At 44.5% G+C, this 57,671-nt stretch carries 60 protein-coding genes (2 of these 60 cut by a window edge); 21 read left to right on the top strand and 39 right to left on the bottom strand.

Annotated features, from left to right (window positions below):
• From queE to ABD943_RS10025, 10 genes are all read right to left on the bottom strand, one after another.
• A protein-coding gene (gene queE, locus ABD943_RS10070) for a 7-carboxy-7-deazaguanine synthase QueE (protein ID WP_345293060.1) crosses the window boundary here: on the bottom strand, positions 1-492 show its 5' portion. Its footprint begins 150 nt before the window's first position; the window shows 492 of its 642 coding nt (coding positions 1-492); its start codon is at positions 490-492; the stop codon falls past the left edge of the window.
• Between the two features lie 101 nt (positions 493-593).
• Positions 594-1,334, bottom strand: coding sequence for a tol-pal system protein YbgF (gene ybgF, locus ABD943_RS10065; protein WP_345293059.1), 741 nt, complete (start codon positions 1,332-1,334; stop codon positions 594-596).
• Between the two features lie 43 nt (positions 1,335-1,377).
• Positions 1,378-1,896: a peptidoglycan-associated lipoprotein Pal gene (gene pal, locus ABD943_RS10060; protein WP_345293058.1), complete on the bottom strand. Its 519-nt coding sequence runs from the start codon at positions 1,894-1,896 to the stop codon at positions 1,378-1,380.
• A gap of 38 nt (positions 1,897-1,934) precedes the next feature.
• Positions 1,935-3,299 (bottom strand): Tol-Pal system beta propeller repeat protein TolB, encoded by a 1,365-nt coding sequence (gene tolB / locus ABD943_RS10055; protein ID WP_345293057.1) that lies wholly within the window; start codon positions 3,297-3,299, stop codon positions 1,935-1,937.
• Between the two features lie 22 nt (positions 3,300-3,321).
• Entirely contained in the window at positions 3,322-4,293 is a 972-nt protein-coding gene (gene tolA / locus ABD943_RS10050; RefSeq protein WP_345293056.1) for a cell envelope integrity protein TolA, read from the bottom strand.
• 7 nt (positions 4,294-4,300) lie between these two features.
• On the bottom strand, positions 4,301-4,738 hold the full coding sequence (gene tolR, locus ABD943_RS10045) for a protein TolR (RefSeq protein WP_345293055.1): 438 nt from the start codon (positions 4,736-4,738) through the stop codon (positions 4,301-4,303).
• Between the two features lie 10 nt (positions 4,739-4,748).
• Complete coding sequence (gene tolQ / locus ABD943_RS10040) at positions 4,749-5,411, bottom strand: protein TolQ (RefSeq protein WP_345293375.1); 663 nt, start codon at positions 5,409-5,411, stop codon at positions 4,749-4,751.
• Between the two features lie 4 nt (positions 5,412-5,415).
• Positions 5,416-5,859, bottom strand: a complete 444-nt coding sequence (gene ybgC / locus ABD943_RS10035; protein WP_345293054.1) for a tol-pal system-associated acyl-CoA thioesterase — start codon at positions 5,857-5,859, stop codon at positions 5,416-5,418.
• A gap of 126 nt (positions 5,860-5,985) precedes the next feature.
• On the bottom strand, positions 5,986-7,008 hold the full coding sequence (gene ruvB / locus ABD943_RS10030; RefSeq protein WP_345293053.1) for a Holliday junction branch migration DNA helicase RuvB: 1,023 nt from the start codon (positions 7,006-7,008) through the stop codon (positions 5,986-5,988).
• A gap of 244 nt (positions 7,009-7,252) precedes the next feature.
• Positions 7,253-9,196: an ATP-binding cassette domain-containing protein gene (locus ABD943_RS10025; protein WP_345293052.1), complete on the bottom strand. Its 1,944-nt coding sequence runs from the start codon at positions 9,194-9,196 to the stop codon at positions 7,253-7,255.
• 250 nt (positions 9,197-9,446) lie between these two features.
• Here ABD943_RS10025 and ABD943_RS10020 point away from each other — a divergent pair, with 250 nt between their 5' ends.
• The 8 genes from ABD943_RS10020 to ABD943_RS09985 all read left to right on the top strand — a co-directional run bounded on the left by ABD943_RS10020 (position 9,447) and on the right by ABD943_RS09985 (position 13,869).
• On the top strand, positions 9,447-9,698 hold the full coding sequence (locus ABD943_RS10020) for a hypothetical protein (protein ID WP_345293051.1): 252 nt from the start codon (positions 9,447-9,449) through the stop codon (positions 9,696-9,698).
• Between the two features lie 16 nt (positions 9,699-9,714).
• Positions 9,715-10,314: a DUF192 domain-containing protein gene (locus ABD943_RS10015; RefSeq protein ID WP_345293050.1), complete on the top strand. Its 600-nt coding sequence runs from the start codon at positions 9,715-9,717 to the stop codon at positions 10,312-10,314.
• Positions 10,315-10,480: 166 nt separating this feature from the next.
• Positions 10,481-11,011, top strand: a complete 531-nt coding sequence (locus ABD943_RS10010; RefSeq protein WP_345293049.1) for a hypothetical protein — start codon at positions 10,481-10,483, stop codon at positions 11,009-11,011.
• A 135-nt stretch (positions 11,012-11,146) separates the two neighbouring features.
• Entirely contained in the window at positions 11,147-11,692 is a 546-nt protein-coding gene (locus tag ABD943_RS10005) for a hypothetical protein (protein ID WP_345293048.1), read from the top strand.
• Positions 11,693-11,899: 207 nt separating this feature from the next.
• The gene (locus tag ABD943_RS10000; protein ID WP_345293047.1) at positions 11,900-12,436 is read left to right on the top strand and encodes a VF530 family protein; all 537 of its coding nucleotides are present in this window, start codon (positions 11,900-11,902) and stop codon (positions 12,434-12,436) included.
• A gap of 309 nt (positions 12,437-12,745) precedes the next feature.
• Positions 12,746-13,021 (top strand): hypothetical protein, encoded by a 276-nt coding sequence (locus tag ABD943_RS09995; protein ID WP_345293046.1) that lies wholly within the window; start codon positions 12,746-12,748, stop codon positions 13,019-13,021.
• A gap of 61 nt (positions 13,022-13,082) precedes the next feature.
• Positions 13,083-13,535: a hypothetical protein gene (locus ABD943_RS09990; protein ID WP_345293045.1), complete on the top strand. Its 453-nt coding sequence runs from the start codon at positions 13,083-13,085 to the stop codon at positions 13,533-13,535.
• A gap of 85 nt (positions 13,536-13,620) precedes the next feature.
• Entirely contained in the window at positions 13,621-13,869 is a 249-nt protein-coding gene (locus ABD943_RS09985) for an RNA recognition motif domain-containing protein (protein ID WP_345293044.1), read from the top strand.
• 42 nt (positions 13,870-13,911) lie between these two features.
• Here ABD943_RS09985 and ABD943_RS09980 read toward each other — a convergent pair whose 3' ends face one another.
• Entirely contained in the window at positions 13,912-14,418 is a 507-nt protein-coding gene (locus ABD943_RS09980) for a hypothetical protein (RefSeq protein WP_345293043.1), read from the bottom strand.
• Between the two features lie 162 nt (positions 14,419-14,580).
• Between ABD943_RS09980 and ABD943_RS09975 the strand changes: the two genes are divergently transcribed.
• A complete protein-coding gene (locus tag ABD943_RS09975) occupies positions 14,581-15,345 on the top strand; it encodes a CPBP family intramembrane glutamic endopeptidase (RefSeq protein ID WP_345293042.1) in 765 nt (254 codons plus the stop codon).
• Between the two features lie 26 nt (positions 15,346-15,371).
• Here ABD943_RS09975 and ABD943_RS09970 read toward each other — a convergent pair whose 3' ends face one another.
• The 5 genes from ABD943_RS09970 to aspS all read right to left on the bottom strand — a co-directional run bounded on the left by ABD943_RS09970 (position 15,372) and on the right by aspS (position 21,200).
• Positions 15,372-16,853, bottom strand: coding sequence for a tetratricopeptide repeat protein (locus ABD943_RS09970; protein ID WP_345293041.1), 1,482 nt, complete (start codon positions 16,851-16,853; stop codon positions 15,372-15,374).
• A 4-nt stretch (positions 16,854-16,857) separates the two neighbouring features.
• Positions 16,858-17,475, bottom strand: coding sequence for a Holliday junction branch migration protein RuvA (gene ruvA / locus ABD943_RS09965; RefSeq protein ID WP_345293040.1), 618 nt, complete (start codon positions 17,473-17,475; stop codon positions 16,858-16,860).
• A complete protein-coding gene (gene ruvC / locus ABD943_RS09960; protein ID WP_345293039.1) occupies positions 17,472-18,002 on the bottom strand; it encodes a crossover junction endodeoxyribonuclease RuvC in 531 nt (176 codons plus the stop codon). Before ruvC ends, ruvA begins: the two co-directional genes overlap by 4 nt.
• Positions 18,003-18,328: 326 nt before the next feature.
• Complete coding sequence (locus tag ABD943_RS09955) at positions 18,329-19,072, bottom strand: YebC/PmpR family DNA-binding transcriptional regulator (protein WP_345293038.1); 744 nt, start codon at positions 19,070-19,072, stop codon at positions 18,329-18,331.
• Positions 19,073-19,439: 367 nt separating this feature from the next.
• Positions 19,440-21,200 (bottom strand): aspartate--tRNA ligase, encoded by a 1,761-nt coding sequence (gene aspS / locus ABD943_RS09950; RefSeq protein WP_345293374.1) that lies wholly within the window; start codon positions 21,198-21,200, stop codon positions 19,440-19,442.
• Between the two features lie 298 nt (positions 21,201-21,498).
• Between aspS and olsF the strand changes: the two genes are divergently transcribed.
• Positions 21,499-23,199 (top strand): bifunctional ornithine lipid synthase OlsF, encoded by a 1,701-nt coding sequence (gene olsF / locus ABD943_RS09945; RefSeq protein WP_345293037.1) that lies wholly within the window; start codon positions 21,499-21,501, stop codon positions 23,197-23,199.
• 177 nt (positions 23,200-23,376) lie between these two features.
• Complete coding sequence (locus ABD943_RS09940) at positions 23,377-23,727, top strand: VOC family protein (protein ID WP_345293036.1); 351 nt, start codon at positions 23,377-23,379, stop codon at positions 23,725-23,727.
• 23 nt (positions 23,728-23,750) lie between these two features.
• On the opposite strand, the gene ABD943_RS09935 is transcribed toward ABD943_RS09940, so the two are convergent.
• Positions 23,751-24,158, bottom strand: coding sequence for a VOC family protein (locus ABD943_RS09935; protein WP_345293035.1), 408 nt, complete (start codon positions 24,156-24,158; stop codon positions 23,751-23,753).
• An 89-nt stretch (positions 24,159-24,247) separates the two neighbouring features.
• Positions 24,248-25,459 (bottom strand): succinyl-diaminopimelate desuccinylase, encoded by a 1,212-nt coding sequence (gene dapE / locus ABD943_RS09930; protein ID WP_345293034.1) that lies wholly within the window; start codon positions 25,457-25,459, stop codon positions 24,248-24,250.
• Between the two features lie 178 nt (positions 25,460-25,637).
• Between dapE and ABD943_RS09925 the strand changes: the two genes are divergently transcribed.
• Positions 25,638-27,287: an amidohydrolase gene (locus tag ABD943_RS09925; RefSeq protein WP_345293033.1), complete on the top strand. Its 1,650-nt coding sequence runs from the start codon at positions 25,638-25,640 to the stop codon at positions 27,285-27,287.
• Between the two features lie 40 nt (positions 27,288-27,327).
• Here ABD943_RS09925 and ABD943_RS09920 read toward each other — a convergent pair whose 3' ends face one another.
• On the bottom strand, positions 27,328-27,579 hold the full coding sequence (locus ABD943_RS09920; protein WP_345293032.1) for a hypothetical protein: 252 nt from the start codon (positions 27,577-27,579) through the stop codon (positions 27,328-27,330).
• Positions 27,580-27,780: 201 nt separating this feature from the next.
• Between ABD943_RS09920 and ABD943_RS09915 the strand changes: the two genes are divergently transcribed.
• The 4 genes from ABD943_RS09915 to ABD943_RS09900 are packed head-to-tail and all read left to right on the top strand — an operon-like array spanning position 27,781 to position 32,308.
• A complete protein-coding gene (locus ABD943_RS09915; protein WP_345293031.1) occupies positions 27,781-29,499 on the top strand; it encodes a proline--tRNA ligase in 1,719 nt (572 codons plus the stop codon).
• A 10-nt stretch (positions 29,500-29,509) separates the two neighbouring features.
• Positions 29,510-30,076 (top strand): lytic transglycosylase domain-containing protein, encoded by a 567-nt coding sequence (locus ABD943_RS09910; RefSeq protein ID WP_345293030.1) that lies wholly within the window; start codon positions 29,510-29,512, stop codon positions 30,074-30,076.
• A gap of 2 nt (positions 30,077-30,078) precedes the next feature.
• A complete protein-coding gene (locus ABD943_RS09905; RefSeq protein WP_345293029.1) occupies positions 30,079-31,239 on the top strand; it encodes a patatin-like phospholipase family protein in 1,161 nt (386 codons plus the stop codon).
• A gap of 13 nt (positions 31,240-31,252) precedes the next feature.
• The gene (locus ABD943_RS09900) at positions 31,253-32,308 is read left to right on the top strand and encodes an NAD(P)-dependent oxidoreductase (RefSeq protein WP_345293028.1); all 1,056 of its coding nucleotides are present in this window, start codon (positions 31,253-31,255) and stop codon (positions 32,306-32,308) included.
• Here ABD943_RS09900 and tilS read toward each other — a convergent pair.
• The 3 genes from tilS to ABD943_RS09885 form a co-directional block, all read right to left on the bottom strand.
• Positions 32,305-33,567, bottom strand: coding sequence for a tRNA lysidine(34) synthetase TilS (gene tilS, locus ABD943_RS09895; protein ID WP_345293027.1), 1,263 nt, complete (start codon positions 33,565-33,567; stop codon positions 32,305-32,307). The two genes, ABD943_RS09900 and tilS, sit on opposite strands and share 4 nt — an antisense overlap.
• A gap of 9 nt (positions 33,568-33,576) precedes the next feature.
• On the bottom strand, positions 33,577-34,536 hold the full coding sequence (gene accA, locus ABD943_RS09890; RefSeq protein ID WP_345293026.1) for an acetyl-CoA carboxylase carboxyl transferase subunit alpha: 960 nt from the start codon (positions 34,534-34,536) through the stop codon (positions 33,577-33,579).
• 133 nt (positions 34,537-34,669) lie between these two features.
• Positions 34,670-35,284: a DUF1287 domain-containing protein gene (locus ABD943_RS09885; RefSeq protein ID WP_345293373.1), complete on the bottom strand. Its 615-nt coding sequence runs from the start codon at positions 35,282-35,284 to the stop codon at positions 34,670-34,672.
• A 148-nt stretch (positions 35,285-35,432) separates the two neighbouring features.
• On the opposite strand from ABD943_RS09885, the gene ABD943_RS09880 reads away from it, so the two are divergent.
• The 5 genes from ABD943_RS09880 (at position 35,433) to ABD943_RS09860 (ending at position 39,337) form a co-directional block, all read left to right on the top strand.
• Positions 35,433-36,809, top strand: coding sequence for a DNA-3-methyladenine glycosylase 2 family protein (locus ABD943_RS09880; RefSeq protein ID WP_345293025.1), 1,377 nt, complete (start codon positions 35,433-35,435; stop codon positions 36,807-36,809).
• 17 nt (positions 36,810-36,826) lie between these two features.
• The gene (locus ABD943_RS09875; protein ID WP_345293024.1) at positions 36,827-37,315 is read left to right on the top strand and encodes a methylated-DNA--[protein]-cysteine S-methyltransferase; all 489 of its coding nucleotides are present in this window, start codon (positions 36,827-36,829) and stop codon (positions 37,313-37,315) included.
• Positions 37,316-37,345: 30 nt separating this feature from the next.
• Complete coding sequence (locus ABD943_RS09870) at positions 37,346-37,729, top strand: hypothetical protein (RefSeq protein WP_345293023.1); 384 nt, start codon at positions 37,346-37,348, stop codon at positions 37,727-37,729.
• A 183-nt stretch (positions 37,730-37,912) separates the two neighbouring features.
• Positions 37,913-38,452, top strand: coding sequence for a 2TM domain-containing protein (locus ABD943_RS09865; RefSeq protein ID WP_345293022.1), 540 nt, complete (start codon positions 37,913-37,915; stop codon positions 38,450-38,452).
• A 300-nt stretch (positions 38,453-38,752) separates the two neighbouring features.
• Positions 38,753-39,337 carry a hypothetical protein gene (locus ABD943_RS09860; protein ID WP_345293021.1) on the top strand — a complete coding sequence of 195 codons (585 nt, stop codon included), beginning with the start codon at positions 38,753-38,755 and terminating at the stop codon, positions 39,335-39,337.
• Here the strand turns inward: ABD943_RS09860 and ABD943_RS09855 are convergent.
• The 17 genes from ABD943_RS09855 to pyrH form a co-directional block, all read right to left on the bottom strand.
• Entirely contained in the window at positions 39,334-39,744 is a 411-nt protein-coding gene (locus ABD943_RS09855; protein WP_345293020.1) for a hypothetical protein, read from the bottom strand. The genes ABD943_RS09860 and ABD943_RS09855 overlap by 4 nt on opposite strands.
• Positions 39,745-39,811: 67 nt before the next feature.
• A complete protein-coding gene (locus ABD943_RS09850; RefSeq protein ID WP_345293019.1) occupies positions 39,812-40,201 on the bottom strand; it encodes an MAPEG family protein in 390 nt (129 codons plus the stop codon).
• 161 nt (positions 40,202-40,362) lie between these two features.
• On the bottom strand, positions 40,363-41,154 hold the full coding sequence (locus ABD943_RS09845; RefSeq protein WP_345293018.1) for an ankyrin repeat domain-containing protein: 792 nt from the start codon (positions 41,152-41,154) through the stop codon (positions 40,363-40,365).
• Positions 41,155-41,174: 20 nt separating this feature from the next.
• A complete protein-coding gene (gene dnaE, locus ABD943_RS09840; RefSeq protein ID WP_345293017.1) occupies positions 41,175-44,660 on the bottom strand; it encodes a DNA polymerase III subunit alpha in 3,486 nt (1,161 codons plus the stop codon).
• A gap of 163 nt (positions 44,661-44,823) precedes the next feature.
• The gene (gene rnhB / locus ABD943_RS09835) at positions 44,824-45,414 is read right to left on the bottom strand and encodes a ribonuclease HII (protein WP_345293016.1); all 591 of its coding nucleotides are present in this window, start codon (positions 45,412-45,414) and stop codon (positions 44,824-44,826) included.
• On the bottom strand, positions 45,407-46,624 hold the full coding sequence (gene lpxB / locus ABD943_RS09830; protein WP_345293015.1) for a lipid-A-disaccharide synthase: 1,218 nt from the start codon (positions 46,622-46,624) through the stop codon (positions 45,407-45,409). The genes rnhB and lpxB overlap by 8 nt, the downstream gene beginning before the upstream one ends.
• 9 nt (positions 46,625-46,633) lie before the next feature.
• A complete protein-coding gene (gene lpxA / locus ABD943_RS09825) occupies positions 46,634-47,392 on the bottom strand; it encodes an acyl-ACP--UDP-N-acetylglucosamine O-acyltransferase (RefSeq protein WP_345293014.1) in 759 nt (252 codons plus the stop codon).
• Between the two features lie 9 nt (positions 47,393-47,401).
• Positions 47,402-47,875: a 3-hydroxyacyl-ACP dehydratase FabZ gene (gene fabZ / locus ABD943_RS09820; RefSeq protein WP_345293013.1), complete on the bottom strand. Its 474-nt coding sequence runs from the start codon at positions 47,873-47,875 to the stop codon at positions 47,402-47,404.
• Complete coding sequence (lpxD, locus tag ABD943_RS09815) at positions 47,868-48,914, bottom strand: UDP-3-O-(3-hydroxymyristoyl)glucosamine N-acyltransferase (RefSeq protein ID WP_345293012.1); 1,047 nt, start codon at positions 48,912-48,914, stop codon at positions 47,868-47,870. The genes fabZ and lpxD overlap by 8 nt, the downstream gene beginning before the upstream one ends.
• Positions 48,915-48,936: 22 nt before the next feature.
• Positions 48,937-49,437, bottom strand: a complete 501-nt coding sequence (locus tag ABD943_RS09810) for an OmpH/Skp family outer membrane protein (protein ID WP_345293011.1) — start codon at positions 49,435-49,437, stop codon at positions 48,937-48,939.
• Between the two features lie 17 nt (positions 49,438-49,454).
• Positions 49,455-51,929 carry an outer membrane protein assembly factor BamA gene (gene bamA, locus ABD943_RS09805; RefSeq protein WP_345293010.1) on the bottom strand — a complete coding sequence of 825 codons (2,475 nt, stop codon included), beginning with the start codon at positions 51,927-51,929 and terminating at the stop codon, positions 49,455-49,457.
• 12 nt (positions 51,930-51,941) lie between these two features.
• Positions 51,942-53,282, bottom strand: a complete 1,341-nt coding sequence (gene rseP / locus ABD943_RS09800) for an RIP metalloprotease RseP (protein WP_345293009.1) — start codon at positions 53,280-53,282, stop codon at positions 51,942-51,944.
• Between the two features lie 25 nt (positions 53,283-53,307).
• Complete coding sequence (gene ispC, locus ABD943_RS09795) at positions 53,308-54,522, bottom strand: 1-deoxy-D-xylulose-5-phosphate reductoisomerase (RefSeq protein ID WP_345293008.1); 1,215 nt, start codon at positions 54,520-54,522, stop codon at positions 53,308-53,310.
• A 17-nt stretch (positions 54,523-54,539) separates the two neighbouring features.
• The gene (locus tag ABD943_RS09790; RefSeq protein ID WP_345293007.1) at positions 54,540-55,418 is read right to left on the bottom strand and encodes a phosphatidate cytidylyltransferase; all 879 of its coding nucleotides are present in this window, start codon (positions 55,416-55,418) and stop codon (positions 54,540-54,542) included.
• A gap of 9 nt (positions 55,419-55,427) precedes the next feature.
• Positions 55,428-56,102, bottom strand: coding sequence for a polyprenyl diphosphate synthase (gene uppS / locus ABD943_RS09785; RefSeq protein WP_425559475.1), 675 nt, complete (start codon positions 56,100-56,102; stop codon positions 55,428-55,430).
• 283 nt (positions 56,103-56,385) lie between these two features.
• Positions 56,386-56,943 (bottom strand): ribosome recycling factor, encoded by a 558-nt coding sequence (frr, locus tag ABD943_RS09780; RefSeq protein WP_345293005.1) that lies wholly within the window; start codon positions 56,941-56,943, stop codon positions 56,386-56,388.
• A gap of 95 nt (positions 56,944-57,038) precedes the next feature.
• A protein-coding gene (gene pyrH / locus ABD943_RS09775) for a UMP kinase (RefSeq protein WP_345293004.1) crosses the window boundary here: on the bottom strand, positions 57,039-57,671 show its 3' portion. Its footprint extends 84 nt past the window's final position; only the last 633 of its 717 coding nucleotides appear in the window; the start codon falls outside the window, past its right edge; it ends in the stop codon at positions 57,039-57,041.

The raw sequence follows: 57,671 nt of genomic DNA, 5'->3' as shown, positions 1-57,671 counted from the left end.
ATGGTATTTATCAATCGTCATTTTACACCAGTCGTAATCTTTACGGCTGCAGATGACAAACTTAACCTGATCGGTGGCTTTTAAGTGCTCAATATTCTCGTACAGATTGCGCGCCATCTCACCAGAATCAGGCGTTTTAAGATCCATCACCACCATGACCCGCTTGTCGAGCACGGATATGTCATGTGCGCCACCGGTTTCCGTCGACACTTTATACCCTTTTTCACACAACAGATGATAAAACTCATAAGCACGCTTTTGTGCCAGCGGCTCCCCTCCGGTCATGCAAATATGTTCACATTGATACTGCTCGATTTCAGCAAGAATTGCTTCATAACTCATCCACTCGCCCCCACCAAAGGCGTAGTCCGTATCGCAATAGGTACAACGTAAAGGGCAGCCAGTGAGGCGCACGAATACTGTCGGCAGGCCGACCGTTAAGCTTTCGCCTTGCAAGGAGTGGAAGATCTCGGTGATTCTTAATTTGCTCAAAATGAACCTAAAAACAGGGAAAAGATTAGGAATTGTGCGAATTGTAACAAAAAAGCTGCCTAAATAGACAGCTTTTCGAATGATTGAAAGCTTAGAAGCGCTTACATGGAGCTTAGTTTGACCTTAGCCAGCTTTCCTGCAGTAGTATTCGGGAAAGCCTTAGCCAGAGCTTGATAGGTTTTCTTAGCTTCACCCTTATTGCCATTTAGCTCGTGCGTCTGGGCTAATTTTAGCATCGCTCTGTCTTTAATCTCTGCATCTGGAAACTGGCTATACACAGCCTCAAACTCAAAGGTTGCTTGCTTATATTCTTTGTCATTAACATGTAATTGCCCAAGAATATAGTGCGCGTTGGCAGCCAAAGGATGTTTGGGGTGTTCTTTGAGAAAGCTCTTAAAGGAATCTTTAGCGAAGGCATACTCTTTATTGCTGAACTGCGAAAAAGCCTTGTTATAGCTTTTTTGGGCTTCACTTAAATTTTGATCATCAGAGCCTTGACCTGATTCAGAGCCACCGACCGTGGATAGACCTTCACCAGACAAACCACCTTGACTCGCTTCAGTTAAGCGACGATCAAGATCGGCATATAATTCTTTTTGCTGACGTTGCAGCTTTTGGATCAAATAGCCTTGCTCTTCGCTTTGGCCACGCAAGTAACTGACTTCCTGTTGAAGCTGCATGACTTGGCGCATCAATTCGCCAACGAGTTGAGTTTGGTCATTTTCTTGATATTGCTGTATCGCATCAACGGCTTTGCCATCTACTACTGGCGCAGCGGCATTGCCCACAGCAGATGCTGTGAGCAATGAAAGTGCGATTATTTTAGAATAACGATAATTCATTCTTTAAAATAATACTCTTTTCTATAACGCTAAATATCAAAAATTATTGATATTTAATTTCAACACGACGGTTTTCTTGCCATGCTTGCTCAGTGTGACCAGGGTTAGCTGGAGACTCTTCACCAAAGCTGATCACTTCGATTTGACTACCAGAAACACCATAAGTTCTCATTAACTGAGCCACTGATTTTGCACGACGCTCACCTAGAGCCAAGTTGTACTCAGGAGTACCGCGCTCGTCCGCGTGACCTTCAAGGATAACTTTCTTGCCAGTCGCTTGGATGTGCTTTGCATGAACTTCTAACAACTCCATGTCGCCGCTACGGATAGCGTCGCTGTCGAAGTCGAAGTAAATTGTTGTGTTTTCCAACAATGCAGCGATGCGTTGTCTTTCAGCTTCTTCTGCTGCACGTTGACGTGCTAACGCTTCAGCTTCTGCATCAGAACCATCGTCTTGTTGAACGGTGTTGTCAGTAGTGTCTTCTGCTGGCTCAGTTGTGCTACATGCAGCTAGAGCTAATGCCGCAACCAAAGCCAATAGTAATTGTACCGAACGTTTCATTGTCATCCTCCAGGATTGTTATTTAACTTTATTACTAATTACAAAATAAACGGCGACCACGCGGGTGCTTTAACTTCACCTACGTTAGCCGGTAGTCTTGCTTTAAAGCGTCCATCCATTGATACCGCACTTAAAACTTTTTGTCGCCCGTCAACGGTAGAGAAAATAATCATGCTACTGTTTGGAGCAACTGACAAAGACTCATCTAGACTGGTTTTTGTCAAAACAGTCAGGTTCCCCGTGTCAATGTCTTGTGCGGCTACATGGAAATTACCATTGTTTTGGTGAACCATCACAATAGTCTTTCCGTCTGGCGCAAACTCTGCACCAGCATTGTACCTTCCTTCGAAGGTTACCCTTTCTGTATCACCTCCTGCAAGTGAAACTCTATAAATTTGCGGTTTTCCTCCTCGATCTGAGGTGAATATCAAACTTTTACCATTTGGATGCCACGATGGTTCGGTGTCAATTGCATAGTGACGCGTCAGTCTTGTTAAGCTTTTGCTCGCCAAGTCCATCACGTAAAGCTCCGGATTGCCGTCTTTAGACAGCACCATTGCCATTTTTGTGCCGTCAGGTGACCATGCCGGAGCACTGTTAAACCCTTTATAACTCGCGATTAGCTCACGCTGACCCGTTGAAATTGTCTGAATATAGATTTCTGAACGTCCATTCTCGAAGCTAACATACGCCAATTTATTTGCATCTGGCGACCAGGTTGGCGACATAATCGGACTTTTTGACGCAAATACTTGAGTTTGATTGAAACCGTCGCTGTCGGCCACGTTTAGGTGGTAGGGCTTTGCAGCCAGACGGTCAACCTGAACATAGGCAATTTGCGTTGCAAAAGCGCCACGCTCACCAGTCAGTGCTTCATAAATCTCGTCGGCGGCAATGTGTGCGCCCCAACGGAAGTTATCACTGTTAACCAGCTTGGTTTTCAGCAGCATCAAGTGGAACGACTGATCGACCAACGGATAACTACCCGATGGAATACTCGACTCCATCACCGCTTTATCATTGTATGGGTCAATCAGATCATACGACACCATATACTTTCCCGGTGCCGTCTCTTTAACGATACCGTATACCACACCGTCAACGCCCAGCTCTTTCCAAGCCTCAATATCCACTTCATTAATCTGGCTCGGTGTTTGTGGCAATTCAGCGACCTCAGCCGGTTTAAATTTACCACTGCGCGCTAAATCATCAGCAATGATCTTGGCGAAATCGTGTGGTGGCTGCACCGATACTTCGGAATCACTTTCAAATTTGAACGGTACAACCGCTACTGGGCGCGCATCATCACGCCCCTCAGTAATATAAATTTGAACCTCGGCATTAACCGCATAGGCCATCAAGCCTAACCACAGTACCACTAGTTTTTTACAAATATGTTTCATAGAGTCTCTACTCTCGGTTTGTTTAATCTTTTAAACTTGGGTCAAAAGTAAATGTTATCGTTCTCAGTTCCTCGATGACATCAGGATTTTCTGAGTACGGCAATGGTGATGCACGATTGATTGCAGCAATACCAGTCTGACAATAAATATCGTCACCACCGACAATAATCGTATCTAAAACCACTCCACCAGGCGCTGTTTTTATCGTAATCGTACATGAGCCTAACGCTGATGGCTTATTCCATAACCTTACTAACTTACTTCTAATTTGAGCTTTAATCTTTTCCAGCTCAGTCAAAGCCTGTGCTTTTTTAACATCCCCTTCCATTGCATCGAAGAACTCGCCTTCCTGAGCCTCAAGCTCTTTCTGCAGTCGCTCCAGCTCTTCTTGACGCTTGCGTTCTTCTTCTTTGCGTTTACGCTCAGCTTCCTCACGTTTTTTACGCTCAGCTTCTTCCTTCTTACGCTTTTCTTCCGCTAAACGCTTTTTCTCAGCTTCTTCTTTTTTACGCTGTTCTTCAGCCAAGCGCTTCTTCTCAGCCTCTTCTTTACGCTTACGCTCAGCTTCCGCTTGTTGACGTTTTTCTTCCTCTAGACGCTCTTTCTCACGTTTCTCTTCTTCGAGTTTTTTCTCTAGGGCAAGCTTTTTCTTACGCTCTAACTCCGCCTGCTCTTGAGCTCGCTTCTCCGCCTCAGCTTGTTCTTGCGCTTTTTTCTCAGCCAGTTCTTTTTCACGCTTCAACTTTTCTAAGCGCTCTTTCTCTTGCTGTTGCTTTTTTAAACGCTCTTGCTCACGCTTTTTCTCTTGATCATCGCTAGGTGGCGGTGGATTAGTCTTTGGCGCTTGCGCGATACGCGCTTGGATCGGTGCATCAACATACTTGTGCTCTGGAATATTGGGCTCCCAAATAAACTTCCAGACAATAGCGCCGATTAGTACTAAGTGTAGTACTACGGATAAAATAATCGGTAAAGATTTTTTCTTATTTGGCATTCGTCACCTAGTTAGGCTGTTGCGTCATCAAACCAACATTCTCTATCCCTGCGACTTGTCTCAACTGATCCATCAATTCAACCACATCACCGTAGGGTACTGACTTATCACCATTAATCAAAATCGGCGACTCAGGCGAGGTTTCAAGCTCAGTCAGAACCGTATCCAACAACTCCTCACGGCTCAAAGGCTCTGGACGCCCAGCAGAACTGCCAATTTCTAAGTAATACTGTCCATCAGAGTTAATCGACACAATAAACGGCGTGCTTTGCTCTGGTGACATCGGCTCAGCTTCAGCAGTCGGCAAGTCGACTTGGATACCCGCGGTGATCAGCGGCGCGGTAATCATAAAAATCACCAACAGCACCAGCATCACATCAATGTAAGGAACCACATTGATCTCAGCGTTAAGTCGGCGTCTTTGTCTGCGTACAAGTTGCGGCATAATAATGACCTTAGCTGTGCGCCTTGCGGTGCAAAATACCCGAAAACTCCTCTAAAAAGTTTTCGTACTGGGTTTCAATGCGCTGTAAGCGATTAGTAAAACGGTTATAGGCGATAACGGCTGGAATCGCCGCGAACAAACCCATTGCCGTCGCAATCAAAGCCTCAGCGATACCGGGCGCGACCATTGCCAGCGTAGCCTGCTTAACGCTACCCAGCGCGATAAATGAGGTCATGATGCCCCAAACCGTACCGAATAGACCAATATAAGGCGTAACCGAACCGACAGTCGCTAAGAACGATAAGTTCTGCTCAAGCTTTTCAACTTCACGACTGTGCGCCACGCGCATCGCTCGATGAGTGCCGTCCATCACGGCCTCTGGGCTGACGCCACTTTGTTGGCGTAAGCGCATAAATTCTTTGTAACCCGCTAAAAACAAAGACTCAAGCCCCTGTTTCTTTTGCGTACTTTGCGACAAATCGCCCGATAATTTACTCAGATCGATACCGGACCAAAACTTATCCTCGAACTGCTTACTCTTTTTTGCCGCTATGTTTAAGACACCAGAACGTTGAAAAATTAACGCCCAAGACATTACAGAAATGATCAAAAGTAACAGCATAATCAGCTGTACTGGAACGCTGGCTTCTAAAATAAGACCAGCAATGGACATGTCATTAGCACCACTCACGTGCAATCTCCTCTTGTAAATAATGTGGCATTGGAGCAGGCGTCATGGTGTCCATATCAACGCAAGCCACCCGAATTGTTGCCTTATTCACTAGTTGTTGTTTGTTATCATTAGATTCATCACTGTTTTCATCAACCCGATGAATCTCTTGCTCGAAAATTACACTCGCTTTTCTAACGGAGCTAATTCGCGTCTTGACGACTAACTCATCATTAAAACGAGCCGGTCTGAGATACTTGGCATCAACATGAGCAACCGCAAACGCTAGCCCTTTGTCGATTAATACATCCTGCTCCCAGCCCAACGAACGTAACCATTCCGTACGACCACGCTCATAAAACTTTAAATAGTTGGCATAAAAAACCACGCCAGCCACATCTGTATCTTCGTAATAGACCCTGACAGGCCAATTAAATTCACGCTGTGTCATCTATTTTTCTTACCTGAGTATTATAACGATTCAGTTCTGGAAAAGTGTTAAGGCAATCCCGAAAACAGTTACTTAACGAAAATTTACTTATCGAAATTTTATGTATCAAAGCCGACTTATCAATACTTATTTATCAAAAGAACCATCCGAAGAAGGGATGATTCCAAAGTGCTCATAGGCATGTTTAGTCGCTACGCGGCCTCTAGGCGTCCGCTGAATAAAGCCTTGCTGAATCAAAAATGGCTCTAACACGTCATCAATCGTGTCGCGCTCTTCGCCAATTGCCGCGGCTAATGTGTCCAAGCCCACGGGACCACCGCTGAACTTTTCAATAATGGTTAACAGTAACTTTCGATCCATGGTGTCGAAGCCCTTAGCATCAACATCCAGCATATCCAGTGCTCGATCCGCCACCTTATCCGTAATCAAGCCATCAGACTTAATTTCGGCAAAATCACGTACTCGGCGTAGTAAACGGTTGGCGATACGAGGCGTACCACGCGAACGGCGTGCGATTTCAAGCGCACCCGACTCTTCAATCTGCAAGCCCAAAATCTTCGCCGAGCGCATGACGATGCCGGTCAGATCTTTGATATTGTAGAACTCAAGTCGCTGCACAATGCCGAAACGATCACGCAGTGGGGAGGTTAACAGACCAGCACGAGTCGTCGCGCCAACTAACGTAAACGGTGGTAACTCGACCTTGATCGAACGTGCCGCTGGCCCCTCACCGATCATGATATCCAGCTGATAATCCTCCATCGCCGGATAAAGTACCTCTTCAACATGAGGGCTCAGGCGATGAATTTCATCAATAAATAAAACGTCATTCGGCTCAAGGTTGGTCAACATCGCCGCTAGATCGCCCGCTTTTTCCAAAACAGGGCCCGAGGTATGTTTAATACCCACATTCATCTCGTTAGCAATAATGTTAGATAGAGTGGTTTTACCGAGGCCAGGAGGGCCGAAGATAAGAACATGATCCAACGCTTCTTTACGCATCTGAGCCGCTTTAAGGAAAATCTCCATCTGCTCACGGACTTTTTCCTGCCCCACGTAATCTTGCAAAGTCGTCGGGCGAATAGCGCGATCAAGCTGCTCTTCGTCAGTGGTTTCGGTCGGATTTATTATTCTGTCATGTTCAATCATCGATTTTATGTGCTCGTAGCACCAAAAGCTTTAATGCGGTTAAGTCTACCAAGGCTCAGGCTTGGATGGAACCAAAACCAATCCTTTTCCACAATTGGCCAGAATCCGCCTTTTTCTTGGAAATTTAAGGGGTTAGGTGAACATTTGCTACGTCGCTCAGATTGTGTCATTACAAACTAGATTTGGAATCTTGCTAAAGGTCGCTCAATATCCGCATAGAAAGATCCTGAATGACCAAAAGGTATTAAGCCCCTTCCAACTCCTCATTCAACATCAACCAATCTTCTTCCAGGGTTTCCAAGCGTTGGTTCACCTCGCCATACTCTCCGCTGAGCTCCGCCAACTTGCCTTTATTCACTTCTTCATACAGGCTTTGATCTGCCATGAGGTCATCAAGCTCGGCTTTGCGTTTTTGTACCTTATCCATTTCCTGCTCAACTTTTCGCAGCTTGTTTTTCAATGGCTGCAAGGCTTTACGCTTTTCGGCATCAATTCTACGCTGCTCTTTACGCGAGACTTCTTTCCCAGACATGTCAGGTTGTGACTCTGAAGACATGCTGTCTGCTTTTTCTCTATTCGAGCGTCGCTCCAGAGACGACTGCTCCAGCGCCCATTTGGCATAATCGTCCAAGTCACCCTCGAACGGCTTGACGCCGCCATCAGCGACTAAAAATAAATCATCGGTTACAGTACGAAGCATGTGCTTATCGTGCGACACCAGCACCACCGCGCCTTCGAAACCCTGCAACGCCACGTTCATGGCATGGCGCATTTCCAAGTCCAAGTGGTTAGTCGGTTCATCAAGCAACAGTACATTCGGCTTGGAGTACACTAATAACGCCAACACCAAACGCGCTTTTTCACCACCCGAAAACGGTGCCACTGGCTCTAGCGCTTTGTCGCCATTAAAGTCAAAGCCACCTAAAAAATTGCGTAACTCCTGCTCAGTCGCGTCTGGATATTCACGCTGTAAGTGCTGAATCGGTGACATTTGCGGATGCAACTGTTCCAATTGATGCTGCGCGAAATAACCAATGTTTAAATGCTTGGCCTCGACACGCTCGCCCGCCTGAATCGCTAGCTCCCCCGCCAACACTTTAATTAAAGTCGATTTACCCGCGCCGTTTTTTCCCAAAAGACCAATTCGATCATTGGGCAGTAAAGTAAAGCCCACTTTATTCAGAATCGTTACTTGCCCGTCTTCTGTATCGCTCTCTACCTCATAACCAGCATTGACTTCTTTTAGCTGCAATAAAGGGCTCGGCACATGGCCCAACTCTGGAAAATTAAAATTAAATGGTGAGTCGACATGCGCCGCAGAAATTTTCTCCATGCGCTCCAAAGCCTTAACGCGGCTTTGCGCCTGCTTGGCCTTGCTCGCTTTCGCTTTAAAGCGATCCACGTAAGACTGCATGTGCGCAATTTCTTTCTGCTGGCGTTCGTAATTCGCTTGCTGCTGCGCCAACTGCTCTGCGCGCTGGAGCTCAAAGCTCGAATAATTACCGCTGTATAACTTGATGTGCTGTTGCTCGATATGCGCCACACGATCAATCACGCGGTCAAGGAAATCCCTATCGTGCGAAATCAATAAAACTGCGCCTTGGTAAGATTCTAACCACTTTTCCAGCCACACCACCGCCTCGAAATCCAAGTGGTTAGTCGGCTCATCGAGCAATAACAAATCCGAACGACACATCAACGCCTGCGCTAAGTTCAAACGCATCCGCCAACCGCCCGAAAAACTCGATACTGGTAACTGCTCCTGCTCGGCGGTAAAGCCCAGACCATGCATCAAAGCCCCAGCTCGTGCTCGTGCCGAATACCCCTGAATCGTGTCTAACTGCTGGTGAAGCTTACCAATCGCATTACCGTCTTCCTCAGCTTCCGCCTTCGCCAAAGCCGCCTCAATCTCAACAAGCTCAACATCGCCCTCAATCACATACTCCAGCGCCGAGGTTTCAACCGCAGGCGTCTCCTGACGCACGCTCGAAATCGTCACATTCCCCGCCATCGAGAAATTGCCCGAATCCTCCTCAAGCTCCCCACGGATCAACGCGAACAACGACGACTTACCGGTGCCATTAGCACCAGTCACACCAACCTTATCTTTCGGGTTGATGATAAAACTCGCGTCTTCAAATAACACTTTTTTACCACGGCGAAGCGCCATGTTCTCGAAAAACAGCATGGAATTATGGATTGATAAAAGTTGAGGACATTATAAAGGGAAGTCGTGCGAGTACAATTGGAATTGGTAAGAGTTCCAGAGATCTCGGTATCTCAGTCATCACTTTCCATAACCTACTGATCTTGCTAATATCCTCAATAACAAACACGACATTGATGTCTGCTTTGCTAGGTATTAGCCATATAAAAGGACAAAGTATCCACAGACTATCGACAAAGCTCGGTTATATAAAAGTTAAGGCTCTACGAGAATGAAGCAAAGTCTATTGATCGCCACCTTCACAGTTAGCTGTTTACTGCTTATCTCATTCTTTAGTATCGATGCATGTATGGATGCAGGCGGATTATGGAGCAATTTGGGGTTAACCTGTGAAGGAGCTTATTCTGACTTTATTCCCCAGTATGAACGTACGGCTCCAGCATTCTGGGTAATTGTTTTGTCTCTATCAGGTTTAGCCACATTTCTTGTCGGCAAGGTGATAAAAAGCAAGCGAAATAAATAAATGAGGTTACAAAGAAATGAAAACATTACTAGCAACGCTATTTGTAATAATAATAGCAGGCTGCGTTTCACCTGCTAAACAATTGAAATCTATATCTGAGGTGAAGGAAGGATACGGCATGGTATCGATTTCCTTTGAATCAAGCTGGCCTTATAAAAATGAGTCCATTTGGGGGCGGCCATTATCAATAGTTTACTATGATGGAAAAGGTGGGATTGGACATGGCACAATTCCATATACGGGCGACCCACGGCCACTATTACTAGAGTTACCCGCAGGGACTTTTGAGTGGACGATATCTATTATTGACCAAAGAGTATACAGCAACACTCTAGCAAGATTTGAGGTGTCAAAAGGAGAAGTAACGAACCTTGGAAAGGTATACATTGATATCCAATGGGATGAGGGCGGCGGCCCAGTGGTCCATAAATTAACACAATCTGGTTTCGGGGAAGTAGAAAAAGACCTAGTCAAAAAAGGTGTTGAAAATATTAAACTAGTCAATAGAAAGTGTTTATTCAAAGGTAAATCTCTTGTGCGAATGTCTAACTCAGTAGGTAATAGCTATCTTACGCCATATAAATGTAGCAAGCGTAGCCTCGAAGGAACAGAGTGACCATGAGGTTTGGGCACACACCTAAAAATAAATGGGGTAAGAGTAAAATTTTTAGCAGCCGTAAGCTGGAGTCAAGAATGCCCCTCAATCATTTTTAACTAACAACCGTTGGGGTTCACAAGCGCCCCCAACCTACATACTAACAATTTAAATATAAGGATATTTAATGAAATTTTTTATTACGGCAAAACATTGGCAACTATTTATTCTTTTGATGCTACCAATGTTTCTATCCCAGCTACTAGTATTCAATTCGTTCCAAACCAACGAAATGCCAAACACAACTACGGTGTTTGGTTTAACGCTGATGATGATGCTTATACTTTTTGCCTGGGTTGGCTCCATTGCATCTGAATGTTTCAAAAGACTGCCCCCTGAATTAGCAAGCTCTCCAACTAAAATGTACGTTGGGCTAGTATATGCGTCGTTATACCTTGTCGTCGCAAGCAATTTCTTTATGAACCCTCAGCATGGTCTACCAAGCCTGATTGTTCTATTTCATTTGTTAGCAATGGTTGCCATATTCTACTCTATCGGATTCACGGCAAAGCAACTGATTAAGCTTGAGCAACAGAAAGATGCATCTTTTGTCGATTATTGCGGGCCTTTCTTTCTTCTATGGTTTTTCCCGATTGGTGTATGGTTCTTGCAACCTAAAGTGAATAAACTACTATCAAATGAAGAAACGGAAAGCTAATTGGTTAGCAATTGTAGGGTTCCCCCCCCCCACGGGGCAGACCCTCTGTCGAGACTTACCAGCATACGCGAATTGGGTTAACGCGCCCTATTTTGCGATCTAAGAACAATAACCCATTTAATTAGAGGTTTTAAAATGCTTAAATCATTACGAACTATTTGCTTAATCGTCATTTCCCTTAATCTCACAGCTTGTGCTGGTCTGGGCAACATGAAAGAGGTAGAGTTTCAAACCACTGCAAAACCAGATAAATCCACAGTAAACATTGTTAGAAGAGCCGTTTTTATGGGAGATGGTGTTAAAGTAGAGGTATGGGATAGGGATAAGTTTATCGGAACTCTGAGTGCGGGAGACCTTCTCCAGTATGAAGCTGCACCTGGAATACACACCTTTATGGTATATGCTCAAGGATCATGGGGAGTTGCTAAAGGCAAATTGGAGCCTGGAAAGACATATTATCTAAAGTTTAATATGCCTTGGGGAGGTGGAATACACTTAGGGGTAGCTAAGTCTACTGATCCTAGAATACCAGAATGGAATACAATGACGACTGTCACAATCGATAAATCATCTCAAAAAGACATACCAGAAGAATATATACTGGAAGCAAGAGATATTCTACAAGAAGTAGAAAATGGCAATATGGAAGCGACTCCGATAACAGAGGAAAATGCTCTCTAAAAATAGCGAGAGCAGGGTACTCCAAGGGGGGCAAACTCAGCGTCTTGACGCATCAACAGGCACGAATTGGCTTAACTGTAATGGTGCGTTACAACGCACCCTACTTTTTACTTGTTAATAGGCTACGTAATTCTTACCTTTCCGTGCTTATCCTTGCTATCACAGCTATAATGGTGCTTTATCGCTCCTCCTCTGCTGGAAACCTGTATGTCTGAAGAAGTCAATTATAAGAATAATCCTTTAAATGGCGTTGGCTTAAAAGCCTTAGTCACTGAACTAGTCGAGCATTATGGCTTTGAAATCCTTCACGCTTACTTAAACTTAAATTGCTTCAAGTCCAATCCGAGCATTGAATCCAGCGTTAAATTCCTTAAGAAAACCGACTGGGCGCGTGAAAAAGTCGAGGCTTTTTATATGTATCAATACAAAAGCTTGCCGCCGGTATCGTCCGAGCAGTTTCATATCCCACCCCGCGACCGAATCGTTTCCGACGCAGAAAAACCGGGAGAGCCGGCTAAGTTGAGCTTAGAAGACGCTGAAAAGCTACGTGAGAAGCGCGCTAAGAAAGCCGCTGAATACAACAAAGGCGGGGGCAAAAAGTTTGGGCGAAGCGCTGGCTATAACAAAAATTCTGGCACTCCGCGCGGTGGTAGCTATAATAAAAGAACCGGCGGTGGTTCTAAAAAGAGCTCATCGGATAGCAGCGATCCTTGGGGTCAATGGAAAAATAAGTCAAAAGACTAGTTCTTCGATAGCGTTACTGCAATACAGGATGCTCTGATATTAGTCAGCCCAAGGTTAATAGCGAATCAATAAAAACGGAGTTTTATTATAGGACTATGGGGATTTTTAAGTATTTGCGTCATTGCAGGCGTTATTTTCGTCATGTATGCGGCCTATCTCGACCACACAAAAGAGTTGAGAAAGATGGAGCTAGACGCTCAAAATAATCGCTCAACTAATAACAATTAATAAAGACTGGCACTCGATTCCATCTACATCTAGATAAGACGTATTTTTACTATCTAGGTCAATAATACGGAGGAAACAACGTTGGGAAACAGAAAAGATAAACCTATACGCATGAGGGTGCTGTCTTCAGTGGCCTCGCTGATGCTGCTAGGTTCAATCGTATTTGTCCTCATTGCAGGCTTCAATTTATACGTCACATCGATGATGGCAGCTGGCTTTCTAGGCTTAGCAGCCCCAAGCGTTGCATCTGGTGAAGGCTTTTTCGAGATTCTCGCAGGCTTTTTTGAGGATCTTATTGACGGGATTATTGAAATAATTTCTGGTATTTTCGAAGCAATCACTTCTATTTTTGGATAATCAGATACCAAGCTGCTAGCTCAAACTATTAAAAGCTGCCAGCTAGCTCTGAGAAAACTTCATGTCACCACTAAAGCAAAAGCTGATTAATTATTTTGGTATTGTCGTGCTCATTGTTTTATCCTCGCTTTCTGGGTATGTTGCAATATCCTCAATTGGGCTAGCTTTTAAGCACTTTTCTACAACCCCACCAGAAGTAATCGTTTTTAACCGCGGCTTTATCATGAGCTTAGGCGCTTGTATTACGCTCCTAGCATTCTTGGTTGCATCAATCGCACACGAGTTCGGGGCATTAGTTAACAATCCAAAGTTAATTAAGGTAATCATGGCATCAGCTGTGAGCGGCGTTGCTTTGATGTTTATCTTGGGAGTTGTTAGTCAACATACATACGATAGCTACTTCGTTGAAAATCGAAGCTATGGGGTTTGTGAGGATGCTTCGAGCCAATGGCTTTTCCTTAAAACCACGGTATATTCAGAAGCACAAGCATCTTGTCCAAGCAAAGTTCTTTAAGAGTCTTAAACCCGCAATTTCAACAGCTATCAGCATCGTCTAATGGTATGATGCGGTATACACTTTTTGTAGATTAGATTTTGATATGAAATTATTGGTTAGAAACCTCGCTCGTTCGACTACTGAAGAGCAAGTTAAAGCGTTATTTGAAGAGTATGGCACTGTTCAGTGGTGTAACTTAATTATGGACAAAGCCACGGGAAAGTCGAAGGGCTTTGGTTTTGTAGAGATGCCTAAGCCTGGCGAAGCAAAGGTAGCGGTTAAGAACTTAAATGCTCGTAATGTTGAGGGTAATAAAATCCGCGTAAAGAAAGCGGAAGATAAAGACGAGTAATTCTCGCCTTTAAAAGTAGCCTACTTCTCATAAAGCCAGATCTTATTCGTCTGGCTTTAATGCTTTTAGCAGATCTTTGGGCTGCTCAGTGGTAATCACTAGCTCACGCTTATGATCTCTAATCTTTATTGTCACTGCCTTCTCTGCTCTACCGATGTAGCCTGTTTGTTTAATAGCAATTCTGTATCCATAGCCTAAAAAGTCTGCGGCGGCATTACCCTCGTAAACCTTTGCATCTTGAATGGTGTCGAGAAGGAATTTGCGCTTACCGATAACACCAAGACTCATGGTCAGTTTTTCTTCATCAACGCGTGTGATAATTTTTAGACGCGACACATAGACGGTTAGAAGTGCGGTAGCCGAGAAAATTATCAAAGCCCAGTGACTGTCTATCGAGTGCTCGCCCACTGGACGTCCAAAAAATTCTTGTGATATATAGATGTATGCGAACAATCCCGTTACGACTAGCAATAACAGCACGATTGCGGCAATCATTTTTGGCGGCATCACAGACTGAGTTTCACGAAACACGAAGTTTTTGGCGGTCATAATTCACTGTATTGAGTTAGATTGGCACTAGTGTAGTCAATTCTTTTCAACAAAATCAATCATTAACTGTTAGTCACGATATCCTATTTCTTGCTTTAAAAGCGTTCATACCTTGTTACAACCAATAATACTGAAGAAACAACCACCGACTTAAAGAGTGCTATGCTGGCGTCATCAACTGATGCCAAAAAACAGGACGTTACCGTGAATAGAGTGCAGCCAAACAACATTCAAACGATATCAAAAAGCAGATGGTTTGCGACATTAGGTCTTGGTAGTTTGTTGTTCGCAATCGCTCTCTTCGCCTCACACAGTTACCCCAGTATTTTCCTAGACCTGCCTATGAGCGGATTTACCTTTGCTTATGTCGCGCCGGTTTTTCTGATATTAACGCTTTTGGCTGTCTTTTTATCCCTTAAGCTTGTGAATTATAACTTTAGCGATATTGGCCTAAGCTTTCGAGCTTTTGGAAAGGAAGCACTGATAGGTTTGTTAGTCGCCTCTGCTTGGACGCTACTTCAATTTTTTGTGATTATCCCTGCAACAGGGGGCGCAGAAAGAATGGATATTGTGGCTAACCTAGAGCAGCTTGGGACAGACTACGCAGGGCTTTTTGCCTTTCTATTGATGGCCATCTTAGGAGGTGGTATTGCAGAAGAGGTATTTTTCAGAGGATTCTTCCTAACCAGCCTTCGTAACAGTTTTGGAAACAGTCAAGTTGCTACCGCATTAGCTGTCATCATAACCACCATCGTATTTGCTCTACTTCATGGTTACCAAGGTTGGATCGGTATTTTGGATACCGCGGTCTTTGGCGGCTTATCGATGTCACTACTGTATTTATGGCGCAAGAATCTAACCGCTTGTATTGTGGCGCATGGACTTTATGACGTATTCGCTGTGTTGATCTTATTTTTCTACTTCTAGACGGAGCAGAAAAGTATTAGCCCGCACTATCGATTGGACGATTGAGAACCCTTGTTGTCGGCCTCTTTTTCTTCCCAAGAACGTTCTTCTTCTTTGGCATCTGCTGAACCTCTGGCCGCAGCCTCTAAGATCCAACTGCGATATTTCTCAAGGTCGCGCTCTACTCCTAAACCAGCGCGATACATTTTGGCCACTTTGACTTGTGCGTCTAACTCACCTTGTTCGGCAGCTTTTAAGTACCATTTAAAAGATTCTTTAAAATTTTGCGGAATACCAAAACCTTTTTCATAAAGGCTCCCCAAGTTGTATTGCGCATAGACATTGTCTTTTGTCGCAGCTTTAAGCCACAACTCTCGCGCCTTACTGATATTGGCGGGAACACCGGCCCCTTGATGATAAATATTCCCGAGCTCAGTGATGGCGTCTAAATGTTCCTGTTCAGCGGCCTTTGATAACCAAGAGTAGGCTTGGCTAAAATCTGGCGTTATCCCATAACCATAAAGGTAGTTAGCACCCACTTGGTACATCGCTTCTAAATATTCTTGCTCCGCTGATTTAAGGAAGAAGCTGTGCGCCAGCGCTGAGTCTTCCTCATGACCTCTTCCGTTGCTTAACATCCAGCCATGGCTATAAAAACCTTGAGCAAACCCAGATTCACCGGACTTTAGGAACCATTGCGATGCTTTTTCGTCATTTTGGGGCAACCCATTTCCTTCAAAATAGGCCAGTCCCACATCATACATCGCCTCCATTTGGCCGTAATCTGCCGCACGGAATAGCCAATTCACATACTGGTTAACGTCCTTTTCGAACAAGTCGCCCTCTTTATAGGAGAGCGCCATGTAATAAGCGGCATCGGCATGACCTTGGACAGCAGCCATCTTATATAACTCAGCAGCTCGGAAATAGTCCTGCTCAACTTGTTCGCCGCTATCGTAAAGCTGGCCTAAATTAAATTGGGCCTGGGCATTCCCATTTAGCACTGCCTCAGAGTACCAATGAACCGCTTTCTCAAGATTTTGCGCAACACCTTCGCCGTGATGATACATATTGCCTAGATTATTCTGCGCAGTCGCGATTCCTTGATCTGCGGATTTTTTATACCAACGTATGGCCTCTACTTTATTGGCTTCGCGCCCAAGGCCCATATCGTTCATGTAAGCCACATAAAACTGAGCGTAACTGTCACCCTTTTCTGCTAAAGGGTAAAAAAACGAGTAGGCCATAAAGTAATCATCATTCTGATAAAACTCATAGCCTTTATCGTATTGCTCTTCATCAGTCAGTGAGAAAGCATGTTTCAACGTGATGTTCTTGAGAAGTTCAGCGACCGTTGTACTGCCGTCGGCGCCTTCGATATCCTCAGCTGAAATCACAGTAACAGGTTCAAGTGCCTCAAGTTCCTCTTTAGATATTCTTTCGCCAGTGATCTCAACCGTCGGCTCGTTTGCATGAACCACGGTCAGAAGCATTGCGCTGGTTAAGAAAAGGAAGCTCTTAAGACCCATGAAATCACCCTGCTAATTGTCTTAACGCTAAACGAATTAACTCTTCGCTCTTCAGTCCGTCGCTATCGACTTGAGCCACCGCTTTACTCGCTTGCTGTGGTTTATATCCCAAGGCAACCAAAGCACTCACCGCTTCTTGGGTAACGTCACCAGCGCGAGGTGCACTAGTAGCAGGTGCCTCGGTATCGCCTGAACTCGGCAACCCTGATACTGACCAGTCTTTTAAACGATCTGACATTTCAACCAACAGGCGCTCAGCGGTTTTCTTACCCACGCCTGGCAACTTTACCAATCTATCGACATTTCCATCATGCACTGTCATCACAAATTCATCAGCTTCCATACCGGATAAAATGGCTAACGCCAGCTTTGGACCGACGCCGTTGACTTTAATCAGCTCGCGAAAGAGTGTTTTATCTTTGTTACTAATAAAACCATAAAGCGCATGAAGGTTTTCCGAGATAGAAAGGTGCGTCGCAATAACTGCTTCAGCCCCCACTTCTGGTAACTGATAAAACGTCGTCATGGGCACTTGAATTTCATAGCCCACGCCAGCGCTGGTTTCAATAATAATAAATGGCGGTGTTTTTTCTATCAGTATTCCACGAATTCGACCTATCAACGTAATCGTCCTCTTGCTATTGTTTTTGCCCCTTTCAACTGCGCTAAACCTTGGCTGGTATTGGCGTGACATAATGCGATTGCTAACGCATCTGCCGCGTCAGCTTGTGGGCTTGAAGGTAATTTTAGAAGCATTTTAACCATGTGCTGCACTTGAGTTTTATCGGCTCCGCCCGTTCCTACCACCGACTGTTTGACTTTCCTTGCTGGATACTCAAAAACAGGCAAGGCGTAATGCGATGCCCCGACAATGGCAGCACCACGAGCCTGCCCGAGCTTTAGCGCCGAGTCTGCGTTTTTCGACATAAATACCGACTCAATAGCGAATTCATCAGGCTTAAACTCAAGAATAAGTTCACACACACTATCAAAGATTTGCTTCAGCTTAAGATCCAGCGACTCATCTTTAATGCGAATACAACCGCTGGTAATGTACTTAGGTTTGTTGGCAGGAATATCACCGCCGACTTCGATAATACCAAAGCCTGTGATGCGCGAGCCGGGGTCTATTCCTAGAATTATCGCCACTTAACACTCCAATAAAATGCTATCTGCTTTGTTAAAGCATGAATTGAAAATATCATACCATGACTAACAGATATTTCTTTGGGATTTTATATTCAGAGGAAAAGGTTATCGAATGTTAGCTTTGTGATGGGTTACGGTTACACCTAACCCATCCTATGGACTAGGCATTCATGAGAGCTAGACGCCCTTTCTTGTGGACTAGAAATTAGAAATGAATTAGATGCAGGTGAGGCGCGGCAAATTTCCTTTTCTGGTTATGAGTTTACAAACAGTAAATGATTAAACGGAAAAGGAAATTTAACAAAGTATCAGCGAATATAGACGTTTTATAAATTGTCGTAGGATTCTGCTGGAATATCAGCGTTTGTATACACATTTTGCGTATCGTCGAGTTCTTCTAGACGATCAATCAACCGAATCACTTTCGCACCTTCGGATACGTCTAGCTCAGCTTGAGTCGATGGCAACATAGTCACTTCGGCATTCTCGGCTTCAAAACCTGCTTGTTTAAGCGCATCTTTGACGTCTAAGTAATCTTCCGGTGTGGTTAACACCTCGAAAGAACCGTCATCATGAGCAATAAAATCTTCTGCTCCGGCTTCTAAAGCCGCTTCCATCAGCTCGTCTTCTTTAAAATTATCACCAAAGACAAACTGACCGCGTTTATCAAACAAGTAAGCAACGGAACCGCTCGTGCCTAAATTGCCACCATGCTTAGTAAACGCATGGCGAACTTCACCTACAGTACGGTTTTTATTATCAGTCATGCATTCAACAAGAATCGCGACACCACCCGGGCCATAACCTTCGTAGTTCAACTCTTCGTAGTTATCACCTTCGGCGTTACCAGTACCGCGGTCAATCGCTTTTTCGATGGTGTCTTTTTTCATGTTAGCGCCAAGCGCTTTATCCATGGCGGCACGTAGACGAGGATTATCATTAGGGTCGCCGCCACCTTCGCGCGCAGCTACGACTAGCTCACGAATAATTTTAGTAAAGATTTTTCCACGTTTTGCGTCTTGGGCTGCTTTGCGGTGCTTGATGTTTGCCCATTTACTGTGACCCGCCATAAAATACCTTCCTCTCAGGCCTCTATCCGTCGTTTACTCTTTGTTGTAAACATTTTTTGAGTACTCATTTACAAATACGTAAACTGCGCTTCAAAAAATATTTACGCCTCGATTAAACTTTGCCTAGTAGGCCTTCTTTTCTTTAAAACTTTCTAACTTAATCTTTCTTTATAACTTTAAATGCTTCTAAACTGTTTAGCCAAAGCGTTCTACTCCTTTGGGCGTTATAAAATTGCGACCTTATTTTCTTTATAACTTACACGGCATAAAACTGTCATTCCGTGCTACGACACGGAATCTTTTAAACCAGCTGACTACAGACTCCCGCCTTCGCGGGAGTGACAAGTAATTGGTGACAAATAACTGATTACTCGCCTTTCTTCTTAATTTCGATGCCTAACTCATCAAGTAACTTGTCTTCAATATTACTTGGTGCTTGCGTTAATGGGCAACTGGCTGTTGTGGTTTTTGGGAATGCGATAACGTCTCGAATTGAGTCTGCATTCACCATCAACATCACTAGACGATCCAAACCAAAGGCTAATCCACCGTGAGGAGGACAGCCGAATTTTAAGGCATCTAATAAGAAGCCGAATTTTTCACGTTGTTCAGTTTCATCAATACCCAGAATACCGAAGACCGCTTCTTGCATCGCTTCATCATGGATACGAACAGAGCCGCCACCGACTTCAGAGCCGTTTAAAACCATATCATAGGCCTTGGATAAGGTTCCTGTTGGGTCTTGTTTAACAGCCTCAACATCGTTTTCTTTTGGCGCTGTAAACGGATGGTGCAATGCATGAACTTGGCCATCAACTTCTTCGAACATCGGGAAGTCGACTACCCATAACGGTTTCCATTCGTCTTTTACCAAGCCCAGATCTTGAGCTGTTTTTAAGCGCAGTGCGCCCATCGCATCAGCAACAGTCATCTTAGTATCAGATCCAAAGAAGATAATATCTCCCTCTTGTGCGCCAACTTTCTCAATAATGCTCATGGCGACATCTTCGCCCAAGAATTTCAGCACTGGACTTTGAATACCTTCAGCACCGGCCCCGTTAATTTTCATCCAGGCTAAACCTTTAGCACCATAGACACCGACAAACTTGGTGTATTCATCAATTTGCTTACGGCTGAACTGGGCACCACCAGGAACACGCAACGCCGCTACACGGCTCTTGTCATCATTCGCAGGCCCTGCAAAAACTTTAAACTCAACGTCTTTAACCAGCTCATCAACCGTCACCAACTCAGTGTCCATGCGAAGATCGGGCTTGTCTGAGCCATAACGCTCCATCGCTTCTGCATATGGCATGCGAGGGAACTCAGGAAGCTCAATGCCTTTAAGATCGTTAAATAGATGACGCACAAGGCCTTCCATCAACTGCATGATTTCTTCTTGGTTCAGGAAAGATGTCTCAATATCCAGCTGGGTAAATTCTGGCTGGCGATCCGCGCGTAAATCTTCGTCACGGAAACATTTGACGATCTGGTAATAACGATCAAAGCCTGACATCATCAACAGCTGTTTAAACAACTGCGGCGATTGTGGCAAAGCGTAAAAAGAACCTTTGTGAACACGGCTCGGCACTAAGTAATCACGCGCACCTTCCGGCGTTGCCTTAGTTAAAATTGGCGTTTCAACGTCAATAAAACCGTGCTCATCCATGTAACGACGCATCGCACTCGTCACTTTATGGCGGAAAATTAAGTTGTTCGCCATTTCTGGACGACGCAAATCCAAATAGCGGTACTTCAGGCGCTGCTCTTCCGAAGCTTCTAGGTTTTCATCGATTGGAATCGCTGGTGGCTTGGCGCGATTAAGAATTTCTAACTCGCTGGCCAGCACTTCGATATCACCTGAGGCCATGTTTTTATTGACCATATCATCAGGACGCGCGCGCACTTGGCCTTTAACTTGAACCACGAATTCGCTGCGCAGCTGCTCGGCTAAACTGAAAAGTTCTTTAAAATCAGGATCAACCACGACCTGGATAATGCCAGAACGGTCTCTTATTTGTAAGAAAATTAAGCCACCTAGGTCTCGACGACGGTGCACCCATCCTGACAAAGTAACTGATTGATTTTCTTCGTTTTTTGATAATTCACCACAGTAGTGGCTACGCATTTCAGTTGCCATAATTCTAATTTCTGCCTGAGCTTGATGTTTGATTAATACAAAACTGTTTTAAAACACTGATGAACGCTATTCCGCTTAGCGTCCGAAATGACGCCATATAGTACGTGAGACAAGGGTTTGTCGCAAGTTACGACACTCCCAGCAATGGATTAATTTTGTCACAAAAGCGTCTCACGCCTGCAATTCGACTGTCACATTAGGCTTCGATAATGCTACCCATGAAGATACCAGTGCAAAGAGATTGTCATAAAACGGTCATTGATGACCAATACGGGAAGGTGAAACTATGATCGACAGTAAAGAAGTTGTCGCACAATATCTACCCAAGCTTGAAAAATCACCCAAGCTTCAATCAGGCGCGACTCGCCTACTAGCACGCCTATTCCACCAGGAAGAAGTTAACGACTTTATTGAGCAACACAAGCACATGTCTCACGTTGACTTCTTAGAAGTGGTTAACCAGCGCTTAGGTCTCAGTTATACCGTTTCTAACTCAAGCTTAGAAAACATACCCGTGTCAGGTAGAGTGGTCATTATCGCGAATCACCCCCTAGGTTCGCTTGATGGCCTTGCTCTACTGTCTTTGATTTACTCGGTCAGGAAGGACGTCAAAATTGTGGTGAATGAGTTACTGTGGTCCATGTCACCACTGCGCCAATTCTTTTTGCCGATTAATAACATAGCTAAAGGAAAAAACCCCAAAGTAAAACTTCAAAACATTCAGCAAGCCCTAGAAGCAGATGAAGCTGTTATCTTCTTCCCAGCAGGCGAAGTATCGCGCTTATCCTTCAAAGGAATTCGTGATGGAAAGTGGCGCTCAGGATTTTTAAAAATGGCCAAGCACACAAAGTCACCAATACTGCCAATTCATGTGGGCGGAAAAAATTCCCGTTTTTTCTACGGCTTTTCGCTGATCGCTAAACCACTGAGCGCCCTATTCTTGGTTCGTGAAATGTTCAAGAACGTTTCTTTAACACTGCCGGTTAAAGTCGGCAAGCTGATACCTTTTTCATCCTTCAGCGGTATGTTGCCGAGTAGTAAAGAAAGTATTGGCCGCTTTAAGCAACATGTCTATGGACTCAAGCACCAGCGTGAAGAACTGTTTGAAACGGAGCGTGCTATCGCGCACCCAGAAAACCGTAAAGTTTTGATTGAAGAGCTCAACCGCTGCTCACAAATTGGTGAAACCGCTGATGGTAAAAGCATTTACCTGCTAGAAGACACATCAGACTCGGCACTGTTGCGAGAAATTGGACGCTTGCGTGAAATTGCTTTTCGAGCCGTTGGCGAAGGCACTGGCAATCGGCGCGATATGGACAAGTTTGATTATTACTACAAGCACATCGTGTTGTGGGATCAAAACGATATGGAAGTCGTCGGAAGCTACCGAATTGCCGATATTCATACATTCAATGCCGAGCAAACGCTCTATTCGGAAACACTCTTTAGCTATGAAGAAAGCTTACAAAAAAAGTTTCCAACAGCGATGGAGTTGGGACGAAGCTTCATCCAACCGAAATACTGGGGCAAGCGAAGCCTGGATTATTTATGGTTTGGTATTGGCGCTTACATTCGTCAAAATCCACACATTCGTTACCTGTTTGGTTCGGTCAGTCTCAGTGATGACTACCCTGCGTATGCTAAAGACATGCTGGTTTACTACTTTAGCCAATACTATGGCTCTGAGATTAACTTGGTACGCTCATTTAATCCTTATCGTATTAAACCCGTGCAAAAAGCAAAGTTGGAAGCTTTATTTAATCACTTGGATCAACCCGCCGCTTTTAAAGTCTTGAAGAAAGAGCTGGCGGAGTTGAATGTTTCAGTACCAACACTGTTTAAGCAATACAGTGATCTTTGTGAAGAAGGCGGCGTCACTTTCTATGACTTCGGCGTTGATCCAGACTTCGGTGATTGTATTGATAGTGTGGTCTGGATTGATATGCTGAAACTTAAAGACAAGAAACGCAAACGCTATATCGATTAAGCATCATATTGATAACAATAAACTTCTCGTAGCTAGTATTTTATAGCTAACGTTAAGCCTGCAAAGCTCCCTATCAGCCATGCAGGCTTTCTTTTTCCAGAGCTTTATCATTCAAGCTTTCTTTTCATCACCATTAACGATATAACGTTGGTATCAGAGGCATACAAGGAGTTTGTTATGAAAGGCACACCGATTAACTATGTAGAGTTTCCTGCCAAAGATTTAACTGCTACAAAGCAGTTCTTTGAAAAAGCGTTTGGCTGGAGGTTTACTGATTATGGTCCTGAGTACACCGCCTTTACCGAGTCGGGACTTGAGGGTGGTTTCTATCAATCTGAATTAAGTTCTGTCACGGCAAAAGGAAGTGCATTGGTGGTTCTTTACACCGAATCTCTAGAAGATTCGGTATCGATCGTCGAGCAGCATGGTGGCGAGATTATCAAGCCGATTTTTTCTTTCCCCGGCGGTAGACGTTTCCACTTTCAAGAACCCAGTGGCAATGAACTAGCGGTTTGGTCAGATCAATAGTTCCCTACAGCCTTACTTCTGGGTTAATTGATTTGCGAACGTAATTCAACCGTATTACCTTCTGGATCCTGAATATAAATTGACTGCCCGAAACCTTGGGCCCCGTAACGCTCATCAAACTCACCAGCTTGAATACCGTGAGACTCTAAATGATCTTTGATAGCTTGCTCTGAGATGGGTTTTAGCTGAAGACAAAAGTGATCAAGGTTGTTACCACTGGTTGAAGGTGCTTCTCCACCCATCCGTCCCAGCTTGCTATCGACAGCAACCAAGTCAATCAAGGCGTTACCCGCTCTAAGCTGAGTTAAGCCTAGCTCAGCCCCCATGTCACGCTCAAGTTTGCAGCCAAGGACCTCGCAATAAAACGCTAGCATGTCTTTGAGCTTTGTGGTTCGAAGGACAATATGATCGATTGCGGCAATTTCTAGCATGTTACTTCCTATGAAAATCACATAGTCATAGCTTAGCGCCAGCTAGCAAGTAACTCCAGCAAAGCGCTATTGATTTTAACAAAGTATCGTTAGGAACTTTTGATAAGAAGTTCTTCTAGAATCCGAAAGTATAAGTGGCAGAGCTTGTTAAGCTCACTAATCGAGACGCGTTCATTGGCTTGGTGAATCGTTTTGTTACTAGGGCCAAGCTCAATCACTTGGGTCGCGATTTGCTTGATGTAACGGCCATCGGAAATGCCTCCACCAGTGGTCAACTTAGTTTTAAGCTGACTTTCTTGTTGGATCACTTTTTGCACGGTTTTTCTGAGTTTACCGCGGCGAGTGATGTAAGGAGCAGCTTCATGTTCCCACTCAAAAGTCGCCTCAAGACCATATTTTTTCGCTTTCTTTTCAACGTAAGATTGAATTTTATCAAAAGAATTACGAGGTGAGTAACGAAAGTTAAACACCATCTCTAAACTTGCTGGCGTAACGTTCATGGCGCCACTTTCTGAGTGAACCTTAACTAACTGGAAGCTGGTCGAAGGAAAGTAGCGACTGGGCATATCCCAGCGCTTGGTTGCCAGTTTATGGACCAATTTTGACGAGTTATGGATAGGGTTACTGAGTTGCTCTGGATATCCTACATGACCTTGCTTTCCTTGAATCCTGATCTTTCCATTGATCGATCCACGGCGTCCGATACGTATTGCATCGCCTAACTGTTTATCAGTTGTCGGCTCGCCGACTATCGCATAATCAATGACTTTGCCGCGCTGCTTAAGCGAATCGACAATATGGCGCGTACCATCAATGGCCTCTCCTTCTTCGTCACTGGTCAGCATAAAGCCTATCGAACCTTGATGTTTCGGGTACTTTTTGACGAAGTGCTCAGTCGCCACGATCATCGCTGCCAAGCTACCTTTCATGTCAGAGGCGCCGCGACCAATGATAAAGCCATCTTTTATTGTTGGCATAAAAGGCGCGGTTTCCCACTTTGCATTTTGCCCCGGGGGAACAACATCCGTGTGCCCGGAAAAGACAACGCTTGGCTGACTATTGTCGTCCCCACGGTACGCCCAGAGATTGGTGACAGCTCCTTTATTGACATACTCAGTGGTAAAACCTGCAACGGCCAACCTATTAGCCAGTATCGCTGTGCAACCACCGTCAGAAGGCGTTATGGATGGACGGCGGATAAGCTCTTGGGCTAACTCGATAATCGGGCGCTGGTATTTTACCTGCTCAATCGGCGCTACCGCATAAGGTAAATCCGGCAAACCTTTAAATGATTTAAACATATTAATCCTCCATCGTTTTGCCATTTATAAACGATGAGCATGACAGCGAGAGGACAAAAAGATGACAGTTTAATGTTAGCTATTTAAAATCAATAGGTTATATATGAGAAGCATGTCTTTATATTCATAATAAGTTGTATTAGAGTATGTCAATTCATCATTAATTAGTCATTCCAGCATGCGCAAAATAATTCTGACACTCTTGAGCGTTGTAACCCTTGCCTTAGGTGCTTTGCAATCAGCCGAAGCGCTTCCTACGTTATTGCATAACGTTAAGGGTTACACCTTCGAAAACGGTGAACTCAAGCAATTTAATAGCATTTTATTTGAAGATGGCGTCATTTTAGCCACAGGTTCTCAAGAAGAGCTGGCTGAAATGAACAGCTTCAACATTTCAATCGATGGCAAGGGAAAAACCTTGTTGCCAGGTTTGATTGATGCTCATGGACATCTTTTAGGGTTAGGCTTAAACCTGATGCGAGTCGACCTCAGGGGCATTCAATCAGAAGGGGAAACCGTTGACGCTGTCGGTCAGTATGCCAAGAAAAATCCCGACACGCGTTGGGTGCTGGGTCGCGGCTGGAATCAAGTGTTATGGCTTAATAAAGAGTTCCCCAGCAAATCCTCATTAGACAAAACAATTGCCGGTCGTCCAGTCTGGTTAAGCAGAATTGATGGGCATGCAGGCTGGGCCAACAGTAAAGCTTTAGAGCTTGCCGGCATTGATAAAAGCACGCCCGATCCAGAGGGCGGAAAAATTATTCGTGACCAAAGTGGCGAAGCCACTGGCGTGTTGATTGATGCAGCGATGGACTTAGTTGAGCAAAAAATCCCCCCGCTCAACAAGAAAGAGCGCAAAGCTGCGTTGCAACTAGCGTTCGATCACTTGATCCGTTTAGGCATTACATCAGTACACGATGCTGGCGTTGATTTTGAAACCTACCGACTCATGTTAGAGCTGTCTGGAAAAGATCGCATTCCACTCAGAGTCTATGGCATGTTAAGCGGCGCAGATCCAAGACTTGAAGCCATGTTGAAATACGGAAAAGTTAATCATCCTTTCCTTAAAATCCAGTCAGTAAAGCTTTACACCGACGGTGCGCTGGGCAGTCGCGGTGCAGCATTGTTAGAGCCTTACTCTGATGAACCCGACAATAAAGGTTTGCTCTTAACAACAGCCGATAAATTAAGCCAATATTTAGCGTTAATCACTAAACACGGATTCCAAACCAACATCCACGCCATTGGTGACGCTGCGAATCACATGGTTTTGCAGGAGCTTGCAAAGCTTGATAAAGAGCAATCAGCCAAAACTTTGCGTCACCGCATAGAGCATGCGCAAGTCGTGGTACCGGAAGAAATACCAATGTTTGCAAAGCTTGGCGTTATCGCTTCGATGCAACCAACACATGCCACTAGCGACATGAACATGGCTGGCGACCGCCTTGGTCAACAACGGTTGGAAGGCGCTTATGCTTGGAGAACTTTCTTGGATAATAACGTCATTATCGCCTCAGGTTCCGACTTTCCAGTGGAAAAAGCGAATCCTTTCCTAGGATTGCATGCTGCTGTTACACGCCAAGATGCTGATAATTTACCTGAAGATGGCTGGATTCCTTCACAAAAGCTCACCGTGGCGGAAGCCTTAAAAAGCTTCACCATTGATGCTGCTTATGCTGGTTTTTGGGAAGACAGCATTGGCTCTTTAGAGAAAGGCAAAAAAGCGGATTTCATTCTGATTGATAACGATATATTTACCATTTCTAAGGACAAAATCGATAACATCCAAGTTAGGGAAACTTGGATTGACGGTAAGCGAGTCCATTAAGAACTGCTCACTTTGTTAATAAGCCGAGCAAGTGCTTGGCTTATTGCTTAGCTTGCAAAGCCTCTAACTCACTTCGTTTGATCCGTTTTACGGGTGGGTTAACCCAAATCATGTCCAAATTTGAATTAGAATACTGAGTAGCCTTTTCGATGAATGCAATTTTTTCATAGTCCAAAATATAAACATACTCATCTTCGGACTCATTCTGTACAGCATAGCGTGATGAAGAGCTACACCCTACTACCAACAGGGCAGTAACCGCGGTAACCAACGTCGTTTTAAAAATAGTCATAACTTACCCTCGCCTAAACCAAGGAACGCTAACTTCTACAACTACGCTTTTGTCTTAACGACACCACCATTGTACAAAATTTATACAGAAAAATCTTAAAAATCGTTCAACTTATCCTATGTACCAGCTTTGTAGCCCATTTAAACCTTGCTACAATAGCTGACTATTTATGATACCTATAACCAATGACTAGGGACTCCAATGCGTAGTAGTCAATACTTACTTTCTACCCTGAAAGAAGATCCAAGCGATGCTGAACTGGTAAGCCATAAACTGATGTTACGAGCGGGTATGATTCGTAAAGTAGCTTCAGGGTTGTACACGTGGTTACCGACCGGTTTACGCGTCCTGCGTAAAGTTGAGAACATTGTTCGAGAGGAAATGAACAAAGCTGGTTCTGTTGAAATGTTGATGCCATCGGTACAGCCTTCAGACTTATGGGAAGAATCGGGTCGTTGGGATCAATTTGGACCTGAGCTGTTACGCTTTCACGATCGCCATGAGCGTGACTTCTGCTTGGGGCCTACGCACGAAGAAATCATTACCGCAGTGATTCGAGACGAGCTGAGTAGCTACAAACAGTTACCGGCTAACTTTTATCAAATTCAGACAAAGTTCCGTGATGAAGTTCGCCCACGTTTCGGTGTCATGCGTTCGCGCGAATTTATTATGAAGGATGCCTACTCATTCCACATTGATGAAGCCTCGTTGGATGAAACCTATCAACAGATGCACCAGGCTTATTGCAATGTGTTTGATCGTATTGGACTCGACTATCGTCCCGTTCTCGCTGATACAGGCGCTATTGGTGGTAGCGGCTCACACGAATTCCATGTGTTAGCAGAGTCTGGCGAAGACGCTATTGCCTTCAGTACCGAAAGTGATTATGCCGCAAATATCGAAAAAGCAGAAAGCTTGGCTCCTGAAGGTGAAGCGGCCGAGCCGACTCAAACCGTTGAAAAAGTCGCGACGCCTAACTGCCGCACGGTTAAAGAAGCCGCGACAGTGATGGGTATCGACACGAACCAAGTCCTTAAAACGTTATTTGTACAAGGTGCTTCCGAAGAGCAACCTGTCGTCGCCCTTTGTTTGCGCGGCGATCATGAACTCAACGAAGTCAAAGCGAGCAAACACTCACTGGTTGCAGACCCATTAGTCCTAGTCAACGACGAAACGGTAAAAGCCACTGCTGGCTGTAACCCTGGCTCGTGCGGGCCTCAAGGTTTAAGCGTACCCATTATTGTCGATCGCGACGCAGCAGTTCTCAGTGACTTCGCTTGCGGCGCTAACGAAGAAGGGTTCCACTTAACAGGCGTTAACTGGAAACGTGATGCCGAATATACTCACGTTTGTGACTTAAGAAATATTGTTGCTGGTGACAAAAGCCCGGACGGCAAAGGCGTGCTAGAAATCAAGCGCGGCATCGAAGTGGGTCATATCTTCCAGCTTGGCGATAAATATTCCAAGGCCATGAACTGCACGGTGCTTGATCAAAACGGCAAAGCGAAACATTTATCGATGGGCTGTTATGGTATTGGCGTATCGAGAATTGTCGCCGCCGCCATTGAACAAAATCATGATGAAAACGGTATTCTCTGGCCGGAAGCTATCGCCCCGTTCAAGGTCGCGATTATACCGATGAATATGCATAAATCGGAAAGCGTTCAACAAGTTGCTGAAGCGCTGTACCAGCGTCTCGAGTCGCTTGGCATAGAAACGCTATTCCTCGATCAAAAGGAAAGTCCTGGTGTCATGTTTGCTAACACTGAGCTGGTGGGTATACCACACCGTTTAGTGGTCAGTGATCGTGGTTTAAAAAATAATACGATTGAATACAAAAATCGTGACAACAGCGACAAGGCAGATCTTGAAGTTGAAAATGTTGTCGATTATATTCAAGACAAGTTAACGATCAATTAATCGTCACAGGATGTTACGCAATACGCTGCTATTACTGATATTCATGCTTTGGGGCGGTGCACTCTTTGCACAAGACCGTCCCGATCAAGCATTTGCAGATCAGTTGAAAAACTTGATGGAACAAGAACATCACTTTGTCGATAAATACGATGCAACCGTCTGGATGAAGGATATGGAAGGCCGGCTGAAGCGTCGGGCTCCTCATATTCCATCCGACGAGCGTTTAAAAATCCTCAGTCTTGTCCACCGTTACGCTAATGAGGCAAACGTCGATCCACAGTTAGTTTTGGCCATCATGGAGGTGGAAAGTAACTTTGACCGCTACGCCTTATCAGTGGCTAATGCCAGAGGGTTAATGCAAATTATGCCATTCTGGAAAAAAGAAATCGGTCATCCTGAGGACTCATTGTTTGATATGGAAACCAACATCCGTTATGGCTGTTATATCCTTAAACTCTACATTGATAGAGAAAAGAATAACCTCACTTATGCTTTAGGTCGCTATAATGGTTCACGTGGCCGAGCCAAATACCCCAATAAAGTCTACGCTGCACTCCGTAAACGCTGGGCACTCTAGTCATGTCCAAAGACAGCAAAGTTCTTAATGATGAGCTGAATGATAATTCGGCTGGACTTATTCTATCCGGTGGTGGTGCTCGCGCAGCTTATCAAGCTGGGGTACTCAAAGCTGTCAACGAAATTTTAGAACAGCCCAAACGCTCACCTTTCAATATTATTACAGGCACCTCAGCAGGAGCTATCAATGCTGTGGCTATGGCCAGTAACAATCATCAATTTGATTACGGCACCAAACGACTGGAAGAAATCTGGGCTAACTTCAGCCCTGACCACGTTTATAAAACTGATCTTAGAAGTTTGACCAAAAATGGAATGCGCTGGCTGTGGAATATCATTCGTGCCAAACAAAACTTAAAGCAACCGTTGTCGCTTTTGAATAATACTCCATTGAGGAACTTACTTGAAAAAGTTATCCGCTTTGAGGATATTCAAAATAACCAACAAGCAGGGCTGCTTAAAGCCGTTTGCACCACTTGCTATAACTACAACACTGGAAACTCGGTTAGCTTCTTCCAAGGGCACCCTGATCTTGTGGAGTGGAAGCGCTTTCGACGTTACGGTCGTGCTGACATCCTAAACGTTGATCACCTTTTAGCCTCGTCGGCAATACCAATGGTTTTTCCATCACAAGAGATTGATGATGAGCACTTTGGTGATGGCTCTTTACGCTTTTTGACGCCTTTGAGCCCTGCGCTACACCTCGGTGCTGATAAACTTTTCGTGGTCACGGTAAAACCACTAAGAGGCGAACCTGAGCATAAGTCCTCCATTCCCACCGTTGGTGACATTGGCGGACACTTATTTGATAGTATCTTTATTGATAGCCTTGAAAGCGACATCGAAAGACTGATGCGCGTCAATACCTTGCTCGCACACATCCCCGAATCCGACGTAGTTCGTGAGCAGCTTACGTTAAAGCCAGTCAACACCTTTATTATCTCCCCTAGCATTGAGCCTGCGGAACTGGCTGGAGAGTATTTTAAAAACCTTCCCCGCGGCCTGCGTTTCTTTTTTAAACGTATTGGTGTTGATAGTGTTGATGGGAACGGTATTCTCAGCTATTTGTTATTTGATAAAGGCTTCACGCAAAGACTGATCGAGCTTGGCTATAATGACGCCATGCGTCAAGAAGCCAACATCTTGGCTTTCTTTAAAAAATAAAAACCCCACACCCATGAACAATTTTAGCCATTACTTCGAGCTTTACCCTGTTTCTACTGCGCCATTCATGCACCGCATGCTTGAAGACTATCGTATCCGAAAGCCTTTTGCAGGCATGACCATAGCCCACAACGTACCTTTGACTCGCACCACTTTATTAAAGATTGCTTGCTTAAAAGAATCAGGAGCGGTCTTAACCGTCACCAACCCAAGCTTCATCAAAGAGTCCAAGGAAACGCTCGAGGTTTTAGAAAAAGAAGGTGTTCTCTATACTCCACTACACCAATTAAAGGGCACTTACGACTTCCTACTGGATTGTGGTGCTGAGTTAGTCAACCAATGCCAGGCCACCAAAGGAATCGTAGAGTTAACACGTACAGGAGCTATTCGTTACGAGAATTACCAAGACACTCAATCCCCTATTGTCTCAGTCGATGATACCCGATTGAAGTCCTTGGAAACCTGTTTGGGAACGGGTGAAGGCGTGTATCGAGCAATCAGTCAATTATCAAAGCAGCCTATTGATAATAAAAAAGTGTTAATCTTTGGCTTTGGAAAAGTGGGAACCGGTATTGCTTATTACTTTGCCCAAAAAACACCTCATATTACAGTTATCGACATGCTACCAGAGCGCTTAAACCTTATTACATCCAAGGGATATACTGCGGTTTCTGGTTCTGAGCAAAAAGATGTTGAAATCGCCATTAAAGACGCTGACATCATCATCACAGCAACTGGAATTAAAGATTTATTGAGTCAAAGCTATAAGCGCCGATGGTTTAAGGGGAAAATTCTCGCCAACGCTGGAGCAGAAGATGAGTTTGGTTTTAATTTTTCAGAAAAATCCGTTTTAGCAAACAAAAAGCCGGTGAATTTCGCCCTTGAAGAGCCCACACTCATGGAGTTTTTAGACCCCATCTTTTTTGCCCACAATCTTGCGATAGAAGACGCTCTGCATAACCCGACAGCCGGCTTTCGCCCTTTGGACAACTCACACGACAACCGTATCGTTAAATCTTGGGCGCAGCATCATAACTGGAGCCTTAAAAAGCTTGATGACACGTTTTAGTGATGACTCAGATGCTCCGTGTACACCGCTTTGACTTCGTCATTGTGCAGAATTAATAGCGCTTGTTGACGTTGCCAAGGCGCGAGACCTGACTCTTGAAAGTAATTTTTGAGGCTCGTGGTATGACTGGCATTGAGCTTTCTCAAACGCTCACCTCCTTGGCGTGTTTGAACCCTCAGTTTTTCGCCAACGAGTTCAGGATGGTGAGTTTTGAGCCAGTCTGACGGTAGCTTCAGTGTATCGGCAACGACCAAATCCGTTTGACCGTCCCAACTTACAGGACTTAATTCAAAAGGCTTGAGGTCGCTAACCCAAAGTAAGTCCCCTTGGAAGCGCTTAACCGAACCGCCGGAAAATTCTATACTAGGATGTGCTCCGCTTTCAGCCTCAAGCATTTGTTGTTTTAACTGCTGCAACACTTTTTGGCTTGGCATCTCCTGCCCCAATAATTGCAGCCAATGTCGCAACACATTATTTTGTCGAGCCTCTGAAAGTGACTTTATACCCGTCACCGATAATTCATCTTTGTCACTAAGACACAGCTCCAAATCTTTTTGCGCTACTTCGTCAATAATTTCTTGAGTAGCAGCCTGCAACTGACTTGCTCGAGCAAGGGTTGCTTTAATCTCTGGCCACTCAGCTTCCGCTAACGGCAACAGCTTATGTCGTAAAAAGTTTCGTCGGTGCTGAGTATTTTGGTTCGAAGGATCGTCGACATAATCAAGAGATTGGCGCTGACAATAGTTCTGAATATCCTGCTTTGTAACCCCAAGCAAAGGACGGGCATGGGCTCCATGGCTAAACGGAGTAAATGCAGGCATTGCTGACAGCCCTTTGGACCCGGCCCCACGAAAAAGTTGTAATAATAACGTCTCAGCCTGATCATCTTGGTGGTGGCCGGTAAGCAAGCACTGATTGTTCTGAATTAACGAGGACAAAGCCTGGTAGCGAGCCTTACGAGCTTCTGCTTCAAGGCTTGACGCTGATGCAACCTCAACCGAAATAACCTCAAAATCGACCCCTAAAGCTTGGCACAACTGTCGATTGAATGCTGCCCATTCAGAGGATATCGATTGAAGCTGATGATCGATATACACCGCTTTCAAGCGAGAGGCATCAACCTGCTGCGAAAAGGCATGTAACAACGCAACAGAATCCGCGCCACCACTCAGTGCGACTAAATACGAGGAAGTGTTTTTGGAAGAATCCAGAGCCAGAAAACGACTGACTGCCGCAGTTACTGGCTCGTTATGATTCATGGAAGGAACTTAGCCCTCGGTGACTTCACCGAAAGCCATCAACTTATCGTAACGACGATCAAGTAACTTATCTGTATCTAGGCTTTCAAGACTATCTAAATCTTGAATTAGCTGGGCTTTCAAGTTTTTACTCATGTCGACGTAATCTCGGTGCGCGCCACCTAGAGGTTCTTGGACAATATTATCTATTAACCCAAGCTCTTTAATGCGCTCAGCCGTGATCCCCATAGCATCTGCTGCTTCTTCTGCTTTCTCAGCGCTTTTCCAAAGAATTGAAGCACAGCCTTCTGGCGAAATAACCGAGTAAGTAGAGTATTGAAGCATGTTCACCTTATCACCGACACCAATCGCCAAAGCACCACCAGAACCGCCTTCACCGATAACCGTAGCAATAATTGGCGACTTCAAAGTTGCCATCACTTTTAGGTTACGCGCAATCGCTTCACTCTGGCCACGCTCTTCTGCACCGACGCCAGGGAAAGCTCCTGGAGTGTCAATAAAGGTGAATACCGGTAAGCTGAATCGCTCAGCCATTTCCATCAAGCGCTTCGCTTTACGGTAACCTTCTGGGCGAGACATCCCGAAGTTGTGTTTAATCTTGGCTTTAGTGTCACGGCCTTTCTGATGACCAATAACCACACAAGGCTTGCCCTCTAACCGCGCCAGACCACCGACGATTGAAGCATCATCAGAGAATGCGCGATCACCCGCTAACTCATCAAAGTCGTCAAACACATGCTCGATATAATCACGAGTGTACGGACGTTGTGGGTGACGTGCTAACTGAGCAACCTGCCATGCTGACAAGTCCGAGAAGATTTTCTTGGTTAAGTCTTTAGACTTCTTCTGCAAGCGTTCAATTTCCTCACTGATGTTGATATTCGAATCTTCACCAGTTAAGCGTAATTCATCAATTTGCGCTTCAAGCTCTGCAATTGGGCGCTCAAAATCTAAAAAGTTCAAACTCATGCCTATTCAACTAGTTTATTTATGGCGTAATTTCTCTATTCTAACCCAAAATCATAGTCTTATAAAAGGTAACTTTGCCCTCGACGGGCACTGGTCTGTACTCTGTATTAATTTTGTTCAAACGCTTGTTTGGTTAGTGCACAGGAATTTCGCTCGATACGTGGAGGTATCGGTAGTGCCCAGCGATAGGATAATGAAACAACACATCCTCAAGTTTCGGCCCTAAACCAATATTATGGACAATCATAAAGTTGTCACTGGTTTCGGACTTTTTACTCGTGACAATACCAATGTGCGGGAAGCCGCCTTCAAGACGCCAACTAACAATATCGCCTGGTTGATAGTCTTCGGATTTATCGGTGACGGCTAATGTCTCTCCATGACGCTCAAAAAATCGCTCTAAATTCGGTACACGGCGATGATCAATATTGGTATCAGGTTTGGTGAGTCCCCAAATATCGGGATAGTCACCGAAATCAGCAGTCATATCCTCATGAATCAATTGCTGTAAATCAATCCCCAGAGCACGGTAACTTCGGATAATCACATCCGTACAGACGCCAATATTCTTTGGAACATCCCCCATCGGATAATCAATGCTGCGGTAGGAGCCTTCATAAACAACAAAGTGCTCAGTGCGCTCTAAAGCTGCATCGACTAGCTGCCCCTGTAGAGTGTTAGCTTTGAGGCTAGCGCTAAAAAGGGGCGCAGTCAGTAAGAGCATCATCAGGCAAACTATTTTTTTCATCATATTACCGCCGAGGAATGTTTAAGAACTACTCATGATAGGACTCTTACCAAGACCTTGAGTTCCCTATTCATCATTCAGTTCCGATTTTGGCTAGTACAACCCAAAAAAAGTGATAGCATGGAGTCATGACTCTCGGTGACACCTTATGATGAAAACGTTTCAAAAAGCACGATTGGCCAGAGACTCCCGCTATGATGGGAAGTTTTTTATCGCTGTAAAAACCACAAAAATTTACTGTCGTCCGATCTGCCCCGCCAGTCCGCCGAAAGAAAAGAATGTGATTTATTATCAAAGCGCAGTCCAAGCACAAGAAGCTGGCTTTCGCCCTTGCCTACGCTGCCGCCCGGAATCAGCACCCCAATCAGCCGCATGGTTAGGCAATGAAGCAATCTTGCGTAAAGCGATGCAACGTATCCAGTCAGGCGCTTTAAATAATCAGTCGGTACAAAGTTTTAGTGCGTCGCTCGGTATTAGCGATCGCTACTTGCGAAAAATATTTGAGCAACACTTAGGGATGTCCCCACAAAGTTTTGCCAACCACCACAAGCTCATGCTGGCCAGACAGTTACTGCAACAAACTGATTTACCCATTACCGAAATTGCGCTCAGTTCTGGCTTTAACAGCGTCAGGCGCTTTAATGATAGCTTCAAAGCAACTATGCGTTTATCGCCCAGCGAACTTCGTAAAAAGGCCAGTCGCTCCGAGTTAAAAAGCGTCAGTATTACACTGCAGCTTTCTTATCGCCCACCCTATAATTGGGCGCAAATGCAGCGCTTTTTAAAGCTTCGCGAATTACCGCTCATTGAGTCCGTTAGCGATAACAGTTACAGCCGAACCTTTAGCATTAATCAAACGCAGGGTTGGTTTAAAGCGACTCATCAACCGAGTAAGCACCGTTTTTCGGTAGATATTGAACTGCAAGACAACGCGCAACTGATGCCTGCGATCGCACAAATCAAACAAGTTCTGGATTTAGAGAGTGATGTTAGCACCATTGAAAAACATCTCGCTAAAGATACAAAACTCAAACCGATCATCTGTAAAGGATTGCGCTTACCTGCATGCTGGAACACGTTTGAAGCTGGCATCAAAGCCATACTCGGACAGCAAGTCTCGGTTAAAGCAGCTTACGGTCATACCCACAAGCTGATTGAACGTGTCGGCGCGACCTATAATGAACAGCATAAACTTTTCCCAACGCCTACAGAAGTCATGAAGGCCGACTTGAGTTTCTTAAAAATGCCGAACCGACGCAAACAAACCCTAACCGACTTTGCGGCTTGGTTTGTTGAGGCAGAGCATACTCAAAGCGATATTAGCCTGTCTGACATTCTCGACATTAAAGGCATCGGCCCTTGGAGTTACGAATACATTAAGCTTCGCAGCGGACAAGACACGGATGCTTTCCCGGAAAAAGACTTAGGCGTTATTAAAGCCATAGAAGCCCTTGAAATCACAGACACAGACAGCTGGAGTCCGTGGCGAAGTTACGCCACGCTTCAGCTGTGGAACTCGCTATAACGGTAACGGGAACGACGATGACACTAGATTACCAACCCATCTATTACCAAAAAGTGGACTGCCCATTCGGGGCCGCGCATCTTTACGCAACCAATACGCACCTAAAGGCGCTATTGTTTAAGCCGTGGGGAAAAGTTCTCGACTCTGAACTGACCCACCAATCAAACGCGATACTGGAAAACACAAGATCCCAGCTTGCAGAATATTTTCAAGGCCAACGAACTTGCTTCGACATACCACTGCAATCAACCGGCACGGATTTTCAGCAAAAAGTCTGGCGCATACTAACCACTATCCCCTTTGGGCAGACTTGGAACTATGGTCAACTGGCACAAGCTATCGGTAATAAAAATGCTAGCCGAGCTGTGGGTGCTGCCAATGGTAAAAACCCTATTTCCATTATTGTGCCTTGCCATCGCGTTATTGGCGCCAATGGCACTCTGACTGGCTATGCCGGCGGACTCGCAGCCAAAGAATGGTTACTCAAGCATGAAGGCGTGCTATAACTAAGAATCGATACAGCTACAAGGTTAACCATGGCATTCATCGCTGAAACGATTGTATGGCTTTTCGCTCTAGGGCTTATTCTATTTGAGATCATCGTTCTCGTGGATAAATCCAAAGCCATTAGCTTCCTAAACGCTTTTGTTAAAACCCCATGGCACCACTTTCTAGAGCAAACCTTGAGACTGATTGTCGGAGGTGCGATCGTTGTACACGCACCACACATGGCATTTAGCGAATTCTTTGGCATCTTCGGTTGGGTTATTATTATAACCTCCCTCATGCTAGTTGGTTTACCATGGCGCTGGCATCATAATTTCGCCAAAAAAATCATTCCAACCATTATAAAACTGATCCATTTTTACGGTATTCTCTGTCTCGCCCTCGGTATTTTTATCATTTACTGCCTGATCTAGTGTCCTTGTAACCTATTGATTTATATAAGATGTCACCTAAATGTCAGGTGACATCATGACTACTGTCCCGCTTATGACGTGGTATACTCAGCGGTGTATTTTGATAATACAGGCTCACTCGATAGCCACCGCACCACAGCAAGGCGTTGAAGCTTAATTAATCACTTTATTAGGATTGGAAACATGATTGTAAGAAAACTACGATTACGTAACGGATGGTCACAAGAACAACTCGCCGAAATGACAGGACTGAGCGTCCGCACCATTCAGCGTATTGAACGCGGCCAACCCGCCAGCCTTGAAAGTCAAAAAGCCCTCGCCGCTGTGTTTGAAGTGGATATCGCCACGTTTCAACCTCCTGAGTCATCACCAGAAAAACCTCAGGAACAGCAAATCAAGGAGCCCGTAATGAACACAGCCGACAACAACCCAAGCAAGCAAACTGACTCGAAAGAACTGCCTACCGAAGAAGTCTCGAAAGAAGAAGCCGAAGCCATGGAGTACGTCAAAGGCATCAAAGACTTTTACTCACACTTACTGATATACGTCATCTTTTGTGTCATCTTTATTTTCACCGGAAAAATAACAGAAATGTATATCCCATGGGCAGCATGGACATTCGGCCTAATCATGCATGGCCTACAAGCCTTCGAAGTCATCAACATCATCAACATCAACTGGGAAAAGAAGATGGTCGAAAAGCGATTGAAGAAAAAGTTGTAACGCCCCTTTTTCCTCAAAAGCACATATAGGTTGGGTTAGAGGCTTGCCTCGTAACCCAACAAGCTCACATCACATCGATGGGTTACAGCTTACGCTTAACCCATCCTATAAATACCTTCCAAATCAACCGTAGCTTTACTTGCGCTAATGACTTGTTCATGCCTATTATTTGCTCATTGATAGATTAAATACGTAAGTTGAGAAGGAGTTATTATCCGCCCACACCACGTCGCTTGGAGTGTTTGCTTAATCCCTATCATTGCCGCGCATGGGGCGTTTTTTCTTGGGTTATGGGAGGGTGTGGCTAGAGAATGCGTTCCTTATCTTCAAGGTTGCACCTCGATCAGCAGAGCTGCTCGCGAGGGCAATGCCATATTCATATTTCGCGGGCTGATGATGCCAACCGCTGCTTTATTAGTATTTTTTTGGTATCTACAGAGTATCTGGTTAAAACAAATAACCGATAAAACACACCGGTCTATATTTATCCTTGGCAGTATCGGCGCATTGTTTTTAATCCTCTACGTAAACTTCCTCGGTACCGAAGGTGATTTTTACCAATTTATGCGACGCTACGGCATAACCTTCTACTTCGCCCTCACCGTATTAGCACAAATGCTCAGCATCCGAAGCTTACAAAAAGCCAGACAGACATTGGATAGACAATCGCAAAAATACCTAAAAACACAGCTCATCTTAATGATCCTTTATTGGTGCCTTGGTATCGCCAACGTCATCATCAAAGCCACCGGCGTAAGCTGGGCAGATCAGGCTGAAAACATCATCGAATGGCACTTCGCCCTCTATATGTCACTTTACTTCGGCTTAACCGCCATGATGTGGAAACGAAACAACTTTAGCTGGCGGTTTGGAGTTAGTAATTAATCAGAGATGCTCTTTTTAGCTCTTACTTTTTGCGCTAAATAACCAGCTAGTACAATAGATAATGGGTATATCAAAGCCACCCCTAAAGAACCAAAACCCCTATACTCTACTGCATAGTAAATAATATAAATTAATATCAATGCAGCACAGAAAACCTTAACATTATCTACCAAAAACCTAGCGATAATGTATGTGATGATAATAGTGGGAATCGCCTGTGCGGGGATAATCGTCATAACACTCCACAGATAAACACCAAACTTCAAAATTTCTTCTTTCCTGAACCACTCAATATATCCATTGGGAATAGCTAGCGCTGCAGCAATACCAACCGAAGCCACAACAAGATAGTACAAAACAACAGAAGCAACGCATGCGAAAAAAAAGTCTTTAATAATAAACTTCATGCCTAAGTCCCTATATTTATAATATTCTAATAAGATTCAACACGCCTGATTATAAGTAAGATATAACCTAAATCAACATAACAGCCCACATAGCTAGAACTGCTAAGAAGTTAATAGTAAAAATAAGTCCTCTAAAGCGAATATTGTTCGTCAGTATCTGTACAAAACTATGAACCAATCGCCCAGCAACAAACACCCAAGCCAACCAAACCTGCAGAGGCTCAACCACGCCTCCCTGACTCACTAATAGCACGCACACCACATAAAAGAATAACGGCCACTCAAACTGATTCGACAAATTCGCACTAATACGCGGCTCAACCTCAGCCCACGACGCCCTCTTAGACTGAATAAATCCCCATACCGCAGGCGCACGCACCACCGTAAGCAATACATAGAGAAATGCCACCCACAGAACGTGAGCAAGCATTGGGTAAAGTAATAAGTTAGTATCCACTTCATTACCCCTAATATTATTAGTTCACATTAATAATCATCACAATAGTTCGGAATAGACTTTCGTCTGCAATAATTGAAGCTATCAAAAAACCAATAACTAAGGCGAGCATATAAATTTTATAATTTCTTAAAAGGATAACTGACAAAAGTCATAGACAATCACCAAGTTTCTTTTACAAACTTAAATGCATCTTCAATTAGCTGATAAGCTTCTGTGCTTTGATTGCCTATTTGTCTTTCGCTTCTTATAAGAATGTTATAGTTTGCATTTGTTAACGGAATATTAGAAGTGCCAAAGAGAAACCTTAATGCTTCAACATTAAAATTTCTATTTCGCATAATAGAACCTAAAAGCGATTTTACAGAAAGTTCAGTAACTTTTGAAAAGTCTGTATTTTTAATTAAAAATTTATAAGTTTCTAAATTATCATTTCTAATGGCTAAAGTAGCAGCAATATTACCAAAATCATCAGAAGCATTTGGAGAGGCACCAAGCTCAACTAGTTTTTGTACAACTGTCATCATCCCTTGCTGCGAAGCAGTTAATAAAAGCGACATCCCGTAATCAAAAGTATAGTTAGGGTCTTCAATATATTCTGATAATAATATGGCATGCTTTTCCTTTCCTATACCAATAAAAAACCACATCGTTTTCTCATAAGCGTAAGCGCCAGAAGGCGGATTAAAGTAATCAAGCCACAGCTTGAAAGCTTCCCGGCTACCATGAAAAGCTAATGTGCCAATGGGATTCTTCTTTTCCTTTCTGAATGTATCTACGATGCCTGAGTCAATATAAATTTTAAGCGCTTCTAGATCATCTCTTTTAATTGCTCGTTCGAATGACTCGATAGTACTAGAGTAACCAAGTTTTTCTAACGTCCTTTCTGATTCCTTAGCGTCTAATACTCCGGCGTAAAGAAATAAAAAGATAACAAGCATATAGCTCTTCATTTGCTTTTCCTTTTCAGTAATTAATACTCCACCTTCGCCTCAACACATCCCGGTATATGCTTCAATGCGAACACCAGTGCGTCGGCTGGCTGCACCGCCCACTCTGGGGCAAGCTTATAGTCCGCGGATAACTTGGCTTGCTGATACTGTAAGTTGACCACGACTGGACAACTTCCATCTTTGTGCTGATTAAGCTTTTCATGCAACTCGGTCATGGTGTCTGGGCCAATAATGGTATCGGAAACGGTTATGACGATTTTTTTGCAGTACTGCTCACGGGCTTGCTCAAAGGATAGGACGCTGTTGGCGCTAACACTTGTGCCACCAGAATAATCATCATGGCGGGCTTCACCATCAATCACTACCACGCTGTCTTTGGTTAGTACGTCTCGATAACGCTCAAAAGTCTCAGCGTATACAGTAACATCACATCTGCCCGATTTATCGTCGATAGTCAAAATGCCCATCTTGTCACCGCGCTTCGTCGTCATCACGCGCATAGCAATGATCAGGCCCGCAACTCTCGCTGTTCGGCCTCGCCCTGTGGGTTGTAAATCACGTAGGCGAGTCACGCTCATCTGCTGAATTTCTGGCACGTAGCGGTCAATCGGATGGCCTGTTAAATAGAGGCCTAGTGTGTCCTTTTCGCCCTGTAACACCTGCTCGTCAGTCCATGGGCGAACGCGTACATACTGATGCTGCTCGCTGGCCGTTGTCGCGACAACACTACCAAACAAGTCGTCTTGCCCGACTTCTTGGCTTTTATTGAATTGTTCAGCGGCTTTAATCGCTTCGTCAAGCGACGCCATCAATGTGGCACGGTTTGGCCCCAGCTGATCCAAGGCACCCGCACGAATAAGAGATTCTAAAACACGACGATTAGCTTTTTTCAGATCGACGCGACTACAGAAGTCGAATAGATCGTCATAAGGACCGTTGGCCTCACGCTCGTTAACGATGCTTTCAATTGCGCCTTCACCAACACCTTTAATCGCGCCGATACCATAAACGATACGCCCTTCTTCATCGACGGAGAAGCGGTACTGTCCTTTGTTGACGTCGGGTGGCGTAATGGTGATACCTTGCATTTCGGCATCTTCCACATAAGTCACCACCTTATCAGTGTTATCCATATCCGACGACATTACAGCCGCCATGAAGGAAGCTGGATGGTGCGTTTTAAGCCACGCTGTTTGGTAAGCGACAAGTGCATAAGCGGCTGAGTGCGACTTGTTAAAACCGTAGCCTGCGAATTTTTCAACCAAGTCAAAAATCTTCATGGCTAAGTCGCCATCGACACCATTTCTCTCAGCGCCTTCTTTAAAGATGCTACGCTGCTTCTCCATCTCCTCAGCTTTTTTCTTACCCATCGCACGACGCAAAATATCCGCGCCGCCCAGCGAGTAACCCGCTAAGACCTGCGCAATCTGCATTACCTGCTCCTGGTAGAGAATAATGCCATACGTCGGTTCAAGCGTGTCTTGTAGCCACTCGTGCTGATAATCCGGATGAGGATAAGAGACTTTATCCAAACCGTGCTTACGTCGAATAAAGTCATCAACCATGCCCGACTGAAGTGGGCCGGGACGGAACAAAGCCACCAAAGCGATAATATCTTCAAAACGGTTCGGCTTTAATCGCTTAATCAAATCTTTCATGCCGCGAGATTCCAGCTGGAAAACCGCGGTAGTATTAGCCGACTGCAATAACTTAAAGACTTCTGGATCTTCAGTATCGATCTTAGTAATGTCGACCGGCGCTTCGCCTCTTTTCTGTAAAATCGAATTGGTCGTTTCCAGCGCCCAGTCGATAATAGTCAGCGTTCGCAAACCCAGGAAGTCAAACTTAACAAGGCCTGCGCTTTCAACATCATCCTTATCAAACTGGGTAACGACGTTAGCTCCGGTTTCATCACAATACAGTGGCGCAAACTCTTCCAAGTCAGCTGGCGCAATGACCACACCACCGGCGTGCTTACCAGCGTTACGCTTGACGCCTTCTAACTTACGCGCCAAATCCCAAACTTCACGGAAGTCTTCGTCTTCCTCGTACATCCGTGGCAGTTCAGGCTCTTGCTCGTAGGCCTTTTCCAGCGTCATACCGACTTCAAACGGAATAAGCTTGGCGATCTTATCGACAAACCCATAAGGATGACTTAATACACGCCCCACATCTCGAATCACCGCTTTCGCCGCCATGGTACCGAACGTAATAATCTGCGATACACTGTTACGGCCGTAGCGCTCTGCCACATAATCAATCACACGATCACGCCCTTCCATACAGAAGTCGACGTCAAAGTCAGGCATCGAAACCCGCTCTGGATTCAAGAATCTCTCAAAAAGGAGGTCGAATTCGAGCGGATCAAGGTCAGTAATTTTCATCGCGTACGCGACTAATGAGCCCGCACCAGAACCACGACCGGGGCCTACTGGCACACCGTTATCTTTTGACCACTGAATAAAGTCACCAACGATCAAAAAGTATCCGGGGAAGCCCATAGAGTTAATGACGTCTAATTCAATTTGTAGGCGCTCATCATAGGGCTTACGGATTTCAGCGAAATTATCCGCGTTGCGATCATATAAATGATCCAGTCGTTCTTCTAAGCCATCCTTTGATACTTGCTCAAAATACTGATCAATGGTCAAGCCATCAGGGATTGGGAACTCCGGTAAGAAATACTCTCCAAGGCGTAAGTCCATGTTACATCGCTTAGCAATTTCCACCGTGTTTTCAATCGCTTCTGGAATATCATCAAAGAGCTCAACCATCTCATCTTCAGTGCGGAGATATTGCTGCTCCGAGTAATCCCGGGGACGTCTCGGATCGGCAAGCACACGACCTTGGTTAATGCATACTCGAGCTTCGTGAGCGTCGAAGTCTTCTTTTAATAAAAAGCGGACATCATTGGTCGCAACAACTGGCGTACTGGAGCCTTGGGCTAAACCAATGACTTGATGAATATATTCGTTTTCGTAGGGGCGCCCCGTTCTTTGTAACTCTAAGTAGAAACGATTCGAGAAGTGGTGGTTCCAAAAACCTAGGAATTCAGCTGCCTTGTCCATTTTTCCAGCTAAGACGGCTTTACCGATATCCCCTTCTTTCGCTCCAGAAAGAATGATGAGACCGCCATTCAACTCAGCCAGCCATTCTTTCTTAACTAGCGGCAAACCTCGTTGTTGGTTCTTTAAATAGGCACGCGAAATGATGTACTTAAGGTTTAAGTATCCGTCGGTGTTCATGCACAGAGCAGTTACCCGAAAGTAACTATCTTCGTCTTCTGGATCTTCGACTAATAGATCAGCGCCAGCAATCGGCTTAACCCCAGACTTAACCGCTGTGGAGTAAAACTTAACCAAGCCACACATGTTCATTTGATCCGTCATGGCGATCGCCGGAACCTGACGCTCAACACAGTCAGCTAGCAGAGGCTTTACCCTGACTAAGCTATCCACCATAGAGTATTCAGTATGAACTTTTAAATGAACAAAGCGAGGTGCCATAGTTAACGTGCCGTCATTATTGTTGTGCAACTTTAAGTCGTTATCGTAAGTCTTGGTTTATACAGACTTACTCATTATAAGGAGGTCATCGCTGCATTGCAGTAATATTCTTACAGAGCGTGTCTCAAAATGAACATGAGTTGATCTCAGTCCATTTCGATGATCATAAATTCAGCTGCTGTTGTACTGGAGCGTAGGATTTTCTGTGGATGTCCGTAATCCCCAGCTTAATAATAGCTTCTCGGTGCTGCTTGGTTGGGTAGCCCTTGTGCTTGGCAAAACCGTAACCCGGGTATTTTTCTTCCATCTCAACCATTTCATTGTCGCGCGCCACCTTCGCCAAGATAGACGCCGCACTGATCGCAGGCTCTTTACTGTCGCCCTTGATTATGGCCTCCATGGCGCAGTCCAACTTAGGACAATGGTTGCCATCAATCAGCGCTAACTCAGGTTGGTGCGAGAGACTTTCAACACTCCGTTTCATGGCCAACAAGCTGGCCTGTAAGATGTTGATTTTATCAATCTCTTCGACATCAGCTCGGCAAATCGACCAAGCCAATGCTTTTTCTTTAATCTCTAGTGCCAGTGATTCACGGCGCTTTTCTGTGAGTTTTTTTGAATCAGCCAAACCTTCAATAGGCTTGCTTGGATCAAGAATAACCGCGGCTGCGACTACTGGCCCAGCTAATGGCCCGCGGCCAACCTCATCAACTCCGGCGACCAGTAAAGGTCTCTGATTCAAGGAGTTATCCATTCTCGAGTACCCCCTGCTGTCTAATACCGTTTTCTGACCACCAGTGCTCAATCGAGTTAGCGGCGTACACGTTGGCATCTTTTTTCAACGCTTGGTGCCACTCTAGAAACGCTTGGTGAACTTCCTGCCAGCGCTGGCCGCCATTATTGTCTTTATCTCCTATCCAGGCTCGAACTTCAGCAAAGAGATTATCGGGCGTACAGTCTTCTTGAATTAACTCAGGCAATAACAGTTTTTTCGACAATAGGTTAGGAATGGCAAAAGTGTCGATAGCAAGCAACCTCTTAAACACTCGATAACTGATAGGGCCGACTTTATAAGCCACCACCGTTGGTCGCTTTATTAGCATAGCCTCTAACGTTGCTGTTCCGGAAGCCATCACAATGTAATCCGCCGCTGCCATAACCGTCCGCGACTGACCATCCACTAATGTGATAGGCGGTAACCCTCCATGCTTAGCCTCGGCCTCAGTAAGCTGACTTTGAAACTGCACTCGACGTTTGTTATTCGCCATTGGCGCAACAAAACGGAGCTTAGGGAAAAACTGCTTGAGTAATACGGCTGCATCAATGAAGTCAGGCCCTAACAGCTTCATCTCAGAGCCTCGACTGCCCGGCATCAAACATATCAATGAACCGTCAGGTTCGATACCTAAAGCCTCTCTGGCAACCTGTTTATCTGATTCAAGTGGCACGTCATCGGCTAGTGGGTGCCCCACGCAAAAGTTATCAATGGCATGGTGCTGATAAATCTTTTGCTCGAAAGGAAAGAGGCACAACATTAAATCAACCGCTTTCTTTATTTTATGGATACGCTTAGGACGCCATGCCCAAACTGAAGGACTGACGTAATGCACCGTTCTGATGCCGTTACGCTTCAACTTTTGCTCTAAGCCAATATTAAACTCGGGGGCATCAATACCGATAAACAAATCAGGCTTGGTATCAATCCAATAACGAGCCAAATCTGCACGCATTTTCAGCAATTCTGGTAGTTTTTTTAGGATTGGCATCAGCCCCATGACCGATAAAGACTCCATGGGGTAAAGGCTCGCGCAGCCTTCTTTCTGCATTAAAGGGCCAGCGATACCTTCAAAAACGGCATTAGGATACTTTTTTCTTAACTCAGAAATTAGGCCTGCACCTAGAATATCGCCGGAGGCTTCTCCGGCGACAATAGCAATGCGTTGAATGGGTTTCACAGAAGACATCGAGTGGGCTTATCTCAAAATGCCACGCTCAACGGACTCTAAAAATTCAATAAGATAGTCGACACTCTCATCATCAAGCTGCGACATTTCAGCAATCGCTTCGTCAATCTTCAAGGACTTACGATAAAGCAATCGGTACGCTTTTTTTAGAGTACTAATGGTCTCAGCTGAAAAACCGCGGCGCTTTAAACCTTCTGCATTCAAACCATAAGGAGCGTTCTCAGCGACCAAGACAAATGGCGGAATATCTTTACTGATTGCGCAGTCCATCCCCACAAAAGCATGAGCACCAATTTTGCAGAACTGATGGATTTTAGCGAAGCCAGATAGAATAACAAAGTCACCAACTTTTACGTGACCGGCTAAGGTCGCGTTGTTGGACATGATAATGTTATCGCCCAAGTTACAGTCATGCGCGATATGGGTGTACGCCATAAACCAACCACCGTCTCCAATACGGGTTTCGCCCCTATCTTGAACAGTGCCACGGTGTACCGTACAGCATTCGCGAAAAACGTTACCGTCACCAATAATGGTTTTCGTTGGCTCCCCAGAATACTTCTTATCTTGATTCTCTTCACCGATAGAAGAAAATTGATAAAAGCGGTTATTTTTACCTATCTCCGTATAAGAGCCAATAACAACATGAGGTCCAACAACCGTTCCTTCTCCAATCGAGCTATGAGCCCCGATAATAGAGTATGGGCCAATCTCAACGTTATCCGCAATGGTTGCGGTTGGGTCAATAATAGCGGTTTGATGAATCACTCTTTATCCTTACGATATGTCTTTTCTTGCACACATTAAATCAGCTGAACACACGACTTTACCGTCTACGGTTGCCGTGGCTTTAAATTTCCACATATCACGTTTGCGCTTAACAACTTCAACTTCCATCAATAACTGATCGCCTGGCTCAACGGGCTTTTTAAAACGAGCATTATCAATACCAACAAAGTAGTACAACGACTCTTCACTAGGCAAATCCTCGGTCGTTTTAAATGCCAAAATCCCGGTTGCTTGTGCCATAGCCTCTAGCATCAAGACTCCTGGGAATACTGGGCGATGAGGGAAGTGACCTGGAAAAAAAGGCTCATTAACAGTTACGTTTTTAATGGCTGTTAATCTCTCACCTGCGGTGTAATCAAGTACACGGTCAATTAATAAGAAAGGATAGCGATGAGGCAAGTGCTTCATCACTTCGTAAATGTCCATGCTGCTCATTTCTTTAGACTGGTTGTCATTACTCATTGTCAATATCTCTGTCTTTATTCAACTGAAGCATCTGCTTTTCGAGCTGCTTCATTTTGCGCCACATCGAATCCAATTGGCGGAACCGTATCGCGCTTTTTTGCCACTCTTTATTATCTTGGAACGTGGTGCCTGATGAGTAGGCTCCAGGTTTAGTAATTGATTTATTTACAAATGTTGTCGCCGTAATATGCGCTTTGTCACAAACACTCAAGTGCCCCAAAATGCTCACTCGGCCTGCAATTGTACAATATTTCCCTATAACAGCACTACCGGCAATCGCGGTACATCCTGCAACAGCAGTGTAATCACCAATCTGCACATTATGGGCCACATGAATGTGATTATCCAGTTTCACACCTTTACCAATGATAGTGTCTTCCAGCGCGCCTCTGTCGATGGCTGTGTGGGCGCCGATTTCAACATCGTCTCCAATAGCCACACCGCCGACCTGCGGGATTTTGACCCAGGCTCCCTGATCATTCGCATAGCCAAAGCCATCAGAGCCTATGACCACGTTAGCGTGGATAATACAGTTTCTGCCTAGGGTCACACCATGATACAGCACTGTATTTGGATAAATGCGGCTATCAGCCCCAATAATGCTGTTATTCCCGACAGATACGCCAGATTCAATAACAACATTGTCGCCAATTTGAACACCCGTACCGATAACAACGTTTGGCCCAATGGAGACACTCTCACCAAGTAAGGCATCATCAGCAATGACTGCTGATGCATGTATCTGCGGTTCAGGCACCGGCGTGGTATCGAAAATCTGCGCAGCCTTAGCAAAACCGAGGTAAGGATTAGCCATCACCAAGAAGTTACCCTCGGCTTCTTTTGCGACGTCAGGTGTTACAATTAAAGCGCCCGCTTTGCACTCATCAATTCGAGCTATATATTTGGGTTCGTTAATAAAGCTAATGTGATTTTTTTTCGCCTTATCTAACGGCAAAACCGCAGTAATGGTTAACTGCGGCTCTCCTTGTAGCTCAGCATCAATTAACTGAGCTAACTCTTGAAGTGTTTTTTCCAAAACAACTCCTTATACGTTATGACTATTTAGTCATTTGCTGAAGTACTTGGTCCGAAACGTCTTTTACTTTAGCACCCATGTAAGGAACTGCACGACGATCAATTAACATATCATAACCGCCTTGTTTCGATACAGCTTCAACAGCTTGCTGAAGTTTTTGACCAACTTTTCGCATTTCTTCTTGAGTACGACGCTGAAAGTCTTCTTTGTAAGCATCTTCTTTCAATTTAAAGTCAGAGGCACGCTTCTTCAAATCACGCTCTGCCTGAGTGCGTTGAGACTCAGACATAGTTTGAGCATTATTTACATAATTTGTACGATCATCTTCTAACTTTTTAAATTCTCTTTCAAGCTGCCCTTTGCGTCCTTCAAATTCTTTGCTCAACGTTTCTTTGACAGTATCACGCTCTGGACTTTTAGCCATGATGTAGTTTGTATCGATCACAGCGATGTTCATCTCTGCATTTGCTAAGGCAGGAATCATTAAAGCACTCAATAAAAATGTAAAAACTAATTTTTTCAAAATAAATCTCCAATTAATTAAAATGTCTTACCAATATTGAAGGTAAAGGTTTCGGTATCATCAAACGCCTCGCTTTTAATCGGGCGCGATAAACTAAACTGTAGTGGAGCAAATGGAGAATACCATTGCAACGATATACCATAAGAGGCTCTGTAGTTATCAGCATCACTGAAGTCAGGAACCGTACTAAATCGACTGTTCGGACTAATTTCTAAGTTTTCAAATCTGCTACGGTCAAATTCAGTATCCCATACATTACCTGCATCAACAAAGAAACTTGTTCTCACATTTGAGCTATCCTCAATAAATGGTGTAGGGAAAATAAGCTCAAATGAGGTAATAAACTTTGCATTACCGCCTATTGAATATGGGGTAATAGCTATACGGTCATTTTCTTCTGGCAAGAATACTGTCGTCCCTCCGCTACCAGGAATTGTTCCTGGAACATCAACCGATGTTCTTATTCTTTGAATATCTCTAGGCCCTACAGAGTTTCCTTCAAACCCACGTAAAGAGCTGCTTCCACCTGCATAAAAGTTGGTGAAATATGGTAATGATGGGGTATCACCTAAACCATCACCATAAGCTAAGTTACCACGCCAAGAAAAAATCCATTCTCGTTCATTACTCAATGGGAAATAATAGCCGAAGTCGTAAGTCGCTTTATAGAACTCTAAGTCACCAACCTCTGTTCCAACCTCTAGTCGCCAATTGTGGTCAACCCCTTTTGAAGGGAAAATAGCTCTATTTAAGCTGTTGTATCTATAACCTAAATTGACTGAAAAAATGTCAAAATCAACTTCAGAGTCTGTTCTTGAGTTAGCGCCAAGCAAACTGAAAAAGTCTATGACTCTTTGCGAGCTAGTCACTGGTGAAGTCAGGCTATTTTGAGATACTTTAGCACCTGCACTAAAGTTTGCAAATTCACTGGTGGGGAAATAAAGCGTTGTCCCAAAAGCCAAAGTGTCTAAGCTTTGACCAATAAGGTTTAGCTTTCCGTAGTCCGTTTCACTAAAGTTAAGAGTTGTATTTAGCCCTATACCGCTTTGAGTAAAATACCTATCCGTATAACTTATATTTGCACTTTTAATCGCCTTATTAGTATTCAATCCAATAGAGGCTGAGTTGCCAGTTCCCAAAAAGTTCTGATGCGATAGCTCACCATTAATGCTCAAGCCATAAAAGTCATTGTAGCCAAAACCACCACTGATTTGCGCAGCATTTCGTTCTTTAATATCGAAGTTAACGTCAGCTCTATCTGTAGTACCTTCCTTTTTAACAGTATCGACCTTTACTTCCTCAATAAAAGGCAAGCGCTGTAAACGTAACTTAGAACGTTCTACCTGCGCAGAAGACAAGGCTCCGCCCTCTTGAACGCGCACTTCTCTACGTAAAACATTTTCATCAGTACTAACATTACCTTTAAAGGTTACATTATCAACGTAAAAACGCTCCCCAGGCTCCAGTAAGACAGTCAGCTTAGCTTCTGCGGTATCCTCATCAACCTCAGGAATAGTTCTTACCTCAGCAAACGCATAGCCATAAAAACCTAATAATTGCTTGATCTGCTCTTCCGCAAATGTCATGGCTGCAGCAGAATAAACATCACCACTTTTCAAAGGGATTAAGTTACGTATCACTTCTTCATCAATAATGAAGTCACCCAAAATTTCTATTTCTGAGACATTATAAATTTCACCTTCGGTCATACCAATAGTGATATAAATATCTTCGGCATCTTCTGACAAAGAAATACTGGTGGAATCTACATTAAACTTTAAATATCCCCGATCTTTGTAAAAAGACGTTAAGGTTTCTAAGTCTTTTTCAAGAGTAGTGCTAGAGTATTTGTCCTCATCGGTTATCGAAGAGAAAAAACCACCGGTAGTCAACTGGAACTGCGAAGTCAGCTCCTGATCGTCATAGACATTGTTGCCAATTAAGTTAAACTCTTTAATCCGAGCAGCACCACCTTCCTTGATATCAATACGCAACTGAATTCTATTGCGAGATAATTCAACAATCTTCTTATCAACATTTAGGTGATAATGACCATTTGAAAAGTACTGACTGGAAATTTCTTGCTCAATCTTGTCTAAAACGAAGCTGTCTAACACTTCGCCTTTCGCAATACCTGCACCCTTCATCCCTTCTAATAACTGTTCAGTTTTCAGTACCTTGTTACCTTGGAGAATGATGTCAGAGATAATAGGGCGCTCGACAACAACAACTTTAAGTACATCACCGTCTTTTTCTAGCTTTACAAAATCAAAGTTGCCTGAGCGATAAACAGCGCGAATAATTGACGGTGCCCGAGCATCATCAATAGTCTCACCAACACGAATCGGTAAGTCTGTAAAAAATGTACCTAGGGAAACACGTTGCAATCCTTCTACTTGGATATCCTTAACTACAAAGGGCTCTATGGCCTGAGCTTTGGAAAATAATCCCGCTAAAACTAATGCAGTTACCGTTTTTCTTATCAAATGCATCTAATCTTGTCTCTATTGGTTTAATCGGTCTATGTCAAAAAATAGCGCTACAGCCATTAACGTAAGCAATAATATGATGCCAACACGCATCCCAAGTTCCATAATTCTTTCAGAAACTGGTTTTCCACGTACCAACTCGGCTAAATAATACATCAGATGCCCACCATCGAGCATGGGGATAGGGAGTAGATTAACGAAGCCTAAGTTGACGCTTATCATAGCGAGATAAAGCAAGAATGCAACCATACCCGCTTGAGCGGTTTGCCCCGCCCCTTGGGCAATACCAACAGGGCCTCCAAGGTTTTTAATGGAAAGCTTGCCGGTAACCAATTTGCCAAGGAAGCTAGTGATCCGCTCCACCATTTGCCAGGTTTCTTGAGAGCCTTTACCAATCGCCTCAAAAAAGCCGTAGTGAATGGTGTTAAAGCTCTGGAAACCAGCCCCAATGCCTATAACTCCGACATCGCTCGTCCCCTCTCTAGCCTCAGGAGTGATGCTGAGTGTTGTCGTCACCCCCTCTCTTAACACAGTAACCTCTAGCGATTGGTTTGCGCCACCAGCAATAATACTGCCCATCGTGCTCCAATACGGCGTCTCTTGGCCATTAATGCTCACGATGCGGTCGCCTTCTCTGATACCCGCCTCGTCCGCTGGCATACCGTCCACCACCGTTCCGACCAAGGCCGGGCCATCAAACGGACCAAAGTCCACCCCCAGCGCCTTAAAAAGGTTTTTCTGTTCTTCTGGCTCTTGCCACTCACGAATATCTATGGTCACTGTCTTCGGCTCTTGACCAACCGGCTGAACTAAAACGTCAAGCTGCTTGTCATCACCAATATGATCAAGCAAAGCAAATAGTGTGTCTTGCGTGCTATTGACTCGCTGCCCGCCAACTTCCAGCACTTCACTTTTTGCAGGAAAGTTCGCTTTTGCAGCCGGGGTATCAGGATAGACCTCGCTCACAAAGGGCTTACTAACCGCAATGCCGAGCATAAAGACGAAGGCATATATCAGAATCGCCAAAAGAAAGTTTGCCATGGGTCCAGCTAAAACGATTAAGATTCGCTTCCATACTGGTTGACGATTAAAGGCATACGGCAAGTCAGCCTCGTCGACAGAACCTTCTCGCTCATCGACGAACTTGACATATCCCCCGAGTGGAATAGGAGCAATACAGAACTCTGTGCCCTGTTTATTGAAGCGACTCCAAATCGGTTTACCGAAACCGACGGAAAAGCGCAACGCTTTAACGCCAAGCTTCTTAGCCACCCAGTAATGCCCCCACTCATGGAAGGTCACCAGAACGCCTAATAATATTAATAAACCAAAGAGACTCCAAAGAGCTGTGAGCACGCCTTTTCTCCCAATATCCGCTTAGTTAATGGTTGGTTACCATTTGTTGAACGAGTTGATGCGCATAATCCCGAGCAAACTTATCGGCAGCCAATACTGCCTCTAGCGTCAGAGCTTCATCATACTCAGTCGAGGTTAACGTTTGCTGAATTAGCTCCGAGATTTGTGAAAAGCGTATTTTCTCATCTAAGAACGCCTGAACCGCTACCTCATTAGCTGCATTCAAGCGAGCTGGAGTGTTACCCCCTTTTTTCATCGCCTCACTAGCCAGCGCGAGGCAAGGGTAACGTTCTTGGCTTGGTCGATCAAAGGTTAACTGTGATATTTCCATAAAATCTAATGGCGCAACACCCGCATTGATTCGCTCAGGGAAAGCCATCGCGTGAGCGATAGGCGTACGCATATCAGGATTTCCCATCTGTGCCAATACCGAACCGTCGTTATAGCGCACCATTGAATGAATGATGCTTTGCGGGTGCAGTACTACCTCGATCTGCTCAGGCTTAACGTCAAACAACCAGCAAGCCTCGATCAGCTCTAAGCCTTTATTCATCATGGTGGCCGAATCAACCGATATTTTCCGCCCCATATCCCAGTTTGGGTGAGCGCAAGCTTCATCAGGCGTAATGGTCGCAAATTGGTTTAAATCCTTCTTTAAAAAAGGACCTCCAGAGCCGGTCAATACAATATTATGAATCCCACACTGCTCAATACCCTGCTCCACAAAATGCTCAGGTAAACACTGGAAAATCGCATTATGCTCGCTATCAATGGGGAGTAACGTCGCCCCATGTTTTTTAACCGCATCCATAAAAATCGCGCCAGACATCACCAGCGCTTCCTTGTTTGCCAGCAAGATTTTTTTACCTGCTTTAGCCGCGGCGAGCGTAGGCAATAAACCAGCCGCTCCAACAATGGCCGCCATCACCGTATCAACTTGATGATGGCTCGCCACAAACTCTAAATTATCAACGCCCTGTAACACCTCAACATCAAGCTTTTTATACTTAATAAAGGATGCCAGTTCATCGGCAAGTTCAGCCTCAGGAAGTACCGCAAATTTGGGCTCAAACTCTTCACATTGCAATTTTAATTGCTCAAGATTACGGTGGGCTGTTAGCGCAAAAACATGGTACTTATCTCGGTGACGTCGAATCACATCAAGAGTATTTGTACCTATCGAACCTGTCGCACCTAGAATGCATACTTGTTCCGGTTTGTCGCTTATAAAATCACTCATCAAATCAGCCTAACACCCTACCCTAAAAGATCTAACCAGAGGACACCCACAACGAAAAACGGGGCAACTGACAGAGTGCTATCCAAACGGTCCAGCAGACCACCATGACCCGGTAAAATCTGACTGCTGTCTTTAATATTGGCTTGTCGTTTCAGCATGCTTTCAAACAAATCGCCAAATACGGATAAAACCACCATCAGCACAATGAAAACAGCAAACTTTAACCAATCAACATCCAGCGATAGTAAAGACGCCATAACCATGCCCACGATAACCGCCAGCACCAAACCACCCACAGCGCCTTCCCAAGTTTTATTCGGGCTAACAACGGGCGCTAATTTCGTCTTTCCCATGGTTTTTCCAGCGAAGTAAGCACCAACATCAGCTCCCCAAATAATGAGCAGCATCAGCAATAACATCCAGGCACCTAAGTTGTAATCAACATTAATCAACAAACTGCGAATAATCACAACAGCCAACCAAGCAGCGGCTAAAATCACGATGCCAAACAAAGCTCTTAGCCAAGGGCCTTTAAACAACGTTGTCGTCGCTTTGGGGTACAGCAACACTGAAATCGAAGCCACTACCCAAACCAACAGTACCACCGCCAGTAACTTAAACGGATATGCCTCGTACCATAATAGCGGCAGTGCCGCCTCTGTGAAAAAGCTTTGCTGGTACAACTGATAAAACAAGCCACCAATAGCGCCTAGAGTCAGCACGATAAAAATCGACTGCATGGCCTTATTCGTTTGCAATAATCGCGACCACTCCCAAGCTAAAATACCAAAAACCGGTACTAGAATAGCCGAAAAGATCAATAAATCCGGTAGAAACAATAAGCACGCCACTAACGGCAATAACAACACAGCAGTAATAATTCTTTGTTTTAACACAGTATTCCCCTAATGACTGACTGTCGCGATTTGTTCACCGGTTTTGCCGAAACGTCGCTGACGCTGATTATAATTATCGATAGCCGCTTTCAGTGCGCCGCCGTCAAAGTCCGGCCACAAGGCATCACTAAAGTAAAGTTCAGAGTAAGCCGCCTGCCACAATAAGAAGTTACTAATCCTCTGCTCTCCACCGGTTCGGATCAGCAAGTCAGGCTCAGGGCCATTTTCGGTCACTAACGATGACTGGATCGACTCTTCAGTAATAGCCTCACCTTTGTCAGCCAAACGTTTTGCAGCTTGAACCATATCCCAACGGCCGCCATAGTTGGCTGCAATTTGTAAGTAAAGGCCATCATTGTCTTGTGTCAAAGCTTCCGCTTTATCAATCGCCTTTCGAAGTTTTGCATCGAAACCATCTTTATCGCCAATAACCGTCAACTTAACGTTATTTTTATTGAGCTTTTTTGACTCATTTTTTAAGCTAGTCGCAAAAAGCTCCATCAAGAAGCTCACTTCTTCTTTAGGCCGATTCCAGTTTTCACTACTGAAAGCAAACAAAGTCAGATACTTAACGCCCAAATCACCACAGACTTCCGCCATTTCACGCGCTCGTTCCATGCCAGCTTTATGTCCCATGATTCGCTTTTTGCCGCGAGCCTGAGCCCAGCGTCCATTACCGTCCATAATGATTGCGATATGTTGCGGGATATTCTGTTGTGTGACTTCTTGCTCCAAGACTTTATCCTCTGACAGCGGGTTAACCCCTTAATTCAGTAAGTGATTTATTATATACGAAAACGCCGTGAAAAGTTTCACGGCGCCACATCATCATTCATAGTATAAAAAGTGACTTATCTTATGATGTTGAAACGCATTGAAAAGCTTCAAAAACACGGTGCTGACAATCAGTAACTATGTATCTTTTGAAATCCTTTCAACCAAGGTTCAACCAAACAATCACATCTTATTAAATTTCTAACAGCTCTTGCTCTTTCTCTTCTAAAAGCTCATCAATTCGAGCGACTTTAGTATCGGTAAGCTTTTGAATCTGCTCTTCTGCACGACGTAAATCGTCTTCAGAAAGCTCTTTCTCTTTTTCCAATTCTTTTGCTGAGTTATTAGCATCGCGACGAATATTGCGAACTGCAACTTTAGCATTTTCCGCTTCACCGCGAACGACTTTAATCAGCTCTTTACGACGCTCTTCGTTTAACGGTGGCATCGTAATGCGGATCACTTGCCCAGCAACGTTAGGCGTTAAACCAAGATCGGATTTTAAGATCGCTTTCTCAGTATCTTGAATCGCGCCCTTATCAAAAATCTGAAGCACTAAAGTACGACCTTCTTGGACACTAATACTCGCGACCTGATTGATCGGTGTATCAGTTCCATAATAAGGAACCATAATATGCTCAAGCAAGCTAGGATGTGCGCGGCCTGTGCGAATTTTAGCAAGATCGTGCCTAAAAGACTCAATCGTCTTATCCATACGCTGGTCGGCATCTTTTTGAATGTCATTAATCACAGAGATATCTCCTACAATTGCTTGTTATATTCTTAATCTGGCTATTATGCCTAATTACACGCTTGATTCAACGGTAAACTCAGTCCTGACAATGGCTAAGGATGAATCAAGGTACCTTCATCTTTGCCCAACACAGCTTTTTCTAGTGAGCCCGCTTGGGTCATATTAAAGACACGGATGTTCTTTTTGTGGTCACGCGCTAAACAGAATGCAGTAAGATCCATCACCGCGAGTTCTTTATCCAACGCCTCTTTATAGCTTAAGCGATCATATTTTACAGCATCCTTATCCTTCGAAGGATCAGACGAGTAAACACCATCAACTTTGGTCGCTTTCAAGATAAGTTCAGCATCGATTTCGATACCACGCAGACAAGCCGCAGTATCAGTAGTAAAGAATGGATTACCCGTCCCAGCGCAGAAAATTACCACACGCCCTTTATCTAAGGCATTGATAGCACCGCGACGCGAAAAGCCCTGACAGACGCCATCAATAGGCATTGCCGACAGCACTTTGGCTGGTTGCTCAATGCGCTCAAACGCATCTTGCAACGCTAAAGAATTCATCACAGTCGCCAGCATGCCCATGTGATCACCGGTCACACGGTTCATGCCAGCTTCTGATAATTTCTGGCCACGGTAAATATTACCGCCGCCAATGACTACGCCAACTTGAACACCTAGCTCACATAACGATTTGATTTCATTAGCGATTCTTTCAAGAACCTG

The sequence above is a fragment of the Kangiella marina genome (assembly GCF_039541235.1).
Classification (GTDB): Bacteria; Pseudomonadota; Gammaproteobacteria; order Enterobacterales; family Kangiellaceae; genus Kangiella; species Kangiella marina.
The sequence above is the reverse complement of the archived record's forward strand: the minus strand, read 5'-3'. Positions and strand labels throughout refer to the sequence as shown.

Excerpts from the sequence above, each read along its gene's own strand:
- ABD943_RS09970 (WP_345293041.1), bottom strand. The coding sequence starts at position 16,853 with ATGGGTCTTAAGAGCTTCCTTTTCTTAACCAGCGCAATGCTTCTGACC.
- aspS (WP_345293374.1), bottom strand. The coding sequence starts at position 21,200 with ATGCGTAGCCACTACTGTGGTGAATTATCAAAAAACGAAGAAAATCAA.
- ABD943_RS09875 (WP_345293024.1), top strand. The coding sequence starts at position 36,827 with ATGACACTAGATTACCAACCCATCTATTACCAAAAAGTGGACTGCCCA.
- ABD943_RS09855 (WP_345293020.1), bottom strand. The coding sequence starts at position 39,744 with ATGAAGTTTATTATTAAAGACTTTTTTTTCGCATGCGTTGCTTCTGTT.
- bamA (WP_345293010.1), bottom strand. The coding sequence starts at position 51,929 with ATGCATTTGATAAGAAAAACGGTAACTGCATTAGTTTTAGCGGGATTA.
- ybgC (WP_345293054.1), bottom strand. The coding sequence starts at position 5,859 with ATGACACAGCGTGAATTTAATTGGCCTGTCAGGGTCTATTACGAAGAT.
- ybgF (WP_345293059.1), bottom strand. The coding sequence starts at position 1,334 with ATGAATTATCGTTATTCTAAAATAATCGCACTTTCATTGCTCACAGCA.
- ABD943_RS09910 (WP_345293030.1), top strand. The coding sequence starts at position 29,510 with ATGTTACGCAATACGCTGCTATTACTGATATTCATGCTTTGGGGCGGT.
- ABD943_RS10020 (WP_345293051.1), top strand. The coding sequence starts at position 9,447 with ATGAAGCAAAGTCTATTGATCGCCACCTTCACAGTTAGCTGTTTACTG.
- ABD943_RS10010 (WP_345293049.1), top strand. The coding sequence starts at position 10,481 with ATGAAATTTTTTATTACGGCAAAACATTGGCAACTATTTATTCTTTTG.
- olsF (WP_345293037.1), top strand. The coding sequence starts at position 21,499 with ATGATCGACAGTAAAGAAGTTGTCGCACAATATCTACCCAAGCTTGAA.
- ABD943_RS09885 (WP_345293373.1), bottom strand. The coding sequence starts at position 35,284 with ATGAAAAAAATAGTTTGCCTGATGATGCTCTTACTGACTGCGCCCCTT.
- ABD943_RS10000 (WP_345293047.1), top strand. The coding sequence starts at position 11,900 with ATGTCTGAAGAAGTCAATTATAAGAATAATCCTTTAAATGGCGTTGGC.
- ABD943_RS10005 (WP_345293048.1), top strand. The coding sequence starts at position 11,147 with ATGCTTAAATCATTACGAACTATTTGCTTAATCGTCATTTCCCTTAAT.
- ABD943_RS09845 (WP_345293018.1), bottom strand. The coding sequence starts at position 41,154 with ATGAAGAGCTATATGCTTGTTATCTTTTTATTTCTTTACGCCGGAGTA.
- ABD943_RS09955 (WP_345293038.1), bottom strand. The coding sequence starts at position 19,072 with ATGGCGGGTCACAGTAAATGGGCAAACATCAAGCACCGCAAAGCAGCC.
- ABD943_RS09940 (WP_345293036.1), top strand. The coding sequence starts at position 23,377 with ATGAAAGGCACACCGATTAACTATGTAGAGTTTCCTGCCAAAGATTTA.
- ABD943_RS09980 (WP_345293043.1), bottom strand. The coding sequence starts at position 14,418 with ATGACCGCCAAAAACTTCGTGTTTCGTGAAACTCAGTCTGTGATGCCG.
- ABD943_RS09920 (WP_345293032.1), bottom strand. The coding sequence starts at position 27,579 with ATGACTATTTTTAAAACGACGTTGGTTACCGCGGTTACTGCCCTGTTG.
- ABD943_RS09935 (WP_345293035.1), bottom strand. The coding sequence starts at position 24,158 with ATGCTAGAAATTGCCGCAATCGATCATATTGTCCTTCGAACCACAAAG.
- ruvB (WP_345293053.1), bottom strand. The coding sequence starts at position 7,008 with ATGATTGAACATGACAGAATAATAAATCCGACCGAAACCACTGACGAA.
- ABD943_RS09870 (WP_345293023.1), top strand. The coding sequence starts at position 37,346 with ATGGCATTCATCGCTGAAACGATTGTATGGCTTTTCGCTCTAGGGCTT.
- ABD943_RS09900 (WP_345293028.1), top strand. The coding sequence starts at position 31,253 with ATGAACAATTTTAGCCATTACTTCGAGCTTTACCCTGTTTCTACTGCG.
- ispC (WP_345293008.1), bottom strand. The coding sequence starts at position 54,522 with ATGAGTGATTTTATAAGCGACAAACCGGAACAAGTATGCATTCTAGGT.
- ABD943_RS09925 (WP_345293033.1), top strand. The coding sequence starts at position 25,638 with ATGCGCAAAATAATTCTGACACTCTTGAGCGTTGTAACCCTTGCCTTA.
- tolB (WP_345293057.1), bottom strand. The coding sequence starts at position 3,299 with ATGAAACATATTTGTAAAAAACTAGTGGTACTGTGGTTAGGCTTGATG.
- dnaE (WP_345293017.1), bottom strand. The coding sequence starts at position 44,660 with ATGGCACCTCGCTTTGTTCATTTAAAAGTTCATACTGAATACTCTATG.
- tolA (WP_345293056.1), bottom strand. The coding sequence starts at position 4,293 with ATGCCAAATAAGAAAAAATCTTTACCGATTATTTTATCCGTAGTACTA.
- ABD943_RS09975 (WP_345293042.1), top strand. The coding sequence starts at position 14,581 with ATGCTGGCGTCATCAACTGATGCCAAAAAACAGGACGTTACCGTGAAT.
- ABD943_RS09905 (WP_345293029.1), top strand. The coding sequence starts at position 30,079 with ATGTCCAAAGACAGCAAAGTTCTTAATGATGAGCTGAATGATAATTCG.
- uppS (WP_425559475.1), bottom strand. The coding sequence starts at position 56,102 with ATGGACGGTAATGGACGCTGGGCTCAGGCTCGCGGCAAAAAGCGAATC.
- ABD943_RS09915 (WP_345293031.1), top strand. The coding sequence starts at position 27,781 with ATGCGTAGTAGTCAATACTTACTTTCTACCCTGAAAGAAGATCCAAGC.
- tolQ (WP_345293375.1), bottom strand. The coding sequence starts at position 5,411 with ATGTCCATTGCTGGTCTTATTTTAGAAGCCAGCGTTCCAGTACAGCTG.
- rnhB (WP_345293016.1), bottom strand. The coding sequence starts at position 45,414 with ATGGATAACTCCTTGAATCAGAGACCTTTACTGGTCGCCGGAGTTGAT.
- accA (WP_345293026.1), bottom strand. The coding sequence starts at position 34,536 with ATGAGTTTGAACTTTTTAGATTTTGAGCGCCCAATTGCAGAGCTTGAA.
- lpxB (WP_345293015.1), bottom strand. The coding sequence starts at position 46,624 with ATGTCTTCTGTGAAACCCATTCAACGCATTGCTATTGTCGCCGGAGAA.
- ABD943_RS09990 (WP_345293045.1), top strand. The coding sequence starts at position 13,083 with ATGTCACCACTAAAGCAAAAGCTGATTAATTATTTTGGTATTGTCGTG.
- ABD943_RS09985 (WP_345293044.1), top strand. The coding sequence starts at position 13,621 with ATGAAATTATTGGTTAGAAACCTCGCTCGTTCGACTACTGAAGAGCAA.
- tolR (WP_345293055.1), bottom strand. The coding sequence starts at position 4,738 with ATGCCGCAACTTGTACGCAGACAAAGACGCCGACTTAACGCTGAGATC.
- ABD943_RS09865 (WP_345293022.1), top strand. The coding sequence starts at position 37,913 with ATGATTGTAAGAAAACTACGATTACGTAACGGATGGTCACAAGAACAA.
- dapE (WP_345293034.1), bottom strand. The coding sequence starts at position 25,459 with ATGTTTAAATCATTTAAAGGTTTGCCGGATTTACCTTATGCGGTAGCG.
- tilS (WP_345293027.1), bottom strand. The coding sequence starts at position 33,567 with ATGAATCATAACGAGCCAGTAACTGCGGCAGTCAGTCGTTTTCTGGCT.
- ABD943_RS10015 (WP_345293050.1), top strand. The coding sequence starts at position 9,715 with ATGAAAACATTACTAGCAACGCTATTTGTAATAATAATAGCAGGCTGC.
- pal (WP_345293058.1), bottom strand. The coding sequence starts at position 1,896 with ATGAAACGTTCGGTACAATTACTATTGGCTTTGGTTGCGGCATTAGCT.
- ABD943_RS09880 (WP_345293025.1), top strand. The coding sequence starts at position 35,433 with ATGATGAAAACGTTTCAAAAAGCACGATTGGCCAGAGACTCCCGCTAT.
- ABD943_RS10025 (WP_345293052.1), bottom strand. The coding sequence starts at position 9,196 with ATGCTGTTTTTCGAGAACATGGCGCTTCGCCGTGGTAAAAAAGTGTTA.
- fabZ (WP_345293013.1), bottom strand. The coding sequence starts at position 47,875 with ATGAGTAATGACAACCAGTCTAAAGAAATGAGCAGCATGGACATTTAC.